This is a genomic window from Pseudophaeobacter sp. 1A09344 (assembly GCF_041008745.1).
In the GTDB taxonomy this organism is placed as follows: Bacteria; Pseudomonadota; Alphaproteobacteria; order Rhodobacterales; family Rhodobacteraceae; genus Phycobacter; species Phycobacter gallaeciensis_A.
Genome location: NZ_JAXGFS010000003.1, coordinates 224,837 through 281,529, shown reverse-complemented (window position 1 = coordinate 281,529; position 56,693 = coordinate 224,837). Strand labels below are relative to the sequence as shown.

Genomic DNA, 56,693 nt, shown 5'->3' with positions numbered 1-56,693 from the left:
TCACATCAAGGCTTTCCAGCCACTCCGCCCGGGTCGATTCCGCGCCGTTGTCGAGGTAGGAACAGGCCACGTTGACCAGAAAGTCGATGCGCCCGAATTCTTTCTTGGTGGCCGCGACCAGCGCCGCGATGTCATCGTCCTCACGCAGGTTGGTCTTGCAAAAGGCAATACCATCGCCCACCAGCGCCTGACCTGCCTCTTCATTGATGTCGGCGATCATTACCTTTGTGCCCGCGGCGCGGAACGCCTGTGCGATGGCTGCGCCGATCTTGGTGGCGCCGCCTGGAATGATGGCAACCTTGCCGTCCAGTCCCTTCATCTGTCATATCCCTGTCGTGCTGTTGTGGTTCTTGTGCAGTTGTGAAAGACAGGTTTCCCGCCGCATCGGTCTCCGGCTATCCGATAGGCGCAGCCATTATCCAAAAAACGAAGAAATCTGCGTCGCCCTAGGTGGAATGGCGGAACCCGTGCTATGCAGGGGCAGGTTCAACAGGACGACAGATGCCAGGCCCGCAGGAGACATTCCGGGAACCGGCAGTACCGCTTGCGCGGTTTGCGCGGTTCCGCACCCATGATCTGGACGAGGCCCGGGAGGCCGTCGGCCGCATTTTCTGTCCGCATCAGCTCAATACCATCGGCAAGGCGCCATTCCAGGCGCGGCACCACCATGTGCCAGGGGAGCGCGTGTCGCTGAACTACATCGAATATGGCGCCAAGACGCAGATCGCACCGGGATGTCTGGACCAGTTCTATCTGGTGCAAATCCCGGTCAGCGGCAGCGCCGCCATCGTCAATGGCACCGATCGCTACACCAGCGATGCGGGGCGCGCCGCAGTGCTGAACCCACACCGGGAAACCACGATGATCTGGGAGGAAGGCTGCAAACAGCTGCTGTTGCAGATCAGCCGCCGGGCGCTGACGGCCCACGCCAATGCCAATCTCGGCCTCACCACCGATCAACCCATCGCATTCGAAGGGGCGCTGGATCTGACCAGCCCCGCCGGGACCCGGCTGCTGCGCTTGGTGCATCTTCTGGTGGCGGATGCGGAACAGGCGCGGGATCCTGCCCTGCCCCCCAGCGCCCCATTCCCTGCCCCGTCCGCCGTTTCGGAAAATCCCAGCCCGCTGCTGACGCATTACATGGAAAACACGGTGATGACCGGCCTGCTGGAGGCGCATCGGCACAACTATTCCGGCCAGCTGCGGCGGGTGACCTCTTCGGTCATTCCCGGCCATGTGCGCCGGGCGCAGGCCTATATGCTGGCCAACCTCGACCGCCCGCTGGATATCGACGAGATCGCCGCCTATGCCGGGGTCAGCGCGCGCAACCTGCAACTGGGGTTCAAACGCTTCCTGTCGATGGCGCCGATGGCCTATCTGCGTGACATCCGTCTGCAGCGGGCACACGAGGATCTGCTGCAGGGGCGGCGCGAGGCCAGCGTCACCGAAGTGGCCGAACGCTGGGGCATGACCCATCTCGGGCGGTTCTCACAATACTACAAGACACGCTATGGGTGTACCCCACAGGAAACGCTGAAGAACGCCCGCGCCCGCGACTTTCTCGGCTGAATTTCCACCCCTTTCCCGTTTTCCATTGGATTTCTGCAGGTTTGAGGCTGAAGCCCTCCGCCTGCGCCCTCAGTGCTGCGATGCAGCAACTGACCTTGCGTCAGCCGCCTGCGCCAATCGACACAAGAATCCTGTTGCCTTTCTCCCAATGATCAGCCAAGAATTTCCCTATATCGGAACTTAATTCTACATAGTGGAATATCTCTGGGAGGAGACCGTCATGAATACCCCGTTTAAATCACGCCTGAAATCCGCCCTGCTGCCCGCTGCGCTGATGGCCTTTGCCGGCGTTGCTTCGGCGCAGACCACCCTGATCCACGGCGAGGCCGGCCCGAATCGCGGCGCCCGTGCCGCCGCGCTGCAATGGTTCGCCGATACCGTTGGAGAGACCTCGGGCGGCGATCTGAAGGTGGACGTGCAATGGGGCGGCGCCCTGTTCAAGGCCAATGCCGCCGTGCAATCCATCGGTGACGGCGTTGCCGACCTCGGCACCGTGATCGCAGTCTACTACCCACAAGAAATGCAGTCCTATGGCATCGCGGATCTGCCGCTCGACAACCCCGACGCCTGGGTCGGCATGCGCGCCACGGATGAGCTGATGCGCTCTTCCCCGGTGATTGCCGAGGATCTGGCCAAGAAGAACCTCGTTTACATCGGCACCTTCACCACCTCAGCCGTGCACATCGGCTGCACCGGCGATGCGATCCGTTCGGTCGAAGACATCAAGGACCGCAAGATCCGCGGCACCGGCGCCTACGGCAAAGTCTTCGGCGAGCTGGGCGGCAACATGGTCAACATGAGCATCTACAAGGCCTATCAGGGTCTGGACACCGGTCTGCTGGAATGCTCGCAGGGCTATTCCTACGCTGTCACCGCCCTCAAACAGCAGGAAGTCATGGACAACTACACCCTGCTGAACTGGGGTCAGGTCGGCGGTCTTGGTATCCTGATGAACAAGGACGTCTTTGACAGCCTTTCCGAAGACCAGCAGCAGGTCCTGCTGGATGCCGGTCGCGGCATGGCGGATGAATTCGGTCGTCTGATCACCACCGCGAACGATGCTGCCATCGAAACCATGAAGGAAAAGGGTATCGAGGTCTTCACCCTGCCCGAGGAAGAGCGTGCCAAGCTGGTCGCCGCCGGTACCAAGCACATCGACGCCTGGGTTGAGCAGATGAACGCATCCGGCATGGATGGTGCGGCCCTCCTGGAAGAATACCGCGGCCTGATCGCCAAATACACCGAAGAGCGTGACAGCAAGGGTTATCCCTGGACCCGCTAAACCGTAGGTCCCGCCTCCTCATGACTGGTGGCAACACCACACCGGGACCAACGACTGCGGGGGCGGGCCTCTTGCCGCCCCCGCTTTTTCTCCTGCAATGCCTGACCCACACGAGGCTCTGATGCTGAAAGCACTGGAAACTTTCCTGCTGAACCTTGCGGTGGCAGCCGTCATCGCCCTGGGGCTGATGATCACCGCCAGCGTATTTTCGCGGGCCATCTTCAACGTGGCCCTGCCCGACACGATCGTCATCGTGCGCGAACTGATGGTCGCCGCCATCGTGCTGCCGCTGGCCGCTGCCACCCTGGCGCGCAGCCACGTAGCGGTCGAATTCCTCGCCAACCGCCTACCGCCCCGGGCACAGGCCTGGCTGGCGGTCTTCGGCTCAATCGTAGGTCTCTTTGCCCTGATGCCGCTGATCTATGCCGGCGGGCGCGAATTTGCCCATAACTTTACCTCGGGCGGGTTTTTCTACGGCGATCTGGAACTGCCGAAATGGCCCGGCCGCCTGATTTTCCTGATCGGGATTTCCCTGTGCTGGCTGCGCCTTCTGGTGCTGGTGGTGCAGGACATCCGCGCCATCCGCGCGGGCGATTACAGCTTTGCCGACACACATGCCGAGGGACTGGACTGATGGACGCCTCTACGATTGGGCTGATTGCCTTTGCCGCCGTTCTGATCCTGCTGGCGCTGCGGGTGCCGATCAGCTTCACCCTTGCCGCTGTTGCGGCCGTCGGCACCTTCTGCATCTTCGCCTTCCGCACCGGCACCTTCATGCCGGAACGCGCCATCCGGGCGACCACCTCGATGGTGTTCTCCAACTCCTTCGACCTTATTCACTCCTACGATCTGTCGATGATACCATTGTTCATCGCGCTGGGGCATATCGCCTATAAGGCCGATATCACCACGCGGATCTACCACGCAGCGCGGGTCTGGCTGTCGGCGGTACCCGGCGGCGTTGCCATGGCCTCGGTCATGGGCTGCGGCGGCTTTTCCGCCATCACCGGATCGTCGATTGCCTGCGCTTCGACCATGGGCCGGATCTGCACGCCGGAAATGCTGCGCATGGGCTATGACAACCGCCTGGCCACCGCATCGGTCGCAGCGGGCGGCACCCTGGGATCCCTGATCCCGCCCAGCGTTCTGTTCATCATCTACGGCATCTTCACCGAAACCTCGATCAACCGGCTGTTCGTCGCTGGCATCCTGCCCGGTCTTCTGACCCTCGCCGGGTTCGTTCTGGTGATCTTTATCTGGGTGAAACGCGACCCGGCGGCCGCCCCGGTGGACACGGCCGAGATTTCTTATGCCGACAGGTTCCGCGCCGCGGCACTGGCCTGGCCTGCCTTCGTGCTGTTCATCGTCATCATCGGCGGCATCTACGGCGGCATCTTCACCGCGACCGAGGCAGCAGCTGTCTGTCTCAGCCTCGCCGTGGCAATCGGTGTGCTGCAGCGCAAGCTGACCCTGACCTCGATCTGGGAAGCCTTCCGCGAGACCTGCCTGCAGACCGCGTCGATCTTCTTCATCGCCGCTGGGGCCAAGATCTTTGTCGCCTTCGTCGCGCTGACTGGGGTCGCCCCCGCGATTGTCGATGTGGTGACCCAGGCCGAACTGTCGGTGTTCTGGCTGCTGCTGTCGATTGCGCTGATCTACCTGTTGCTGGGCATGTTCCTTGATCCCATCGGGATCATGGTTCTGACCCTGCCGCTGGTGGTGCCGCTGGTGGAAACCTACGGGATGGACCTGATCTGGTTCGGCGTCGTGATCATCAAGCTGTTGGAAATCGGCCTGATCACCCCGCCGGTGGGGCTCAACGTCTTTGTCATCGCCAATGTGGTCGGCAAGGACGCGCCGATTGACCGGATCTTTGCCGGAATCGCACGGTTTCTGTCCGTCGATGTCATCGTCCTGATCCTTCTGATGGCCTTTCCCGCGATTTCGTTGCTTCTACCGAACTCGATGATGTAATCCGGTCTGAAGCAAAACATGACGGGATTGACACATATGGCCAAGGAAGCTCCGACGGATCGCCGGTTTGCAACCACCCTGGCGCGCGGGATGAGTGTTCTGCGCGCCTTCAGGCCCAGCGATGACGGGCTCAGCAATCAGGAACTGTCCGAGCGCACCGGTCTGCCGAAATCCACCGTGTCGCGGCTGACCTTCACCCTGCAGGCGCTTGGCTACCTATCGCACGGGCACCGGCACGACCGCTACCGCCCCGGCCCGGCGCTGCTGGCCCTTGGCAATGTGGCGGCGGCCTCGGTGTCCTTCGTCGATACCGCCACCGACATCATGCAGCCGCTGGCGGATGAAACCGGCACCCTGGTTCTGATCGGGGTGCGAGACGATCAGAAGATCCTGCTGACCAAGACCTGGCGCCCGCATCAGGCGTCATCGATCTGGCTGGAGGTCGGTCACCGCATCCCGCTGACGCATTCCTCCTCGGGGCAGGCCCAGCTTGCGGCCCAGTCGGACCGGGAATTCGCCAGCTACGTCGACACCTATGGCGAAATGGTCGAGGATTCCGACGTCACCGTAGCCAGCCTGCGCGAGGATGCCTATTCGCAGCTGGTCGCCCGGGGCTTCGTGATCGCCGGGCACGGGCTACGCTATGCCAGTACGGTCAACGCGGTTTCCGTTCCCTTCCGCAGCCATGAATTCGACGAGCCCGTGGTCTTTACCTGCGGCGCCACCCCCGAGATGCTGACGGTCGAGCGGATGGAGAACGAAGTGGGACCGAAACTGCAGGCCGCCGTGCGTACGCTAGAGCGAATGACAGGCAAAAGTCCGGCGCTTGTCCAACGCGGATAATTCCGCATATCCGAATTGCATTTTATTTATTGAAATGATCGACGGCCCTGCTAAGGTGCCGCAAAATCGGCTGCGCGCGCCCGTGTTGTGCCCGCGACCGGCGCAGTCCAGCCCCCGCAGACCAAGGAGCCTTCAATGTCCACTGACGACCTGATCATCCATTCCGAAACCGGCCCGCAGCGCCTGATCGGCTATGTTCTGGACGTCAGCAACAGCGCAGGTGATGGCGGCGCGCGCTGCTGGCTGGACCTCAACGAAACGCACCTGAACCGCCACGGGGTTCTGCACGGCGGCATCGCCACCACGCTGCTGGACAGCGCCAGCGGCGCCACCGGCTCTATGAGCGTCGATCCCACGGGACGCGCGCCGTTTCTGACCATCTCCCTGACCACCCAGTTCATCGCCCCTGCCTATGCCGGACGGGTCACCGCAACCGGGCAGATCACCGGCGGCGGGCGCAGCACCCTGTTCATCGCCGGGCGGCTGGAGGCAGAAGACGGCACCCTGATCGCCACCTCGAACGGGGTATTTCGCCGGGTTCCCACCGACCGGCTAAACGGCGGCTCTGCTGCCAAAGACTGACCCGCGCGCACCGCTCCTGACACTCACTTTTGACCCCGGACCCAGCCCATGACCAACTATACCCGCATCCACGAAACCGTTGAGCATTGGGCCGTGACCTCTGCCGAGGCGCTGGCTCTTATTGATTTCGACGGGCGCCCGCTGAGCTATGCAGAATTGCAGCAGGCCAGCAAGGACGCCGAGGCGGATCTGCGCACCGAAGGCGTGGCGCCAGGGGACCGGGTTTTGATCGTGTCGGAAAACGCGGCGGCGACTGTGGCTTTCCTGTTTGCCTGCAGCCGGATCGGCGCCTGGGCGGTGCCGGTCAATGCACGGATGAGCGCGGATGAAATCACCCGCGTCACCGCCCATGCCACCCCGCGCGTGATCGTCCTGACCACCGCTTCGTCAAAGGACGCCGCCGCCCATGCGCTCCGGCTGGAGGCACAAAGCCGGTATGGACTTTATGGTCAGGTGGCCATTGCCGTGACCGGTCCCAGCGCGCCGGAACCGGTTCAGGACGGGCCGGAGCAGATCGCGGTCATGCTCTATACCACCGGCACCACCGGCGACCCCAAGGGCGTGATGCTCAGCCACGCAAACCTGCTGTTTGCCGGGCAGGCCTCGGCCAATCTGCGCGGGATCAAGCCCGGCGATCAGGTCTATGGCGGACTGCCTGTCACCCATGTCTTTGGTCTGGCCTCGATGATCGTCGCCTCGGCCCGCGCCGGGGCTGCGGTGCGGCTGCAGGCCCGCTTCACGCCCGCCGCTCTTTATGAGGCGCTGCAGGATGGCGTCACCGTGCTGCCCGCCGTGCCTCAGATGCACGCCCTGCTGATGCAATACGCCCGCGAACAGGGCGTCAGCAAACTTGAAGGCAGCAAGCTGCGCTATGTCTCTTCCGGGGCGGCGCCGCTGGACCCGGCCTGGAAACGCAACGCCGAGGCCTTTTACGGTCTGGCGCTGCAGAACGGCTATGGCATGACCGAATGCACCGCCGGCTTGTCGGCCACCACCAATCTGATCGGCGATCCCGACACCAGCGTCGGCACCGCCCTGCCCGGTACCGAGGCCCGCATCAAGGACGGCGCCGAAACCGGCGAGATCGAGGCCCGTGGCCCGCATGTCATGGTCGGCTATTACCGCAACCCCGAGGCCACCCGCGCCACCATCGACGCGGATGGCTGGCTCAGCACAGGTGACATCGGCCGGTTCGATGAACAGGGCCGGTTGCATATCGTCGGGCGCAGCAAGGAAATCATCATCCGCTCAGGCTTCAACGTCTACCCGCAAGAGGTTGAGGCAGCCCTGAACGATCACCCCGCCGTGGTACAAAGCGCCGTGGTGGGCCGCGCGGCGGATGGCAATGAAGAGGTGCTGGCCTTTGTGCAGGTGGCCGATCTTGCTGCCACCGATGAGGCCACGCTGAAGGCGCATGTGGCCGAGCGGCTGTCGGGCTACAAACGTCCCTCGCGAGTGGTACTGACCCTGCAGCTGCCTGCTGCCCCGACGGGTAAGATCCTGAAGCACAAGCTGATCGAAACCTTCGCAGCGGATCTGGACTGAGCCGCCACTGCGGTCAGCCCAGCATGGTTCAACTCTGATCCGGGCGCGGCGCGATTGCGCTGCCGTCCGAGATCAGGTCCGAAGGGTGCAGGATGACCTGATCACCGGGGGAGAGCCCCTCCAGCACCTCGGCGCTGCGGTCGTTGCGGCGGCCCAGCCTCACAGCTTTGCGCCGGGCGATGCCCGCCTCATTGACAAAGACCGCCCAGCCTGCGCCCTGACGGAATACCGCGCTCAGCGGCACCGACAGAACATCCGTCCCTTCCCATTCGACGATCCGCAGGAAGACGGCATAGCCATCGCCCATGCCCGCGTAGTCTTCGGGCGCAGAGGTCAGGTCGAGGATCACATCGACCCGCTGTTCCTCGATCCCGAGGGCGGAGACCTTGGTATAGGCTGCCGGTTCGATGCGCCGCACCCGCGCTTCCAGCAGCGCATCGCGGCCCCAGCGTTCCACGATGGCCCGGTCGCCTTCCTTCAGCCGCACAGCATCGGTGGACAGAAGATCGGCAACGATCTCCAGATCCTCGGGGTCCCCGATGGAGATCAGCCGGGTTCCGGCCAGGACGGTCTGTTCGCTCAGCACATCGACGGTCAGCACCTGCCCCGACATCGGCGCGGTCACGGTCAGGCAGCAGGTCTGGCCCGCCTCGGCGGCGCCGGGTTCGATCAGCGCAGCGCGGGCGCGATCCAGCGTGCCCTTGGCCATTTCCAGCGCCGACACTGCCGCCGTCATCGCCGCCCGGTCGATATGCAGCTTCTGTTCGAGCTCTTCCAGCCGGGTGCGGGAAACCACGCCGCGCTGCACCAGCGTATCGGCGCGGCGGAATTCGCTTTCCGACAGAGTCAACGTTTCCGAGGCCTGGCGCATCTTGCTGCGCGCCACCGCCAGTCCTGCCTCGGCCTCGCGCACGGCGGCCTCGGCTTCGGCCTGGCTGCGCGCATCGAGCAGATTGGCGGCGGCGGGCGTCAGCACGGCCACCACGGTTTCCCCAGCCACCACGCTATCCCCTACCCGCACCGGCGCGCGCTGCGCGGTGCCAGTGATCGGCGCCGCGACATCGTAGATTTCGCGGATGCGGGTCTTGCCATCGGCATTGACCGTCACCTGCAAAGGCTCGGTGCCGATCTGGTGCAGATCCACCGCCACCGGATCGGTCCGCATGGCAACAAAGGCCAAGGTTCCGGCAACCAGCGCCGCCCCTGCGGCCATGACAACGGTTCGTGTTCTCAGCATCGTCTTTCTACTCCCGCGTTTTCATGACCAGGACCAGATCCAGCCGGTCCAGACGCCGCCGCACCAACAGCACCGACACCAGCGCCGCCCCCAGCACCACAAGGCTGGCCGTGGCGAAGCCCGCCGGTTTCAGGACCAGTGGAATCGAATAGAGGTCACTGGACGACCCATGTGCCAGCAGCGCCGCAATCCCCGCGCCCAGAAGCCATCCGACCGGCTGCGCCAACAGCGCCAGCAGCATGGTCTCCCCCACCAGAATGAAAGAAACCTCGGCCCGGGTGAAGCCCAGGATGCGCAGGCTGGCCAGTTCGCGGGCGCGTTCGGACATCTGGATGCGGGCACCGTTATAGGCCACCCCGACCGTGATCAGCACTGCGATCACGCCGTAGACCGTGGTCATCACGATGACATTCTCGCGGATGGTTTCGCGGAACGACTGGCGGATCTCGCTCATCATGCTGAGCCCGCTGAGCGAGGGCGTTTCCTTCAGCAGGGCGTGCAGCTCTGGCACCGCGTTCTGATCCAGCCGCAGATGAGCCACGGTGATGCGCGGCGCCTGCCGCAGCAGTGCGCTCAACGTGTCGAGGTCCATATAGGCGCCGATTCCGAAGTACTGTGTCACAGTGCCCGAGACCCGTACCATGTGCGTTTCGTTGCGCCCGCCCTTGAACTCGACCTCGATCACGTCGCCCGCGCGCGCCTCCAATTGCCCGGCCAACCGTTCGGACAGCAAGATGCCACCTGCAGGCGGCTCCACCACCCGGCCATCGCCATCCAGAATGCGGGCCAGGTCGGCGCCGGGGCGGCGGGCCTCGATCGAGATATCCTTGCTGAGATGACCATGGCGCAGCACCGCCGCCTGATAGAACTGCCCCTCGGCCTGCAGCACGCCGGGCAGGTTTGCCACCTCGGGCAGGGCCGTTTCCGGGATCTCGGGCGTAAAGATCAGCGCCGCATCCTGCCGGTTCGCTTGATAGAAAGAGGTCTCCATGATCTCGTCCAGCGCGTCCTGGAAAAAGCCCGAGGCCACTAGCACCGACACCGCCAGCGACAGCCCCAGAATGCTGAGCCCCGAGCGCACCGGCCAGCGCACCAGACTGCGAAGGATCATCATCACCGCCTGCGAGGGGCGCAGCCGGGTCAGCATCCGGTCCAGAAGGTTGCGTTTGAACCGGGGCGGCGCGGGCGGCGACATCGCCACTGCGGGCGCCATACGGGCCACATGCAGCGCGCTTTGCGCCGCGCCAAGACCCGCGGTGAGCAGCGCCAGCACCCCGGACAGCGCATAGGCATCAAGCCGCGTGTGGAAGATCAGATAGGGAAATTCGAAGAACTGCGCGTAGATCTGCGCCAGCGACCGCGACAGCCAGGTGCCCGCAGCCCAGCCAATGAGCACCCCAAGGCAGGCGATCAGCCCAGCCAGCAGCAGATAATGCAGGCAGACCTCATAGTTGGAATAGCCCAGCGCCTTCAAAAGGCCGATCTCACTGCGCTCCAGCAGCACGATCCGCCCCACCACCATATTGACCAGAAAGGCGGTGATCCCAAAGAAGATCGGCGGCAGGATCAGCGCGGTATTGCGCAGCTCGCTCAGCTCGGCGTCGATGAACTGGTCCGACAGCTGCAGATCGCGGCCATGCGCGCCAAGCCCACCATAAGGAGCCAGAATATCGTCGATCCGGTCGATCACCTCATCCTGCCGGGCGGCGGGGTTGAGCTTGACCGACAGACTGTTGAAGGCGCCCTTCATGTCGAACGCCGCCTCGGCCACCCGTTCCGGCAGCCAGATAATGCCGAACGTTTCGTTGTCCGGCAGCAGCGCACCGGGCCCCAGAGTATAGATGAATTCCGGCGACAGCACCGTGCCAGTCACCCGCAGGTCACGCCGCTGGCCGTTCAGATTGGCGCTGAACCGGTCGCCGGGGCGCAGCCCGTTGGCGCGGGCGAAGGGATCATTGATCGCCACCTCTTCCGAGGCATCCGCATCCGGCAGGCGCCCACTCCGCAGGAGTGGCACGTTGAGCAACGGCCCGCCGTTGCCGGGCAGCGACAGTACCAGCCCCGTCACCGTCTCGACCTTCTCCGGCAGATCGAGGATGGCGTAGTGTTCGACCCGCGCCTCGGCAGCGCGCACACCGTCGATGGCCTGCACCCGCCCCATCTCGTGATCCGGCACCCGCGTTGCGCGGGCAAAGACATCGGCAAAGCGGTTTCGCTCGTAATAAGCGGCGCGGGTGTCATCCAGAGCCCGCTCCATGCCGAAGGCCATCAGCAGGATCGAAACCCCGCAGGCCAGCACCAGTGCAATGGCCAGCGCCTGCGCCCAAAGACGGCGGAAACTGCGCAAGAGTTTGAGATCCAGCGCCTGCATCGCCCTACCACTCGATCTCGGCAGGGGCGAGCCGGGTGGCGTTTTCCTCCACCAGACGGATCTTGCCATCCTGGAACCAGATCACCCGATGCGCCATCTGCCGGATCGCGGCATTGTGGGTGATCACCACGGTGGTCGTACCGGTGCTCTCGTTGATGCGGCGCAGCGCCTCAAGCACCTGCACCCCGGTCTTGCTGTCGAGCGCCCCAGTGGGTTCATCGCACAACAGGATCTCGGGGCGTTTGGCGATGGCGCGGGCAATGGCGACGCGCTGCTGCTCGCCGCCGGACATTTCCGCCGGGAAGTGATCCATGCGGCTGCCAAGGCCGACCTCTCTCAGCGCCTCTTCGGGCGGCATCGGGTCGCGCGCCACGTCCGTCACCAGCTGCACGTTTTCCCAGGCGGTCAGACTGGGCACCAGATTGTAGAATTGAAAGACAAAACCGACGTGATCGCGCCGGAACCGGGTCAGCCCCCGGTCGCCCATGCCCGTCAGCTCCTGATCGCGGAACCAGACGCGCCCATCGGTGGCGTGATCCAGCCCGCCAAGAATGTTCAGCAGCGTGGATTTGCCACTGCCCGACGGCCCCAGCAGCACCACCAGCTCACCAGCGTATAGTTCAAGATCGACCCCCGCCAGCGCATGCACCTTTTGCTGGCCGGTATCATAGACCTTGGTCAGGTCCTTGGTTCTGAAGACGACGTCGGGCATGTTCACCTCTTGGCCCCCATCGATAGGGGCACGGCGCGCCCTGAACTTTGACATGGCTCAACCCCCAATACAAAGCCCCGGCAGATACCCCCCCTACCGTTGCAGCGACAACGCCCCCCCCCTTGCCCCGCAAAAGGCACGCAACGTGACGGAGGGTTCTGCCCGTCCAAAGGCTTGACGCCCCGGCGACATCGGGCAGGATCTCGCCAGAACCAGGGAGGACAGAATGACAACACAGACCGAAGCGGAGCTTTCCGCCACCATCGCCCGTGCCCGCAGCCAGCAGCTGGGCGATCTCTTGCGCCGCAGCGCCGCCCGCACGCCGCAGAAGACCGCGCTGGTGTTCCGTGGGCAACGCGACAGCTTTGCCGAACTCGATGCAGCGGTGAACCGCGCTGCCAACGGTCTGGCCGCGCGCGGCATCACCAAGGGCGACAGGGTGGCGCTCCTGTCCCACAACAACCGCGCCTTCGTGGTGTTCCGACTGGCTCTGGCACGGCTGGGGGCGGTGACGACGCCGGTCAACTTCATGCTGAACGCCGAAGACGTGGCCTATATCCTCGATCACTCCGGCGCCCGGGCCATCATCGCCGAGGACGCGCTCTGTGCCACTGCCGATGCGGCGCTCGCCCAGCTGGATCAGCCGATGCTGTTCCGCCTGTCGATTGCCCATGCCGCCGACGCGGTTCCCGCAGGCTGGGAAGCCGCCGAGACCGTGCTGGAGCATGCCAACGACAGCGCGCCGTATGTGGAGATCGCAGGCGATGATCCGATCCAGATGATGTATACCAGCGGCACGGAATCCCGGCCCAAGGGCGCGCTGCTGTCCTCGGATGCGCTTTATGCGCAATACGGCAGCTGCATCAGCGATGGAGAGATGGCTGCCGACGACATCGAGCTGCACTGCCTGCCGCTGTTCCACTGCGCGCAGTTGGACTGCTTCCTGACACCCGACATGTATCTGGGCGCCACCAGCATTCTGATGGAGGCCGCCGATCCGGGCAAGATGCTGGAAGCCATCGCCGCCGAGGGCGTCACCAAACTGTTCTGCCCCCCCACCGTCTGGATCGCGCTGCTGCGCCACCCGGATTTCGACAAGACCGACCTCAGTTCCCTGCGCAAGGGCTATTACGGTGCCTCGATCATGCCCACGGCAATCATCGAGGAGCTGACCAGCCGCCTGCCGAACCTGCGCCTGTTCAATTTCTACGGCCAGACGGAAATGGCCCCTGTCGCCACCATCCTGCTGCCGCATGAACAGCTGAGCAAGCTCGGCTCGGCCGGTCGGCCCGCGCTGAACGTCGAAACCCGCGTGGTCGATGACGATGGCAACGACCTGCCCGTTGGCGAAGTCGGCGAAATCGTGCACCGCAGCCCGCATCTGATCCTTGGTTACTACAAGGACCCCGCCAAGACCGCCGAAGCCTTTCAGGGCGGCTGGTTCCATTCGGGTGATCTGGGCCGTTTTGACGAGGAAGGATACCTCTATGTGGTCGACCGCAAGAAGGACATGATAAAAACGGGGGGCGAAAACGTCGCCAGCCGCGAGGTGGAGGAATGCATCTTTCACCACCCCGCCGTGGCCGAGGTCGCGGTCTTTGGTATTCCGCACCCCAAATGGATCGAGGCGGTAACCGCCGTGGTGGTGGCCAAACCCGGCGAAGACACCAGCATTGAGGCGCTGATGGACTATTGCCGTGAAAACCTAGCCCATTTCAAAAGCCCCAAGCATATCGCCCTGGTCGAGGCGCTGCCCAAGAACGCCAGCGGCAAGATCCTGAAGCGCGACCTACGCATCGCATACGCGGGCGTCTTTGAAGAAGAGAGTGCCTGACCGGTAGATCCAGGCCCCCAGACCCCGCCCGAACCACGGGCGGGGCGCCCCCATCCGCATCCTCCATCTGACGTTTTGAGTGGCGAAAATTCTTGCCTTTGCCCACAAATTAGGCGAAGGCTCAGAAGGATACATGTCCAACATATGACCGCTTGCCTGATCGGCGCGGTGTTTCTACCGATTGGACAATTGTCCCGTGTTTCAGGGGCTTATTCAACAGGGGGATTGTTCCATGACAAATGAATTCAAGGGCGCCGTATCGCGCCGCCAGTTCCTGGCCACCAGCGCGGCTGCGGCCCTGACCGCAGGCGCCTTTGCCGCGCCTGGCCGCCTGATGGCCTCTGAGCCGCTGAAGGTCGCGGGCATCTATACCGTGCCGGTCGAACAGCAATGGGTCAGCCGTATCCATGTGGCCGCCCTGACCGCGCAGGACCGCGGCGACATCAGCTATACCTATTCCGAGAACACCTCGAACTCGGACTATCCCCGCGTGATGCGCGAATATGCCGAACAGGGCTACCAGCTGATCATCGGTGAAATCTTCGGTGTCGAAGCCGAAGCGCGCGAAGTTGCCGCCGAGTACCCCGATGTGGCCTTCCTGATGGGCTCCTCCTTCAAGGAAGACCCGGCAATCCCGAACCTGTCCGTTTTTGACAACTACATTCAGGATGCCTCCTATCTTTCAGGCATTATCGCGGGTGCAATGTCGAAATCCGGCAATATTGGCATGGTCGGCGGCTTCCCGATTCCGGAAGTGAACCGCCTGATGCACGCCTTCATGGCCGGTGCGCGCGAAATGAACCCCGAGATGAAGTTCCAGGTCTCCTTCATCGGTTCCTGGTTCGATCCGCCGAAAGCCAAGGAAACCGCATTCGCCATGGTCGAGAACGGCGCCGACATACTTTATGCCGAACGCTTTGGCGTGTCGGACGCGGCCAAGGAAAAGGGTCTTCTGGCCATCGGCAACGTCATCGACACCCAGTCGGATTACCCCGAAACCGTGGTTGCCTCGGCGATCTGGCATTTCGAACCAACGCTGGATGCGGCCATCGCAGCGGTCAAGGGCGGCAGCTTTACCGCCGCTGACTACGGCATGTATTCCTTCATGAAGGAAGGCGGCTGTTCGCTGGCGCCCTATGGCACCTTCGAAGGCAAGATCCCGCAAGAGGCGCTGGATCTGGTTGCCTCCCGCACCGCCGCGATCAAGGACGGTTCCTTCACCGTTGCGATCAACGACGAAGAACCCAAATCCTCCTGATACGGGCCTTTCGGCTATGACAGAAACAGACAAGGCGCAGGTTGTCCTGCGCCTTCAGAACATTACGAAACGGTTCGGTCCCGTCACCGCCAACGAAGACGTCAGCTTTGACCTGCACCGGGGTGAGGTGATCGCGCTTCTGGGGGAAAACGGCGCGGGCAAGACCACGCTGATGAACATCCTGTTCGGCCAGTACACCGCCGATGAAGGATCGGTGGAGCTGTTCGGCCAGACCCTGCCCGCGGGCAATCCGCGCGCGGCGCTGGATGCGGGTGTCGGCATGGTGCACCAGCATTTCACCCTCGCGGGGAACCTGACGGTCTGGGAAAACATCGTGCTGGGCGTTGATGCCCTTAGCGCTGCCAGCCTGAGGCCCGCCGCCGCCAAGGCGCGCATCCGCGACCTGTCGGAACGCTTTCACCTGAAGGTCGATCCCGACGCCAAGGTCGGCCGTCTGACCGTGGGCGAGCGTCAGCGGGTCGAGATCCTGAAGGCGCTTTACCGCGATGCAAAGATCCTGATCCTGGACGAGCCCACCGCGGTTTTGACCCCGCAGGAGGCCGACGCGCTGTTCGCCACCCTGCGCGAGGCGATTGCCTCGGGGCTGTCGGTGATCTTCATTTCCCACAAATTGCACGAAGTCATGGCGATTTCCGACCGCGTGCTGGTGCTGCGCCATGGCCGCCTTGTGGCCGAGCGCGCCACCGCAGACACCAATGGCGAGGAGCTCGCCGCGCTGATGGTCGGCGCTGAGGTCAGCGCACCAAGCATTGCCCCCGCTACCCCCGGCGCGCCGCTGCTGTCCTTGCGCGATGTCACCACGCCAGGCGCCGGATCGGCGCCGGGACTGGCACGAGTGGCGCTGGACCTGCGTGCGGGCCAGATCACCGGGCTTGCCGGGGTGTCCGGCAATGGGCAGGCGGCGCTGTCCGATCTGATCTCGGGCCTCATCGCCCCATCCAGCGGCACAATCACCCTGCACGGGCAGGCACCGCAGGGCTGGTCGCCCCGCGCCGCCATCGCAAATGGTGTGGCCCGCATTCCCGAGGACCGGCACAAGACCGGCACCATCGCCGATTTCGACCTGACCGAAAACGCGATCCTGGAAACCTACGCCACCCGGTTCAGCCAGCGCGGCTGGATGAACTGGAAAAAGGCCCGCGCCTTTGCCGAAGGCCTGATCAAGGGCTACGACATCCGCTGCCCGGGGCCCGATATCCGCATCCGCCTGCTGTCGGGCGGCAATATGCAGAAACTGATCCTCGGCCGGGTGCTCGAAGGCGCACCGGATATCATCCTCGCCAACCAACCCGTGCGCGGGCTGGACATCGGCGCGGTGAACTACGTGCATGAACAACTGGCCAAGGCCCGCGACCGCGGCGCCGCCGTTCTGCTGATCTCTGAGGACCTCGATGAAATCATGCGCCTGTCGGATGTGATCCACGTGATTTCCGAAGGGCGGCTCAGCCCGGAATTTGCCCGTGGCACCATGCGCCCCGAGGATCTGGGCCGCTGGATGGCGGGCGAAGGCTTTGACAAGGACATAACCGATGCGGCTTGAACCGATTGCAGCGCCCAGCCTTGCGCGGCGCGTGCTGCCGCCTGCGCTGGCCATCGCCGCGACCTTTGTGGTGGCGGCCCTGCTGGCGATGATCGCGGGCGGCAATCCCTTTGCCGTCTTTGGCCTGATCCTAAAAGGCGCGTTTGGATCGAAATTCGCCATTCTGGAGACGCTGAACAGCGCAACGCCGCTGATCTTTACCGGGCTGGCCATCGCGGTGGCGTTCCGCGCCAAGCTCTGGAACATCGGCGCCGAGGCGCAGCTCTATGCCGGGGCGGTGATCACTGTGGTTCTGGGTACCGGCGCCCTGTCGCTGCCTGCGCCGCTGATGCTGGCGCTCTGCGCCATCGCTGCGATGCTGGCCGGGGCGTTGATCCTCTTGGGTCCTGCCCTGTTGAAAACCCGGCTGGGCGTCGATGAAGTGGTGACGACGCTACTCCTCAACTTCATTTTCCTGTTGTTTGTCAGCTACCTGCTCGAAGGGCCGCTGAAGGATCCCATGGGCATGGGCTGGCCCAAATCCGCGCGACTGCTGCCAGAGGCTCGCCTGCCCCGCATCGTCGAAGGGCTGCGCCTGCACTGGGGCTTTGCGCTGGCGCTGATCGCGGCCCTTGGCGTCTGGGTGATCAACACCCGCACCACCCTGGGCTATGAAATGCGCGCCGTCGGCCAGAATGCCGAGGCCGCCGGTTTCGCCGGCATCCCGGTCACCAAGGTGATCCTCAAAACCGCGCTGCTGTCTGGCGGACTTGCCGGTCTTGCGGGCTTTTCCGAGGTCTCCGGCCTCAAGGGATCGCTGACGCTCGATCTCAGCCCCGGCTTTGGCTACACCGGCATCGTGGTCGCCATGCTGGCGCTGCTGCACCCGCTGGGCGTGGTTGTCGCCGCGCTGTTCGTGGCCGCCATCTTTGTCGGCGCCGACAGCATGAGCCGCGCCGCAGGCGTGCCCAGTTACCTTGCCGATATCATGCTCGCCTCGGCCCTGTTGTTCATGGTGCTGGCGATCCTTCTCACCAAATTCCGCCTGCGGAGGGACTGACATGGATCTCATCGACATCCTGCTGTCGGCCAGTTTCTGGGCTGCCGCCATCCGCATCGCATCGCCGCTGATCTTTGCCACCATCGGAGAGCTGATCTGCGAACGCGCGGGCGTTCTGAACCTCGGCATCGAGGGCATCATGGTCGCGGGCGCATTTGCAGGCTGGATCGCGGTCTGGGGCGGCCTGCCGCTGTGGGGCGGGGTCGCGGTGGCCATGCTGACCGGCATGATGCTGGGGTTGGTGCATTCGGTGTTTTCCGTGCCCTTTGGCCTGTCGCAGCACGTGGTCGGGGTCGGGCTGACGCTGTTGGCGACCTCGCTGACCTTCTATACCTACCGGGTGATCCTGCCCGAGGTGTCTTCGCCGCCGAAAATCACCGCCTTTCAGCCCTATGAGATCCCGCTTCTGTCAGATCTGCCCCTCGTAGGCCCTGCGCTGTTCTCGCAAACGCCGCTGACCTATGCCGCCTTTGTGCTGGCGGGGCTGACGGCGCTGGTGCTGTACCGGACGCCGCTGGGCCTTGCGGTGCGCGCCGCTGGAGAAAATCCGCAAGCCGTCGCGGCGCAGGGCCTGTCGGTCACCGCGATCCGCATGGGCGCGGTGGTGGTCGGCTCGGGCTTCATGGCCATTGGCGGCGCCTTCCTGACGCTGTCGGCCTTTGACAGTTTCTTCTTCGACATGGTGAACGGGCGCGGCTGGATTTGTATCGCGCTGGTCGTCTTTGGCGCCTGGAAACCCGGCAAGGCAGTGCTGGGCGCGGTACTTTTTGCCGCCTTTGACGCCCTGCAGATCCGCCTGCAACAAACCGGCATCGGGGCCGTGGTGCCCTATCAGGTCTTCCTGATGATGCCCTATATCCTGTCCATTCTGGCGCTGGTGGTGATGTCCCGCCGCGCCGAGATCCCGGCGGCGCTGATGGTGCCCTTCAACAAGGGGGAAAGATGATGTTCGACCTGATCGTCAAGGGCGGCACCCTGCCCGATGGAACAACCGCCGATATCGGCATTACAGGCGGCAAGATCACCGCCATCGAGGCCCGTCTCGATGCCGAAGCGGGTGAGGTCATCGACGCAAGCGGCGATCTGGTGGCGCCGCCTTTCGTCGATCCGCATTTCCATATGGATGCGACGCTGTCGTATGGCAAACCGCGGCTGAACGCCTCGGGCACGCTGCTGGAAGGGATCTCCCTTTGGGGGGAACTGCGCGACATTGCCACCGTGGATGAGATGGTCGAGCGCGCCCTCACCTATTGCGACTGGGCGGCCTCGATGGGGACGCTGGCGATCCGCTCTCACGTGGACACCACACCCGATCACCTCAACACCGTCACCGCCATGCTGGAGGTGAAGGAGAAGGTCAAAGATTACATCGACCTGCAACTGGTCGCCTTCCCGCAGGATGGTCTTTACCGCACCAAAACGGGGCGCGAGAACGTGATCCGCGCGCTGGATATCGGCGTTGATGTGGTGGGCGGCATCCCCCACTTCGAGCGCACCATGGCAGATGGCGCGCAGTCGATGCGCGATCTGTGCGAGATCGCCGCCGAACGCGGCCTGATGGTCGACATCCACTGCGATGAGACCGACGATCCCATGTCCCGCCATATCGAGGCGCTGGCCTATGAGACCCAGCGGCTCGGCCTGCAGGGGCGCGTCGCGGGCAGTCACCTGACCTCGATGCATTCGATGGACAATTACTATGTCAGCAAGCTGTTGCCGCTGATCGCCGAGGCCGGGATCTCCGCGATCCCGAACCCCTTGATCAACATCATGCTGCAGGGGCGGCACGATACCTTCCCCAAACGCCGCGGCCTGACCCGCGTGAAGGAAATGCAGGCCCTTGGCATCCCCGTCGGCTGGGGTCAGGACTGCGTGCTGGATCCCTGGTATTCCCTTGGCACCGGCGACATGCTGGACGTCGCCTTCATGGGACTGCACGTGGCGCAGATGAGCCACCCGGACGAAATGGCCCGCTGTTTCACCATGGTGACCGAGGTCAACGCCCAGATCATCGGACTGCAGGACTATGGCCTGAGGGTGGGCAACGACGCCTCCCTCGTGGTTCTGGATGCCAGCACCCCGACCGAGGCCGTCCGCCTGCGCCCCGCCCGTTTGGCGGTGGTGGCGAAGGGCAAGGTCATCGCCCGCAGCGCCCGTGGGGATGCAAGTCTGAGCCTGCCGGGACGTCCCGAGACTGTGCGGCGGCGGCATGAGGTGGGGTGACAGGACTGGTCCGCAGCAAAAGCATGTCCGCCCCGCTCCGAAGCAAAATATGCACCTCAAGAGTATGCTTAGAGCAGGTTGATGATCGATGCAAAACGCCAAACGGTTGACCTACGCCACAATTTGCTAGCCACCTGACTGAATGTCGTTGGCAAGAGCAACAAATTTCGCAGCGCGTTCTTGAAGGTAATTGGCCTCGTTCTGGTCCAGTCGCGTTGCAGTTATCAGTGTTCCTGGCTGGATATTCAGTATCCCGACACCCGCCGATTCTGGTTTTGCCAATCGCAGCAAAGTCAGAAGCCCTTTCTCTTTTTTCCGGGGCATCTGCTCTTTACCAAAATGTAAAAATATAATTCTTCTCTGATTGTTCGCTTCTGTACGCAAATACCAAACTGTTGTGATCCTAAGACCAGAAATCTCCACTTCAATGGGACTGCGTCCTTGCCAAGTGAGAGCGTGGTCCTCTTTCAAGTCCAGATAGTTTCGGCACAAGACCTTATAGCCCGCTGCCTTATTGGCAGAAACGCTGGAATGCAGCTCTAGAAACTTATCAGCCGACATCCTTCCCTCCTCAAAAGAGGTCATTGCTTCCCGAAACTGCTTATAGCGATCCTTTGCGGGATCATATGGCAAATCAAGATCGTCAATTATGCTTCTAGCCTTAGCCTTGTCTTTGCGCTTATCGCCATATGCAAATTCGATAAACTGACTAACTCGAATCTTCATTTTCTCTCCTATGACTGCCATAAAACAACCTTAAGGTGATTTATTTAATAATCAATAACAATACCAACACGAAGCCTTCGAATGCAGGCAGCTGAGTTTGCAGTCCAAATCAATACGGTATTAGAACAGCCCAGATACAATAGAAGAAAACCCGCCCGGCAAGGCCGGGCAGCGCCCGTCCGCCCCGTCAAACAGAAGGTTTGCCTCCGGCAAAGGGGCAGGCGCTTCGCTTCCGCCCGCGGACGGCTACGGCCCTCTGTAGTTTCCTAAACGCCCAGATACTGATCCGTCAGATCCGGGGTCAGCTCTTCCATGCGTCCGGTCCAGACGCTTTGACCCCGGTTCAGGATCACCGCGTGGTCGGCGATCTGGGCGAGTTCCTTCAGCGTCTTGTCCACCACCAGGATCGACAAGCCCGCCTCACGCTTCAGCTGCGCAATCGCCGCCCAGATTTCCTGCCGCACCACGGGGGCCAGCCCCTCGGTCGCCTCATCCAGGATCAAAAGGCGCGGGTTGGTCATCAGGGCGCGGCCGATAGCCAGCATCTGCTGCTCGCCGCCCGACAGGGAACTTGCGGTCTGGTCGCGCCGCTCCTCGAGCCGTGGGAACAGCCCGGCGACGCGCTCAAAACCCCAGGGGCCCGGGCGGGCGGCGGCGGTCAGGTTTTCCTCTACCGTCAGCGGGCCGAAACAGCGGCGCCCCTCGGGCACCAGACCAATCCCCAGCCGCGCGATCTTGTGCGAGGGCAGCTGCCGCAGGTCGTGCCCGTCAAAGCGAACCTCGCCCGCAGACGGATGCACCATGCCGCAGATCGATTTGATGGTGGTGGTCTTGCCCATGCCGTTGCGGCCCATCAGGGCGACGACCTCGCCTTCGGCCAGATCCAGCGAAACGCCAAACAGCGCCTGCGATGGGCCGTAGGAGGCCTCGACTTTGTTCAGGGACAACAGGCTCATGCGGCGTCCTCCTCTCCGAGGTAAGCACGTCGCACCTCGGGATTTGCGCGGATTTCATCGGCGGTGCCGGTGGCGATCACCGCGCCATAGACCAAGACGCTGATCCGATCAGCAAGGGCAAAGACCGCGTCCATATCGTGCTCCACGAGCAGGATCGGTGCCTCGTGACGCAACTCATCCAGAAACCCAGTGAGGGTCTTGGAGCCGCTGGCACCAAGACCGGCCATGGGTTCATCCATCAGGAACAGTTTGGGATTGAGCGTCAGTGCCACCGCGACCTCCAGCTGACGGCGCTGGCCATGCGACAGATCGGCGGTGCGCCGCTGCGCCTCATCCTGCAGACCGACGCGCTCCAAGGCGCGGCGGGCAGGCTCCAGCAGGGTCTTGTCCTTCATCACATTGCGGAAGAAGGAAAACACCCGGCCCTGCGCGCCAAGGGCGCCCAGCACCACGTTCTGCAGCACGGTGAACTCCATCGCGAGCGAGGAGATCTGGAACGTCCGCCCCAGCCCCAGCCGCGCCCGCGCCACGGTATCAAGGTCGGTGACATCGCGGCCCAGAACCTCGATCCGGCCGGTGTCGGGGCGCAGGCTGCCCGAGATCTGCTTGATCAGGGTGGATTTGCCCGCGCCATTGGGGCCGATCAGGGCGTGGATTTCACCGGGGCGCAGGTCGATGCTGACATTGTCGCTGGCCTTGAGCGCGCCGAAGCTTTTGCTGATGCCTTCGACCTGCAGCACCGGGTTTGTATGCGGATCAGTCATGGGCCACCTCACGTCCTGTCAGGGCGCCGATCAGGCCACCGCGGGCGAACAGCACCATGAGGAGCAGCAATAGCCCGAGGAAGATCTGCCAGTATTCACTGATCCCGCCTAGGAGATGCTCCAGCAGGATATAGACGGCAGCGCCTACAACAGGGCCGAACAGCCGCCCCACCCCGCCGATGATGACAAAGACCATGATTTCACCGCTGGTGTGCCAGCTCAGCATGGTCGGGCTGACAAAACGGTTGAGATCGGCATAAAGCGCGCCGGCAAGACCGGTGATCGCGCCCGAGATGACAAAAGCCACAAGCCGCAGATGAAAGGGCGTCAGCCCCACGGTCATCACCCGCTCTTCGGTCTGGCGGGCAGCCGCCAGCGCCAGGCCAAAGGGCGAGCGACCCAGCCGGGCAGAGAAAACCAGCACCAGGCAGAGGATGACATAGGCGATCATGAAGAACTGGATCGGGTCCAGCGTGTTGAGGCCGGGAAATTCGTTGCGCACCCAGATCGACAACCCGTCCTCACCGCCATAGGCGGACCAGGAGATCGCGAAATAGTAAAGCATCTGACCAAAGGCCAGCGTGATCATGATGAAATAGACGCCCGAGGTGCGCAGCGACAGCGCCCCGATCACCAGCGCCACCAGCGCGCTGGCCAGGGTCGCGATCAGCCAGATTATCGGCATCTGATTGGTGCCTTCGATCAGAAACGGCACCTGCATCAGCGGCTCATAGTTCTGGGCATGGGCGGCCAGAATGCCCATGGCATAGCCGCCGATCCCAAAGAACGCCGCATGGCCAAGGCTCACCAGCCCGCCGATCCCCAGCGCGATATTGAGGCCGACACCGGCCAGCGCCAGGATCGCGACCTTGGTAGCGAGGGTAATGATAAAGGGTTCGTCCATGGCATTGGCCCAGAGCGGCACCGCCAGTAGCGCCAGCGCCAGCGCCCAGTTGAACAGGTTTTCGCGGATCATGCTCATGCGCTCCCCCCATAAAGTCCCGAGGGGCGCACCAGCAGAACCGCCGCCATCAGGATGTAGATCAGCATCGATGCCAGCGAGGCCCCGACCGAGGCAGCACTGGCCGGTTCCAGGAACAGACCGAAAAATTGCGGCAGGAAGACCTTGCCCAGCGTATCCGTTAGCCCCACCAGCAGCGCGCCGACAAGCGCGCCCTTGATCGAGCCGATGCCACCGATGACGATCACCACAAAGGCGAGGATCAGAACCGGCTCTCCCATGCCGACCTGAACCGATTGGATGGCTCCGACCAGCGCGCCCGCAAGGCCCGCCAGCGCGGCGCCAAGGGCAAAGACCAGCGTATACAGCCGGGAAATATCCACCCCCAGCGCTGCGATCATCTCGCGGTCGGCTTCACCGGCGCGGATCTGGATCCCGATACGGGTGCGGGCGATCAGCCAGAACAGCAGCGCCGCCACCACCAGCCCGATACCTATGATAGCAAGGCGGTAGGCCGGGTATTCGATACCACCCGGCAGGCTGAGCGGCCCGGCCAATGCGGCAGGCACATCCAGAAACAGCGGGAAGGAGCCAAAGATCCAGCGGGTGCCTTCGGAGAAAATCAGGATCAGCGCAAAGGTCGCCAGGACCTGATCAAGGTGATCGCGATCATAAAGCCGCCGGATCACCGCGATCTCGACCACGGCCCCGGCCGCAGCAGCCGCAGCCAAACTGGCAATCAGCGCCAGCAGGAAGGAACCGGTCAGCCCGGCCACTGCCGCCGCCGCGAAGGCCCCAACCATGTAAAGCGCACCATGGGCGAGGTTGATCAGGCCCATAACGCCAAAAACCAGCGTCAGGCCCGCAGCCATGAGAAACAGCATGACCCCGAACTGCAATCCGTTCAGGATCTGCTCAAGAATGAGAACAATGGACATGGGAGATTTCCGTTCTGACGGGGGCGCCAATGCGGCGCCCCCGCAGGGAGGATCAGATTACATCTTGCACTCGGCCGCGTAGGCGTCGGAATGATCTGTCAGACTGGTGCCGATGATCTTATTGGTGAAGATATCACCTTCCTTGATGACCTCGCGGACGTAGATGTCCTGGATCGGGTGCTGGTTCGGACCAAAGCTGAACTTGCCCCGCACCGATGCGAAATCGGCTTCTTTCAGGGCAGCGCGGAAGGCGTCCTTGTCCGACACGTCGGCCTTGTCCAGCGCGCTCAGGATCAGGTTGGCGGTGTCATAGCCCTGCGCCGCATAAAGCGACGGCAGGCGGCCGTATTTTTCCTGGAAGCCCGAAACGAATTCGGCGTTGGCCGCATTGTCCAGATCCTTGTTCCATTGCGAGGTGTTCTTTACCCCCAGCGCCGCATCGCCAACGGCCTGCAGGATACCCTGGTCAAAGGAGAAGGCCGGACCCACTACGGGCAGATCGATACCGCTGGCGGCGTATTGCTTGAGGAAGGAGATCCCCATACCGCCGGGCAGGAAGAAGAAGACCGAGTCGGCGCCGCTGGCACGGACCTGCGCCAGTTCGGCAGCATAATCGGTCTGACCCAGCTTGGTGTAGATCTCACCCGCCAGTTCACCCTTGTAGAAGCGCTTGAACCCGTTGAGGGAATCCTTCCCGGCCGGATAGTTCGGCGCCATGATGAAGGTCTTCTTGAAATCGGCGCTGGTGGCATAGGCACCGGCCGCTTCGTGCAGGTTGTCGTTCTGATAGGAGACCGAGAAATAGTTCGGGTTGCAGCCCTTGCCCGCCAGCTGCGCCGGCGCCGCATTGGTCGACAGGTAGAACAGCCCCTGCCCGGTCGCCGAGGGTACCACGGCCATGGCCAGGTTCGACCAGACGATACCGGTCAGGATATCCACCTTTTCGGACTGGATCATCTGATCGGCGATCTGGACTGCGGTTGCAGGTTTGCGCTGATCATCCTCGATCACCACTTCGACGTCATCGCGCCCGGCGTTTTCCATCGCAAGCATGAACCCGTCGCGGGTATCCACGCCAAGGCTGGCGCCGCCGCCGGACAGGGTGGTGATCATGCCAATCTTGGTCTCGGCCTGCGCCGCGACGGCCAGAGCGGACACCGCTGTCGCCAGCGCCAGTGTTTTGATTGCTTTCATTTCCTATAGTCTCCCTATTGCAGTTATCGACCGGATCCGCGTTGGCCGCGGTTATTCCTGTGACCCCACTATTTCCGCTTCGCGCGGGTGGCGCCAGTCCTTGATCGCCTTTTCCCTTTGACGGGGACACCTTCTGCCGTTTGCCGTGCAGTGGTGGATTTCACATCCTGACGTTTCATCCGCCGCCCGGGGCAAGGCTGCCGCATCCGGCAGGCCCACCGCCTGGTGGCTGACCTCAAAACTCTAGGCGGCTTCTCTGTTTTGTTTCAAGATTAAAATATTAAACCCTAAAACATAATTTAGGACCAGGGCGGCGCAGGGGCCGCACCGCCCAAGGGTTTCGCGACATTCAGGCGCGCCAGAAGATACGCAACCAACACTCAATCAATTGATATAATTCAAATATTGCAAAGCCATGCTTTCGTGCCCATCCACTCAGGCGACGCCATGACCAGACCGCCCGGACCGCTCATTTCGCGGTCAAATACCATCTGCATCAGGCCCATTCCGCGGATCACTCGGGGCATATTTACCGTCCCAAACACAACCTCCGGGCCTTGTACAACCCGTTCCCGGCCAAATCGTCCGGGAAGGAACACAGCCCAAGCGATCGATGCCATCCTCAGACGAATCGCATCAGGGAGTACGATTTTTTGATGTTATCCGACACGATCCCGCTGCGATCCACAGTCGACCCTGATCCCTGCTCAGTGCCGAAGCAGGCGACCGGGGCCGCGGCACAGCTCGGGCTCCCCCGCCAGCTGCGCCATATGCCAGGCCAGCACCTGATTGCTGCTCAGCACCGGCCTGCCCAGCCGCGCCTCAAGATCGTCGATGATATCCAGCGTGCGCAGGTTGGTGCAGGACAGGAACACCGCATCGGCGTCCCCGGCCACGGAAAGGGCCGCCGCGTGGATCGAGGCCGGATCGATCCGCGCCACCCGCGCCTCCACCTCTTCCCCGAACGACACGGTGCCGCTGACATCATACCCCCGCGCCGCAAAAGCCTGTCGGACCGGGGCGCTGACGCTTTCCACATAAGGCGACACCAGGGCCAGCGACCGGACGTCCAGCGTCGCAAGCGCTGCCAGAGCCGCGGTCAGAGGATCGGTGACATGGGTCGAGGCAGCGCCCTGCCGTACCAGATCCGCGACCCGGTCCGCGCCGATCAGGGTGGTGCCCGAAGTGCAGCCATAGCCGATCACGTCGAATTCCGCCGCCGGGGGCAACAGCGCGGCAGCCGCTGGCAGCGTCTCTTTCATGGTGGCAATGGTATCCGGGGTCAGCTCATCGCCGCTGGGAATACGGCTGACATGATGGGCGACCTCTCCTCCCGGCAACAGACGGCGCATGTCCTGCTCCAGCGTCTCATCCACCTGCAGTACGATATGGCCAAAGGTTGCGCGGCTGCCGATCGGGCCAGTCAGCTCATAGGGGAAATTCTGCATGATCTACTCCAGAACCGGCAGCTCTGCCGGGGCACGGGTGGACAAAAGCTCGGGGCCGCTGTCGCGCAGGACGATGTTTTCCTCGTGCACCAGAATGCGGCCCGGGGCGATCTCGGCGCCCGGTTCCAGCGTCAGCACCATCCCGGCGCGCAGCACCGTCTGATCCTTGGGCGTAAACGAGGGCCATTCGGTCAGCGTCACCCCCAGTCCATGGCCAAGCCGCCCGCCGCCGGGCGTGGCGCCATGGGCACGCAGCCCCTCGCAGAGAATCCGGTGCGCATCCGCGGCGGTCATGCCGGGGCGCAGCTTCTCCAGCGCCAGATCCGTGGCCGCATAAAGCGCCGCATGCGCCTGCGCGGTCTCAGGCGCGACCGGACCGATGGCGAAATTGCGGTCGAAATCGCAGAAATAGCCATCGCGCACCGCGCCGGTGTCCAGCATCAGCACATCGCCTGCCGCCAGCGGCTGCGGCGTCGCCGGAGAGATCACATCACCGTAGCCGCCCGGCCCGGCGCCGCCCGCCGTGTAGCTGACCCAATCGGCGCCCTCTTCCAGCAGCACCCGCTGAAAATCGCGGAACACCGCATCAAGCGGCCTGCCGGAGCCTGCGAACTCCGGCACCCGGGCAAAACTGCGATCCGCCACCGCGCAGGCGGCGCGGATCTTGGCCACCTCGGGATCTGACTTTATCTCGCGCACCCGCTGCACTACATCCGTGGCATCCACCATGCGGCGCGGCGCCAGGCGCGCGGTCAGCGCCATGTAATCGCCAAGCGCCATGCGCAATTGCGTCTCCAGCCCCATCGGCGTGCCGATGGCCCCGGTTTCCGGCACCAGATCGCCAAGGGTCGCTGCCAGCAGGCTGACGCCATCGTCCTTCGGATCCGGCGCATCCCAGCAGCGAATGTCGGAAATCCAGCTTTGCCGCATCAGATCCGCGCCAATCGCGGGGATCACCGCAACCGGGTCACCTTTGGCCGGGACCACCACAAACCAGGGGCGCGCCGGGCTTTCCCAGAACCGCGTCAGGAACCCAGTGACATAGAAGATATCCGCCGCCGTAGTCAGCAGAAGCGCCTCCATGCCCGCTGCCGCCATGCCCGCCTGCAGGGCATCGCGCCGCCGCAGGAACTCACCCCGGTCAAAGCCGCGGGCGGGCTCAGCCATCTTCCGGCCCTTCGCTGAGGATGGCCAGCACCCGCGCATCGGGTCCCAGATCCTTCACACGCCCCGCCAGAAGCGCTGCCAGACCGGCGCCGCCCGATGGCGTCGTTGCATAGCCATATTCGGCGAGGGTCCGGACCCCTGCGGCGGCTTCTTGCTCGGATATGGTTGCAAAGACATCGGCATCGCGCGCCAGCCCGTTCAGCGCCACCATCGACGGGGTCTTGCAATCGAGCCGCCCCATGGAGGACACCGGCCCCTGCGTGTCCTGCAATTCGCCGCTGCGAATACTCTCGATCAGCGCGGGCGCCGCGTCCGGTTCGACCACGATGATCTGTGGCGCATTCCCCCAGACCTGCCGCGCATAGGCGGCCACCGCAGCCGCCAGCCCGCCGACACCCGCCTGCAGGAAGATATGCGTCGGTACCCCGTCGATCTGGGCGACAGCCTCGGCGGCCAATTGCAGATAGCCCTCCATCACCGCGATGGCCGGGGCGCTGTAGCCGGGCCATGAGCTGTCGGAGAGCAGCGTCCAACCGTTCTCTTCGGCATCCGCCGCAGCAGCGGCCATGCTGGCCTCGTAATTATCACCGGCGCGTACCACCCGGGCGCCCTTGTCGCGCAGCCGCTGGGCAAAGGCCTCGGGCACCGCCCGCGACAGGTAGATCACCGCCTCGGCCCCGAAAAGCCGCGCCCCAGCCGCAACGGACAGCCCGTGATTACCGGCGCTTGCCGTGGCATAGGTTTGTCCGTGCAGGGCCGTTTCCCAGACCTGAGAGGCGCCGATCTTGTCCTTCAATGCATCGGCCGCTGCGCTGGCAATGCAGTAGGCCGCGCCCAGCGCCTTGAAACTGCCAAGGCCCATGCGGGCGCGCTCGTCCTTGATCCAGATCCTGGCCACCCCGGCCTTTTTCGCCAGCTCATCCGCCTCGATCAGCGGTGTGATCGCATGACGCGGACATAGTGTCAGCAGCTTGGCCACCGCATCGGCGGCAACGCTGGGATAAAGCTGAGGCTCAGTTCCCGCGACCGGCAACGCGCCGCCCCGCCACATGTTATCGAGTGTCTTGCTCAACGCCCCATCCATGGATCGACCTCCTCTTCTTTTTGTTGTTCGATTTTTGCCCAACCTAATCTGCACCGCCATCGGTTTCTCGGAAATTTCGCCGCCCTGCAGGCCGATTTTCTGATGAATTTTCACATTTGATGCAGAATACCGGACAATGGCAGCACTCCGGCTGTGCAAGTCACGGAAAAACGGACAAACTTGCAGCCCTAAGGAGGCGTGACATGGACAGATTCGACCAGCTCATCCTTGCCGCGATCCAGGACAACAACCGGCTGACAGCCGAGGCCCTGTCGCATATCGCCGGGCTTTCCCCCGATGCCTGCCGCAAGCGGCTGACCCGGCTGCGCGCGCAGGGCTATGTCGATGCCGATATCGCGATGCTCAATCCTGAAAAACTGGGCCGTGGACTGATGCTGATCGTCGAGGTCACCCTACACAGCGAGCGCGCCGAGGATATCGATCGCTTCCGCCGCCGCATGGTCGAGGCGCCCGAGGTCATGCAGTGCTATTATGTGACCGGCAATGCCGATTTCATCGTCATCCTGACCGCCCGCGACATGCCCGATTTCGAAGCCTTCACCCGGCGGCATTTCTTTGACGAAGAAAATATCACCCGGTTCCGTACCTCCGTGGTGATGAACCGGGTGAAAACAGGCTTCTCGCTGCCGATCCTGCCGGACGCGGACACAGAGGGCGACGGCGCCTAGCCCTCGTGGCCGCCGATCTGCCGCTCCATCAACCGCTGGTAAAGGCGCGGCGCCAAGCTGTTCACCCACCAGGCCAGCCGCGCCACCCGTCCCACCGGGATCATCGGCTGCCGTCGGCCAAGCCCGCGCAGGATCTCCTCGGCAGCAGCCTCGGGCGTCATGTAATCCATCCCATCTGCGGCCGATCCCGGCCGCGCGATGCCGTCGATCTGACGCTGGTCGTTGCCGATATTGGTGGCCACGAAAGACGGCGCCGCGATCAGCACATCGACACCATAGGGCCGCTCTTCCGAGCGCAGGGATTTGAAGAACCCCTCCAGCGCGTGTTTTGACGCCGCATAAGAGGTACGATGATAAAGCGGCGCAAACCCCGCCACCGAAGACACCGCGATATGCGTCCCCGATGCCCGCCGGACCGCCGCCAGAAAATGCCCGGCCATGGCGACGGCGGCAAAATAGTTGATGTCGAACACCCGCCGGTGACTGGCCTCGTCGATGGTATCAAAGCCCCCGATCTGGGTGATACCGGCGTTGTAGATGACCAAATCAATCACCGGATACTGCTGCTCGATTTGCTCAGCCTTGCTGCGCAACTGGGTCGCATCGGTCAGATCGCAGCGGATCGGGATCTGGGTCTCGCTGCTGTCCAGCCCCGAGATATCCAGATCCAGCAGGACCACCCGCCAGCCCCGCGCCTTCAGCGCCGTGGACAAGGCCCGGCCAAGCCCACCGGCGCCGCCGGAAATGACTGCTGTTTTCTTCTTCGTCATAGGCCTGCCTGCTGCCTCCACAGATCGAACACCTCGGCGCTGGTCAGCTCGGGCGTATAGCCGAAGTCCCGTTTCAGGGCGCTGTTGTCCAGTACCGGCCGGTATTGCAGGAACCGCACCTGTTCCGGCCCGTATTGGCTGAGACCAAGAGGTTTCGCGAGCGCCAGCGCCGCCTTCAGCACCCAGGCCGGCAGGCGCAGAACCGGTTTACCCAGCGCCTGCGCCAGATCGGTGACGCCCATGGCGCCATCCCCGGCGACGTTGAAGACTCCTTCTGGTCCATCGGTTGCCGCGCGGGCCAGAATGCGGGCCAGATCGCGGGTCCAGATAAAGACAAAGGGGCTTTCGCTGCCCGTCACCGCCAGCAGGCGCGGACGGCGGAACAGGGCGGTGATCTGGTTTTCCGTTCCCGCCCCCAGCACCGTGCCGACGCGCAGGATCACCTGCTGCAGCTGCGGCGCCGAACGACGGTATTCGGCCAGCATTTCCTCGACCTGACGCTTGTGGTCGGAATAGGCGAACTCCGGATTGCCGCGCAGGCTGTCGTTCTCGCGCAGCGGCTGCGGGTTGTCCGCGTGATAGCCATAGGCCGCGCCAGAGGAGGTCACGACGATACGTTCCACCCCATGCGCCACGGCGGCCTCCAACACCTTGCGCGTGCCCGCGACATCGACGGCATAAGCGAAATCGCGGCTGCTGCCCTTGGGCGGGGTCACGATGGAGGCCAAATGCAAAATCACGTCGGGCTTATATTCGCCGATGACCCGGGCGGGATCATCGGTTGTGACATCCATGCGGCAGAACTCTCCGCCCTTGGGCAGATCCGCAGGCGGCGCCAGATCCGAGGCGATCACCCGGCAGGCGGGCAGCTCCCACAGCAGGGCACGGCCCACCATGCCAGCAGCGCCGGTGATCAGAACGGTTTTGGTCTTTGCATCCTCGGTCATCGCGTCGCCTCCGTTCGGGACATCAGAGCGGCCAGTGCCAACCCCGATATGGCATGCCAGATCCCCCAGAAGGCTGCCGCGACGGCCATGCCGCCCAAGCCCCCGAAGAAGGCAAAGATCAGCACCAGACCGAGACCCGAGTTCTGGATGCCAGTCTCTATCGTCACCGCACGCCGGTCATAAGGCGACAGCCGCGCCAGCGTCGCGGTGATCCAGCCCCCGCCAAGCGCCACCGTATTGTGCAGGATCACCAGCCCGGCGACCGCGCCTGCGAATTGCAGGAAGAAGCCCCAGTTGGCCGCCAGCGCGAGCACGATAAAAGCAACGAAGATCCCCATCGACAGCCATTGCAGGGGCCGCCGGATGCGTGCCGTCAGATCGGGCGCCCGCATATTGAGCTGCACCCCCAACACGAGGGGCAGGATCAGCATCAGACCGACGGTGATGGCGATCTGCACCGGGTCGATCTCGGTCTGCTGCAGGATCGCCCGCGTCGGTGGGTAAAGCCCACCCCAGAGTCCAATATTGATCGGTGTCAGCAGGATCGCCCCCACGGTGGCAAACCCCGTCATCGACACAGACAGGGCGGAATTGCCGCCCGCGCGATGGGTGATGAAATTGGAGATATTACCGCCCGGGCAGGCCGCCACCAGAATGAGCCCCAGCGCAATCGAGGGACGCGGCGCGGTCAGCCAGACCAGCGCAAAGGTCAGCACCGGCAGCACGATGAACTGCGACAGCAGCCCGACGATCAGCGGTTTGGGCGCCCGTCGCAGCTGGTGAAAATCAGAAGGCTTCAGATCGATCGCGATGGAGAACATAACCACCGCGAGGATCCCATTCAGAAGCGTCAGAGAGGCGGGGCTGAAATTCAGCGTGATCTCATCAATCCCGCTCATGCGCCCGCCCCGGAGAGCCGCTTGATCCAGCCCGTGACCGCCTTGCGATAGGTCGCCTTGTCCACGTAGTAGGCCATCCGCGCCAGTTTCAGATAGGCCATACCGCCGGTTGCGCGTTCAAATCCCGCGGCCTTTTCCGCCTTCAGGGCCTTGGCCCCGGCATTGCCGGTCTCAAGCCCCTTGATATAGCGCGCGACCATCTCGGCCTGCTCGTGCCGTCCCTGCCAGCCAAGGCCGCTGGCCTCGACCATGCCGAGAACGAACAGATCGTCGCGCGCAGGGTGCATCGCGTTGAGATACAGATGCGGTGCATCGCCCTGCCAGTTCAGCAACTCCTTATCGATAAAGGGATAGTGCAGCTTGTAGCCCGTCGCAGCGAGGATCATGTCATACTCGCTGCTGCTGCCATCGGTGAAATGCACCGTCTTGCCGTCTATCCGGTCAATATCGGGGCGGATCTTTAGATCGCCGTGGCCCGCGTGATAGAGCACCAGCGAATTCACCACAGGATGGCTTTCGTAAAGTTGGTAATCGGGTTTCGGGAAGCCATACTTTTGCGGATCGCCCACAAACCATTTCAGGATCAGACCATCGATGCGCCGCTTCAGCCACATCGGCAGCTGGATCAGCCCGCCCATGGTGTCTGCCGGTTTGCCAAAGACGTATTTGGGTACGAAGTAGTAGCCGCGCCGCATCGACAGATCGCAGCTGTTGCCATGGTGGATCGCATCCACCGCGATGTCGCAGCCCGAATTGCCCGCGCCTACCACCAGCACGCGCTTACCGCCGAACTGCTCGGCCTTGCGGTATTGGCTGGAATGGATCAGCTCGCCCGTGAAGTCGCCTGGGAATGTCGGCATGTTCGGCTCTGACAGGGTGCCATTGGCGATCAGCACACCGGCAAATTCGGCGCTGTGCTCGCCCTCCGGATCGCGCCAGGTGACGCGCCAACCCTCGCCCGGACCGCCCAATGGTTCGGTCTTCAGGACCTCGGCGTTGAAGTGATACCGCTCCCGCAGGCCGAAATGATCCGCGAAATCGTGGAAATAGTTTTTCAGCTCCCGATGCGAGGGGTATTCGGCCACCTCGTCCTTCATCGGGAAATCCGCAAATTCCGTCATCCGCTTGGATGAGATCAAATGGGCGCTTTCGTACATCGTGGAGTTCGGCCCCTCGATGTCCCACAAACCGCCCACATCCGAATGCAATTCAAACCCCTGAAAGGGAATGCCCTGTTCGACCAACACCTTGGCCATGGCCAGCCCCATTGGCCCGGCGCCGATGAGGGCATACTGCCCGCGCGTTTCCGTCATAATTCCTCCCTGTCCTCCGAGATTAGATTGAACAAACGTTCAAAATAAGGCAAGATATTTTCACCAACGGGAGTTTTTCGTGGAAAAACAACGCAAACGCGCCCCTTCGGCGCGGTCACTGCAGACCAAGGCGCGGATCCTGGACGCCGCCGAAGCGCTCTTTGCCGAGCGCGGATTCGAAGGTGCCTCGCTACGCGATATCGCAGCGCTGGCCGGGGTACAGGTCGGGCTGGTGCACCATCACGGTGGCGGCAAGGAAGAGCTGTTTCACCAGACCGTCACCCGCCGTGCCGATGAACTGGCCGACGTGCGTCTGGCAGGGCTGGAGCGCCTCAGGGCCGAGGGTGCCCTGTCGCTGCGGGGGCTCCTGGATGTCTTCATGCGGGCCTATGTGACGCTGGCACGCACCGGCGGCCCCCATTGGCAGCACTATGGCCGCCTGGTGGCGCATGTGTCCGCCGATCCGCGCTGGCGGCCGCTGGCGGCGCAGTGTTTCGACCCCACGGCCAACCGGTTTATCGAGGAGATTCTGGCGCTTTATCCGCAGGCTGAACGTCAGGCCGCCGCCACCGGTCAGGTTTATTCCGTGGCTGCGATGCTCGCCTTTCTCAACACCGGCTGGCGGATCGAGGCGCTGAGCCCCGGCGCCGCCGAAGCGCAGGTCGACCAGCTGATCGCCTTTTGCACCGCAGGAATGGAGGCGATCCTGACAGCGGACCCCATCCAACCGTAAGACGGATAGGCAGAGCTAGAGCGACCGCCCCAGGCTGATGGTCGGGCTCAACTGCACGCAAACGGGCGGCGTTGGCTGATCCGCCTCCCGCGTCTCAAGCACGATGCGCGCGGCGCGTTCGCCGATCTCGCTGCGGCAGGCATCAGTGGTGGCCAGTTCCTGCGGAAGTCCTTGCAGGATCTGCAGGTTATTGAACCCCGCCAGCGCCACGTCGCCGGGCACCGAAAGCCCCTCGGCCTGGCAATGCATAAGACCGCCGACGCTCATCACGTCGCTGGAATAATAGATGCACTCCAGTTCCGGCGTGCGCTCCAGCATCTGCGCGGTCAGCTGACGCCCGGTCTGGATCGAGCTTTCTCCGGCATAATGTTCCCGGTCCATCAGCGTGACACCCTGCTCTGCCAATCCTTCGACAAAGCCGTCAAAACGTTTACGGGCGCGGAAATCCTGCGGCATCTTGGTGCCGATAAAGCCGATCTGCCGATAACCCTGCGACAGGATCTGCGCCGCCATGTCGCGTCCCGCCTGCAGATGGGAAATGCCGACGCAGTGGCGCACCGGGGTGCCATCCACATCCATCACCTCCACCACCGGGCAATCCGCCTGCTCGAGCATGCGCCGGGTGGCCTCAGTGTGCTCCAGCCCCGCCACGATCAATCCCGAGGGACGCCAGCTCAGCATTTCGCGAATCACGGCCTCTTCTTCATCGAGTTCATAGCCCGATACGCCAACCACCGGTTTCAGCTGCGTTTCCTTCAGCACGTGGGAAATCCCCGACAGCACCTCTGGAAAGACAAAACTGTTCAGCGACGGCACCACCACCGCAACCAGATTGACCGATTGCGAGGACAACGATCCGGCGATGCGATTGGGCACATAGCCGTGGGCACGGGCGATTTCCTCGACCCGCGCCCGGGTTGCCTTGGACACATCCGTGGTCCCGCGCAACGCGCGAGAGGCGGTCATTTCACTGACCCCGGCCAGACGGGCGACGTCCTTGAGCAGCAGCTTCTTTGTCATGCGCGCATGGTCCAGCACTTCGCGCCCAGCCGCAAGAGGCAGCGGGCCGGGATTAGCCGATGATTTCAGGCAGGGTTGATTTACTTGATCGTTATCGATAACGAATACACAAATGTTAGCGCCACCGCTATCGTTACCGCAACCAAGGGGCGATTCTAAACACGCCCACTGCACGGAGACACATGCCATGACCCTCAAGATCGCAATCAACGGATTTGGCCGCATCGGCCGTGGCGTTCTGCGCGCCCTGCTGGAACGCGGCGACACCGACATCGACGTGGTGGCGATCAACGATCTGGCCCCCGCCGAAACCCTGCTGCATCTGCTGAAATACGATTCCGTGCATGGTCGCCTGCGCGCGCCTGTCTCTCTCGCGGACGGCGTCCTGCGGGTGGGTCGCCACACCATCCGGCTCAGCGCCGAGCGCAACCCGGCGGATCTGCCCTGGGAAGGCGTCGACATCGCCTATGAATGCACCGGCCTGTTCACCAGCCGCGATGCGGCGGCGGCGCATTTGGGCAATGGTTCGAAGCGCGTCCTGATCTCCGCCCCCGGCAAGGAGGTCGACCGCACCGTGGTCTATGGCGTCAACCACATGGATCTGACCGCAGACGACCTGGTGGTCTCCAACGCCTCCTGCACCACCAACTGCCTGGCGCCCGTGGCGCAGGTGCTGGATCAGGCCTTTGGCATCAAGACTGGCTACATGACCACCATTCACGCCTATACCGGCGACCAGCCGACCCACGACAGCCCGCACAAGGACCCCTATCGCGCCCGCGCCGCGGCCCTGTCGATGATCCCAACCTCCACCGGCGCCGCCCGCGCCATCGCAGAGGTGCTGCCGCATCTGAAAGGACGGCTGGAAGGTTCTGCCATCCGGGTGCCGACGCCGAATGTCTCGGTTGTCGATCTCAGCTTTGTGCCCGAACGCGCCGCCACGGTCGAAGAGGTGAATGACGCCCTGCGCGCGGCCTCTGAAAACGGGCTGGCGGGCATTCTGGCCTATGAAGAGGATCCGATGGTCTCGGTCGATTTCAACCACGACCCGCATTCGTCCTGCTTTGCCGCCGCGCAGACCGCTGTCACCAGCGAAGGGCTGGTGCGGGTGGTCAGCTGGTATGACAACGAATGGGGCTTTTCCAACCGCATGCTGGACACCGGCCGCCACATGGGCCGCCTGATGAAGCCAGAAGAGATGGCGCTCGCCAGCTGAGCGCATAAGACCAAGCAATCACTGACCCACGCGGCAGATCATGGCGGGTGGGATTGCACGGGGGCCGCGCGCAGCGGCCCCTTTTTCGTGCCGTATAAGGCTCCGATCACCCGGCCTTGCGGACCTCGTCGGCGGCGCCTGTGATCGTGGCCAGCGCCGCCTCTACCGTGGCTGCATCATGGACCAGCGGGTGGCGCAGCCCATGGGTGGCAAAGACGCGCCGGATATCCAGCCCCGCCCCCGTCAGCCACAGGGCGACGCCTTGCTTTTGAGCCTTATGCGCCAGTCCTTCGATCATATTGGCGCCGGTTGAATCCAGAAACGGCACCGCCGAGAAATCCACGATCAGCGCCTTGTGGCTATCCTGAATGCGGTCCAGCACCGACCCGATCGAGGCGGTGGCGCCAAAGAACAGCGCCCCGGTGATGCGGTAGACCACGACATCCGGGTTCGCCGCCTGCTCTTCGTGGTATTCGCCGCGCCCATCGGCGCTATCGGCCTCGTCCCGCCCGACCAATGGCGTATGCCGCGACACCGCCGTTGCCCGGCTCATCCGCTGGATGAACAGCACCGATCCCAGGGCAAGACCGACAACGATGGCCTCGGTCAGATCGCGGAAGATGGTCAGGAAGAAGGTCGCGGCCAGAACCGTCGCCTCACCCCAGCCCGAGCGCAGCAGGATGGCGATCGCAGGCCGTTCGATCATGTTCCACGCCACCACGGCCAACACCCCGGCCAGCCCCGCCAGCGGAATGTAGGAGGCCAGCGGCGCCGCGATCAGCATGAACAGCAGCAGGAAGACCGCGTGCAACATCCCCGCGATGGGACCATGCGCCCCGGCGCGCACGTTGGTCGCAGTGCGGGCAATGGTGCCGGTGACGCAAAAGCCGCCGAACAGGGAGGAACCTATATTGGCCGCCCCTTGCGCGACCAACTCGCAATTAGAGCGGTGACGGCGCCCGGTCATGCCATCGGCCACCACTGCCGACAGCAGCGATTCAATGGCCCCCAGCAGGGTAAAGGACACCGAAGAGGGCAGCACCGCCAGAATGTGATCCAGCGACAGATCCGGCAGGCGCGGCGCAGGCAACGAGGCGGGAATGCCGCCGAATTTGGTGCCGATGGTCTGCACCGGCAGTGCCAGAAATGCCGTGGCCGTCGCCGCCAGCGCCACTGCGATCAGCATGCCGGGCCAATGCGGGCGCCAGCGTTTGAGGCCAAGGATCACCGCAACGGTTACAATCGACAGGCCCAGCGCCGCCGGGGTGATGCTGTCCCTCACCTCCCAAAGCGCCGGGAGTTTTTCCAGCAGCTCTCCCGGTTCATGAGGCAAGGTCAGCCCGAACAGCTCTTTGATCTGGCTGGCAAAGATGATCACCGCGATCCCCGCCGTGAAGCCCACGGTGACCGGAAAGGGAATGAACTTGATAAAGGTGCCCAGCCGCAGGAACCCCACCGCCAGCAGCATCAGCCCCGACAGGAAGGTCGCCAGTATCAGCCCTTCGATCCCGTGCTGCGCCACCGTTGCAGCGACCAGAACGATAAAGGCACCCGCCGGGCCGCCGATCTGGAACCGCGACCCTCCGAGCAGCGAGACCAGAAATCCGCCGACAATCGCCGTATAAAGCCCCTGCGCCGGGGTCGCCCCCGAGGCGATGGCGATGGCCATCGACAGGGGCAGCGCCACGATGGCGACCGTCAGCCCGGCAATGGCATCGCCGCGCAGCCGCGCCAGACCGTAGCCTTCGCGCAGCACGGTAATCAGTTTCGGGGTAAACAGCTCTGCAAAGCTTGGCGCTTCATGCGCACTGCTGGTCTGGTCTTTCATCTGGGCCGCACCTTTGGTTGGTGTGCGGCGGGATCGTCGGCATAACGTCGGCGGTCGCCGTCGCGGATTTGGATCTTAAGGGGTCTGGGGTGGAGATTTCAGGCGCACACCGCGCCCGCCAGCCGTGCTGGGCACGCCTTCGGCGATCAGCTCGATACCCGCCTGTTCCAGCGCAGTGACCACCTTGGTCAGGCTGTCGACCACGCCCCGGACGTTGCCGGCGCTGGCCTCCATGCGCTGGATCGTCGGCACCGAAAGCCCGGCGCGTTCCGCGAGGGTTTTCTGATCAATACCAAGAAGGGCACGCGCCGCGCGCATCTGGGGGCCGGTAATCATGAAGCACACCTGAAATTACACTATGGGGATTCCATATGGGTATAGTGATATATTAAATATCAAAATCAAAGTCCAGAGGTGTACCTTCACAACAATATGCGTCGCCCTGACTGGTACACGCAAAAAGGGCCACGCGATGCGCGGCCCTTGCCTCAATCCGCCCAACCGAGCGGAGATATCTGATCTGCCCGTCTAGATCCGGAACACCGGTTGCAGCAGACGCGGGATGAAGGAACGGAACCGCAGCGCCGCATTGGTGGCGGCCAGGCAGATACAGGCTGCGCCCTCTTCGGCCACCGGAGTATGCTCCAGATCGCTGTCTGCAATCTCCACATCGCCGACGCCAAAACGTCCGGTTTCATCGTGGAACGCGCCCTGCAGCACCAGCGTCAGCTCCAGCCCGTTGTGGCCATGGTCCGGCACCGCCTGCCCCGAGGGGATATATAGCAATCGCACGCTGCCGCCCTTGCCATGAGACAAGATCGACTGGCGCACCCCCATGCCGAGCGGTTTCCACTTCGGGGGCAGCCCGCCCAGCGCCTCCATCACCGGTCCGGGAAACACACCAGAGCGGTGATAGGCCGGGGGCGCGGGCTCAACAGGGTCATCCAGCGCATCCAGAAGCCGCGCCTTCAGATCCGCCGACACAGCCACTCCGGCCTCGGTGCCACAGGCATTTTCAAGCATGGCGCCGCCAACCGCCTCATGCGCGCCCAGCCGGGCGCGGCACTCGTCGCACATAGAGATATGCGCCGCCAGCACCAGCGAGAAAGCCTGTTCCAGGCTCCCCGAGGCATAGGCGATCAGCAGCTCATCAGGGATATGATGGGTGATGCTGCTCATGAGGTTTCAGTTCCCTTCAATTCGTGCCGCAACCGTTCCAGTCCAAGCCGGATGCGGGATTTTATCGTGCCAAGCGGCAGACCCGTTTCAGCGCGGATGTCCGAATGGCTCAGCTCGCCGAGGTAAGCCTTTTCCACCATCTCGCGTTGTGCGGGCTTCAGCCGCTTCAAGGCCTCCCTCAGGCGCGACGTCTCTTGCTCCAGGGCAACGATCTGCGCCGCGTCTTCCTGCACCTCTTCGGGTTGCTTCAACTCTTCGGGTACGGGGCGGCGTTCCTTTCGGATCACATCGATCTGACGATTTCGCGCGATTTGGTAAATCCAGGACGACACCTGCGCCCGCTGCGGGTCGAACAGGTGTGCCTTGCGCCAGACCGTCAGCATCACGTCCTGCACGATATCCTCGGCCTGCCCCTGTGAAATGCCCGAGCGGCAGATCACCCCTTTGAGCCGCGGCGCAAAGTGGTCGAACAGCAAGCCAAAGGCGGCCCGGTCCCGCTGGTCCCGCACCGCAAGCATCCAGAGGGTCTGCTCAGAAAAGCTGTTGGTATCCACTTGTTTCCTTTCCCGCGCATCGGCGGTCACCTCACCTACCGTAACCGGTAGCTCGGGCGCATCAAGAGCGGGATCTGCATCAAGTTCCAACATGCCAGTGTTACGTGGCGCCGCTGCGACTGGATCAAAAGCCACCAGATTTTTTTCTGCGCGAACGCATCGCTTCGATTTCATCCCAAGAAGGCGAAAACTTTTGATCCGGCCCGGGAATGGCGGCGTACTCCCTGAAAAGAAACGGAGAACACATGTCATTTGATGTCCCACCCCTACGTCGCCAGCGCATTGCTATTGTTGGCGGTGGCATTTCTGGTCTCGCCGCCGCCTATCGTTTGGCACCCGGCCATGACGTGACCCTGTTCGAAGCCGCGCCACGCCTTGGTGGGCACGCGCGCACCGTCCAGGCGGGGATGCATGGGACCCAGCCGGTCGATACCGGCTTTATCGTGTTCAACTTTGTCAATTATCCGCATCTGACCGCGATGTTCCGCGATCTGGATGTGCCCATCATCAAAAGCGATATGACCTTTGGCGCCAGCATTGACGACGGCGCCGTCGAATACGGGTTGAAAAGCCTTACATCCCTGTTCGGCCAGCGCCGTAACGTGGCCCGCCCGGCCTTTCACGGCATGGTGCGCGACATCCTGCGCTTTAACGCCCGCGCGGTCGAAACCGCCCGCAGTGACGATGTCACCATCGGTCAGTTGATGGAGGAGCTGCGACTTGGCGACTGGTTCCAGCGCTATTACCTGATGCCGATCTGCGGCGCGATCTGGTCCACCCCGATGGAGGAAATCCGCGGCTTTCCGGCCCGGTCGCTGGTGCAGTTCTTCCGCAATCACGCTTTGCTCAGCGCAACGGGGCAGCACCAGTGGTGGACGGTAAAGGGTGGCAGCATCGAATACGTCCGCAGGCTGGAGGCGCATCTGAAGGCCAATGGCTGCACCCTGCGCCCCGGCACGCCGGTGCAGGCGGTGGACCGCACCGAGGCAGGCGTTACCATCCGCTTGCCCTATGGCGAAACGCAGGAGTTCGATCAGATCATCATGGCCTGCCATTCCGACGATGCACTGCGGCTGCTGTCCTCTCCCACCGCGCAGGAAGAGATGATCCTCGGCAATATGCGTTATCAGGATAACGAGGTGATCCTGCACCGCGACGCCGGGCAAATGCCGAAACGGCGCGCCTGCTGGTCCTCCTGGGTCTACAAGGCGGCGGCGCAGGACAGCCGCCCGGCGATTGGCGTGACCTATTGGATGAACCGGCTGCAGAATATTCCAGAGAGTGATCCGCTGTTCATCTCGCTGAACCCGGTCACACCGGTGCGCGACGAGACGATCTATGACACCAACACCTTCCGCCATCCGGTGTTCGATCAGGCCGCCATCCGCGCCCAGAAACAGATCCACGACATCCAGGGTGACAACAACACCTGGTTCGCCGGGGCCTATCTGCGCCACGGGTTCCACGAGGACGGATTTGCCAGCGCCGTGCGCGTCGCCCGCGGCATCGACGCCCGCAGCCTGGCGCAGGTGCTGGCATGAGCGACAGCCCCGCTCCCCTCTGGCCCGACCATATCGCGGGCCACACCAGCCACGCGCGCCGCGGCGGCATCCGCAATGCCTTCCGCTATGGTGTCGATTACGTGCTGATCGACCCGCTGTCAGAGGCGCGACCAGGGCTGTTCTCACGCAATGGTTTCAACCTGTCTTCGGTCAATGACCGCAACCATGGCGGCGCGCCGGGCGCCGGGCGCGGCCTACCCTGGGCGCAAGAGGTCTTTGCCGGGGCCGGTCTGGAGCTGGACGGCCGTCAGATTCTGCTGCTGACGCAACCGGGATTCCTGTGGTACACTTTCAACCCAGTCAGCTTCTGGCTGGCGATGGAGGGTGACACGCTGCGGGCGGTGATTGCCGAGGTCTCCAACACCTTTGGCGACCGTCACAGCTACCTGTGCCATCTTGACGGGTTTGCGCCGATTACGGCCGGTGACGAAATCACCGCCAGCAAGATCTTTCACGTCTCGCCCTTCCAGCAGATCGCGGGGGACTACCGGTTCCACTACGATATCCGCCCGGACCGGATCGCCATCCGCATTGCGCTGGAACATGGCGCTGAAGGCGTGATTGCCACCCTGACCGGGCGGCGGCGACAGCTCAGCAACGGCTCGATCCTTCGGGCGGCCCTACGGCGGCCATTTGGCGCGTTCCGCACCATCGCCCTGATCCATTGGCAGGCCCTGAAACTGAAACTCAAAGGGGCGCCATACAGATCCCGCCCCCTCCCCCCAAAGCAGGAGGTCAGCTGATGCTTTTCATTACCAACCGTGTAAAACGCGATTTTCTCGACAGCTGCGCCCAGATCCGCAAGGGCAGCCTGCGCCTGACCACCCCGGAAGGCGAAGTGCATGATTTCGGCAGCGGCGCCCCGGCGGCAGACATGGTGCTGTTCGACTGGGCCGCCGTCACCGCCATGGCCGCGCGCGGTGATATCGGGCTGGGCGAAACCTACATCGAAGGCATGTGGGAGACCTCCAGCATCGAAACCCTGATCCAGGTGGCGATCCTGAACCTCGATTATTTTGGCGATTTTGCCTACCCGAGCTTCTGGAGCGGGCTGAAGTTCCGCGCCGTCGACAAGATCCTGCGCGCCAATTCGATCCGTGGTTCGGCCCGCAACATCAAGGCGCATTACGACGTCGGGAACGAGTTCTACCAACTTTGGCTCGATAGCGGCATGACCTATTCCTCGGCGCTGTTTGCCCCCGGCGACAATGATCTGGAGCGCGCCCAGAACCGCAAATACGACCGGGTGCTGAACCGGCTGACACGGGGTGAGCGGGTGCTGGAAATCGGCTGCGGCTGGGGCGGTTTCGCCGAACGCGCCGCCGATGCCGGGCGCGATGTCACCGGGCTGACCATCTCGCCCAGTCAGCACGGCTATGCCGACGCGCGGCTGGACGGGCGCGCCTCGATCGAGCTGTGCGATTACCGCAAATCCACCGGCACCTACGACAATATCGTCTCGATCGAGATGATCGAGGCCGTGGGCGAGCGCTACTGGCCCAGCTATTTCCAGACCGTCAAGGCACGTCTGGCAGAGGGCGGCAAGGCAGTCATTCAGGCGATCACCGTGCAGGACAGTTATTTCGACATCTACCGCAACTCCTCGGATTATATCCGCCAGTACACTTTCCCCGGTGGCATGCTGCTGTCGGATGCGGTGATTGCCCACCAGGCGCGGCAGGCCGGGCTGCAGGTGACGAACTCCTTCGCCTTTGGGCAGGATTATGCCCGTACCTGCCGGACATGGGCCGATCAGCTGGCGAAACGGGCGCCCCGGATCATGGAGCTGGGCTATGACGCGGCCTTCCTGCGCAACTGGCGCTATTATCTGGAGATCTGCGCCGGCTCCTTTGCCGTGGGCCAGACCGATGTAGTGCAGGTTGAGCTGACCCATGCCTGAGCAACGGTTCCCGCCTCTGGCCGCCGCGCTGTTGATCGCGGCGCTGCTGCTGCCCGGCGCGGCAGCGGCAAACCTGCGCGGCTTTGGCCTGTCGCAGCCGGTTGAGCTGGGCACCGTCATGGTCCGCTGGCTGGGTCTGCCGATCTACCGCGCCAGCCTGCACACAGAGGGGGAGTCCCGGTTTGGCTGGCGCCAGCCGCTGGCCCTGCAGATCGAATATTTCCGCAGCATCTCGCAGGACGATCTGACCAAATCCACCCGCGCCGAGATCCAGCGGATCGAAGGGCCGCGCGCGGATCAGGCCGCGATGATGCAAAAACTTGCCAGCTGTTTCCGCGATGTGGCGCGCGGTGATGTATTCACGGCTGTATCAACCCAGCCAGACAGTCTGGTTCTGCATCTCAACGGGCAGCAGACCTGCGCCATCCGTCACCCAGACCTGCGCAAACGCTTCCTTGGCATCTGGCTTTCGGACAACAGCCGCTCGGCGCGGCTGTCGGCGCGGCTGCGAGGCGATTGATGCACGCAGCCCGGATCAGTCTTTTTGCGCTCATGCTGGCGGCAGCGGGGTTGCCGCTCTATATCCATTTGCCACGCTATGCCTCGGCAGAGCTGGGGATGAGCCTTGCCACCCTTGGCGCCATTCTGGCGGTGATCCGGGTGGTGGATTTCGTGCAGGATCCAGCGCTTGGTTGGCTGATTGACCGGTATGAGCATGCGCGCGGCGCCTTTGCCGCCCTCGCCTGCCTTGGCATGGCAGCGGGGTTCCTGATGCTCTACACCCTGATACCCGCCGCGGGAGGGCTGGTCTGGCTCATCGCCGCACTGGTGCTGCTGTTCAGCGCCTACAGCCTGGGGACCATCCTGTTTTACGGCCACAGCACCAGCCTGGCGGGATCGCCTGAGGCACTGATCCGGCTGGCAGGCTGGCGCGAGGGCGGCACGCTCGCCGGGATCATCCTCGCCGCGCTGGCGCCATCGCTGTTACAGCAGGCAGGGGCCAATGGTGGCGGCTATGCCGCCTTTGGGATCCTGCTGGCCCTGATCTGCGTTGGCGTCTGGGCCCTGACCCGCCCGCTGTGGCAGATTCCCAGCAGCCCCGAGGCGCCGGTCACTTGGGCCGCCCTGCGCCGCGCCGGGGGCCTGCGCCTTCTGGTGCTTGCCCTGGTCAACAGCCTGCCTGTGGCGATGACTTCGACCCTGTTTCTGTTCTTTGTCGATGAGAAACTTGCGCTACCGGATCTCGCCGGGCCGTTCCTGATCCTGTTCTTTCTGGCGGCGGGCCTGTCGGTGCCGGTCTGGACCCGGGCCAGTGCTGCCTATGGTGCCCGACAGGTACTGGTTCCGGCCATGGCCCTGGCCATCCTGTCGTTCAGCGGGGCAGCACTCCTGCCCACAGGCGCAGCCTGGGCTTTTGCCGCGATCTGCATCGGATCGGGGGCCGCTCTTGGCGCGGATATGGTGATCCTGCCGGTGTTGTTCTCGGCGGCGCTGGCGCGGGCCGGGCTACGCGGCGGGCAGGCCTTTGGCCTTTGGACATTCGCCGCCAAACTGTCCCTAGCCGCCGCGGCGGTGATCCTGCTGCCTGCGCTGCAACTGAGCGGATTTGAACCCGGCGGCCCCAATGATACCAGCGCCCTGATGGCGCTGACCCTGGCCTATGCCGTTTTGCCCTGTCTTATCAAACTGCTGGCGATCGCCCTGGTGATGCGCCTGCCGCGAGAGGTCTCCTTGTCATGAAACTGGTTCTCCTGCTTCTTGTTGCCGTGCTTGTGCTCGCCCTCTGGCGGCCCGGATTTGGCTTTCGCGCCCAGCGGCTGGCGCATTACGCAGACACCGGCCCCGCCTTTGACATTCAGGAGCGCCTTTCCGGCACACTGATCTCCGAAGGCATGATCTACGGGCCGCGCGGGCGCGTTGTGTCGCGCTTTGTTGCGCGGATGAACGGGGAATGGGACGGCGCTACCGGCACGCTGAGCGAGGATTTCGCCTATGCCAATGGCAGCACCCAGGCGCGCAAATGGTATCTGACCATGGGCGAGGACGGGCATTTCACCGCCACCGCCGACGATATCATCGGCGAGGGCAAGGGCCAGCAGACGGGCGCCACCGTGCGGCTTACCTATCGCATCCGTCTGCCCGAAGATGCCGGCGGCCACATGCTGGACGTCACCGACTGGATGTATCTGATGGACAACGGCACCATTCTGAACCGCTCCGAAATGCGCAAGTTCGGGATTAAGGTCGCCGAGCTGATCGCCACCATGCGCCCAGCGGAGGGCTGAGATGTTCGAAGGGCAGACCTGGTGGATCGTCGGCGCCAGCGAAGGGCTGGGCCGGGCCTTGGCCGAGGCGCTGGACGGCGCGGGCGCGCGGCTGATCCTGTCCGCCCGCAATGCCGGGCGGCTGCAGCACCTTTGCGACGGCCTGTCCAATGCCCGGGCGCTGCCGATGGATGTGACGGACCCGGATGATGTGATCCGGGCCGCGGCGGATCTGGGACCTGTGCACGGTGTGGTCTACTGCGCCGGGGCCTATGATCCGCTCAGCGCGCAGGACTGGCAGCCAGAGGCGGTCGAGACCATGTGCGCGGTCAATTTCACCGGCGCGCTGCGGGTACTGGGACAGATCGTGCCGCAGTTTTGCCGCCGGGACAGTGGCCATATCGTGCTGATCGGCTCGCTCGCCGGGTTCACCGGCCTGCCGGGCGCCATCGGATATGGCGCCTCCAAAGCGGCGCTGATGCATCTGGGGGAAAACCTGCAAGCCGATCTGCGCGGCAGCGGCGTGCGGGTGCAGGTGATCAACCCCGGCTTTATCCGCACCCGGCTGACGCGGAAGAACGAGTTCAAGATGCCCCAGATCCTAGAGCCGGAAGACGCCGCCCGGCGCTGCCTGCGCGCCATGCAGGGGCGGCGCTTCAGCACCAGCTTTCCGGCGCCGTTTTCCTGGGTCTTCACCCTTGGCCGCCTGCTGCCGCGCCGCCTGTTCCTGAAACTGATGTAGCGAGGGATTGATGCCCACACACACGCCCCCGAAACAGGTTGTGATCCTTGGCGCCAGTGGCGGCATCGGCGCGGCGCTGGTGCAGCATTACGCCGCTCAACCCGATGTCGAAACCGTGCACGCCGTATCCCGTCGAGGCGACACACGCGCCGCCGGTTCGGTGGAGCCCCATGCGGCCGATGTCACAGATGAGGCCAGCCTGATCGCGCTGGCCGACGCGCTGGAGGCACCCGATCTGATCATTCTGGCGACCGGGATCCTGTCGGACGGAACCGCGCTCAGGCCCGAAAAATCCCTGAAACAGCAAAGCCTGTCTGCCTTTGAACAGGTCTTTGCCGTCAATACTTTTGGTCCGGCCATGGCAGCGCGTCACCTGATCCCGCGTATGCCACGGGACCGGCGCGCCATCTTTGCGGCGCTGTCGGCGCGGGTCGGCTCGACCTCTGACAACGGGCTGGGCGGCTGGCACGCCTATCGCGCCTCCAAGGCGGCGCTGAACATGCTGCTGCGCAACTACGCCATCGAAATGGCGCGGCTCAATCCCGATTTCGTCTGCGCCGGGCTGCACCCCGGCACCGTCGATACGGACCTGTCCCGCCCCTTCAGCCGCGCGGTGCCCGAAGGCAAGCTGTTCACCCCCGCCTACGCTGCGGATTGTCTGGCCGGGGTGCTCGCGGGGCTGTCGCCAGAGCAGAGCGGCATGGTTTTTGACTGGGCGGGAAAACCCGTTCCGGCGTAAGACAAAAACCGACGAGCGGGCGGATCACCGCACCGTGAGCCACGCCATCATCCGGGCACGCCCCCTTGCCCCGCTGCCCCGTGAGGTGTCACAGTGATGCGTGCATGATCCGGACACCAATCGCCCGGCATGGGAGGGGCACAACTTGAAATCCGTTCGGCTACGCCTGTTGCTGCTGGCGCTGTTACCGCTCAGCGTGCTGATGCCGCTGATGCTTATTCTGGCGATGACACGCTGGAATGCCGATTACGACGCCGTGCTGATTGCCAAGGTCGACAGCGACCTGCGCATCGCAGAGCAATATCTGGGCCACCTGCAGACCGGCACCGCCAACAGCATGCTGAACCTGGCGCAGTCCACCGCCTTTCAGGCCGCGCTGAACGATGGCTCCGAGGCGGTGAACCGTCTTCTTGAAAGTCGCAGACAACAGCTGCAGCTGGATTTCCTCGAGTATATGCCGCTTGCCGAACTGGAGGAGCCGCAGCAGAAATGGCCAGTGATCCGCACCGCCGCCACCGGACAGCTGGCCTCGGAGATCGACATTTTCTCGGCCGATGACATGTCGCTCATGTCCCCCGCCCTGCAGAAACGTGCCAGCATCACCCTGATCGAAACCGAAGCCGCCGCGCCCACTACCCGCAAGGTCGAGGATCGCGGCATGGTGGTGCACACCGCCGCCCCGGTGATCATGCCCGGCCATAACGGGGTGCTGCGCGGCGGGCTTCTGCTGAACCGCAACCTCGATTTCATCGATACGCTGAACGCGCTGGTCTATCTCAGCGACGAGGACGGCGGCAACCGGCAGGGCACCGCCACCCTGTTTCTTGAGGACACGCGGGTGTCGACCAATGTGCGCCTGTTCGAAGACGTGCGCGCCCTTGGCACAAGGGTCTCGGCGGTGGTGCGCCGCGTGGTTCTGGAGGAGGGCCGCACCTGGCTGAACCGCGCCTTTGTGGTCAACGACTGGTATATCTCGGGCTATCTGCCGCTGACCGACAGTTTCGGAGAACGGGTCGGGATGCTGTATGTCGGCTTCCTCGAAGCGCCCTATATGGCGGCCAAATCCGAGGCGTACTGGACCATTGTCGGCGCCTTCCTGATGGTTCTGGCCCTGTCGGCGCCGCTGTTCCTGTGGCTGGCCAAGGGCATCTTTTCACCGCTGGAGCGGATGACCGTGACCATGAAACGGGTGGAGCGTGGCGATCTGACCGCGCGCAACGGCGATGTGGGCAGCGGCGACGAGATCGGACAGGTGGCATCGCACCTTGATACCCTGCTGGACCAGTTGCAGGACCGCGATCAGAAGCTGCGCGAATGGGCCGGAGAGCTGAACGCCCGCGTCGATCAGCGCACCGCGGAACTGCGGGCCGCGAACCAGAAACTGGAAGACACCTACAAACAGCTGGTGATGAGCGAAAAGCTGGCCTCGATCGGGGAAATCACCGCCGGGGTCGCGCATGAAATCAACAACCCGGTTGCGGTGATCCAGGGCAATGTCGACGTGATGCGGATGACGCTGGGACCGGGTGCGGCAGAGGTGAAGACCGAGCTGGATCTCATCGACAATCAAGTCATGCGGATCGGCGCCATCGTCAGCAAGCTCTTGCAATTCGCCCGGCCTTCAGAATTCGGCACCTTCAAGGAAAGCGTCGATATCGCCAATGTAGTCACCGATTGCCTGGTGCTGGTGGATCACGTGCTCAGCAAGCATAACATCGTGGTCGATGGTCATTTCGATGTCGCCCCGGCGGTACGTATTGATCCCGGTGAGTTGCAGCAGGTGATCATCAATCTGGTGATCAATGCGGCGCAGGCGATGAAGGAAACCGGCACGCTGACCCTGACACTCAAGGCAGAAGAACGCGATGGCACGCCGGGGGCTTGCCTGACAGTGGCCGATAGCGGCCCGGGCATCAGCGAGGATCACATTTCAGAGGTGTTCAACCCGTTTTACACCACCAAACCGGGCGAAGGCACCGGGCTGGGCCTGTCGATCAGCCAGACCCTGATCCAGCACGCAGGCGGGATCATCACGGTGCGAAACCGCGCGGAAGGCGGCGCCGCCTTTGCGATCTGGCTGCCGGAACGCCGCGACTGAAACGGCGCTTCCGGCCAGTCCTTAAACCTCTCTACACTCCCCAGGAGGCGCATTTTCGGTCGATGGTCTTTCGCGACACGCCCAGGCGGCGGGCCGCTTCGGCGCGGTTGCCATCGCAGGCGTCCAGCATGTGCATGATGTGGCGCTGGGTCACCAGATCCAGCGTTTCGATTGCCGCCGGACCAGTGACCGATCCCTTGCCGGAAAACTCTTCCGGGAACTCCCCCAGAATGACCGAGCGTTCGATCAGGTTGCGCAGCTCACGCACGTTGCCGGGCCAGTCATAGCGGGAAAACTTCAGCAGGGTTTCTTCGTTCAACTCCAGCGCGGGCATGCCCAGCGTCGCCGAGAATTGCTCCATGAACAGCGCCGCCAGTTCGATGATATCCTCGATCCGTTCGCGCAGCGGGGGCATCTCGATCTTCACCACATTGATGCGATGATACAGATCGGCGCGGAACCGGCCCTCGGCCACGGCCTCTTCGAGATCGGCATTGGTGGCAAAAAGGAATCGCAGGTTCAGCGGGATGTCCCGTTCGGCACCGACGGGGCGCACCCGCTGGTCCTCAAGCACCCGCAACAGCGCCGCCTGCACCTGATCGGGCATCTGCGCCACCTCATCAAGGAACAGCGTGCCGCCATCCGCGTGCAGGAACAACCCGTCTCGGCGCCGGTCCTGTTCGTCCAGAACGCCGAACAGCTCGTGCGCGATCCGGTCCGGGGCGATGGCGGCGCAATTGACAGCTACAAACGGCTTCTGCGCCCGATCCGACAGCGAATGCATCGTGCGCGCTGCGATTTCCTTGCCGGTGCCGCTGGCGCCGGTGAACAACACCGGCGTTGGCAGTGGCGCCAGCCGGGTCAGCATCTCGCGTGCCTGGGTGATGGCCGCCGATTTGCCCAGCAGCCGCCCCCGCGCCGCGGACCCTTCGGCCGACAACTCGTGTTTCAGCAGGTAGTTTTCCCGGCGCAGGTATTTGCGGTCCAGCGCCCGCGCCACCGAATTGAGGATCTGATTGGCCCGGAACGGTTTCAGCACGAAATCGGCCACCCCGGCCCGGAGCGCCATGATCGCGGTTTCCAGATCCGCATAGGCAGTCACCAGAATGGTATCGGCAAACAGCCCCACCCGGCGCTGCTCCTGCACCCATTCCAGCCCGGTCTTGCCTGGCATAATATTGTCAAGGATCACCAGATCGAAATGCGACTGATCGAGGATTGCGGAGGCTTCCGCTGCCGATGCCGCCTGCTCGACCCGCTTGCAACGCGGGCTGAGGATCTTGGTCATGAAATTGCGCATACCCGGTTCGTCATCGATCACCAGGATCGAAGCACCGGCAAGGTTTTCGCCGTATTCATCGCGCGGGACGGCAGAGATGACGGGCTGGTTCAATCCAGGCGCACCGCTTGGCCTGCGAATTTCTCATCCGCGGCAAATCCTGCGCGATCCAGAGCCAGATCCGCTCCTACGGCGATCACGGCAATCGCCGCAAAGCCTGCAAACATCGCTTTCATCCTGTCACTTCTCCGGTTGCGTTGCGTGTTTCAGAAAACCCACCAGGTCCTTGCGGTCCTCGGCGGCGGTGATGCGCTGCATCGGCATTTTCGACCCCGGAATGTAGTGGTCCGGTCCCAGATCGAACAGCGCATCGATCGTGTCGTCGTTCCAGATGATATCAGATCCCTGCAGCACCGGCGAATACCGGTATCCCGGCAGCGTTCCGGCGCGGCGTCCGAACAGCCCGTGCAGGCTGGGTCCGGCCTTGCGGCTCTCCCCGCCAGTCAGCGCGTGGCAGATCGAACATTTGCGCATGAACTGCCGCTCGCCGTTGGGCATGCTGTCGGCCGGACGCAGGAATGTACGCTCCTGCCCCATCGCGGGGTCAAATTCATTCATCAGCGCCACCGGCCAGCCATAGACCACATCATCAAGTCCTCCGGCCCAAATGGTGTTGCCATCCGGCGAAAAGGCAAGGGCCCAGACCGGACCCTGCCGCGTGGCACGGAAATCGCGGGCGATGCGCCAGCCGTTCCCATCACTGCCAGTGTCGATCATCATGATGTAGCCATGACCATCCCCCACCGCCAATTGGCCGGTGGATGCGTGATAGGCCATCGCCAGGATCGGGCGACGGTCGAGGGTGAAATCGGCAATCGGAGCGCCGCTTTCCATGTCGATGATGCGGGTCGCCCCGTCCACCGCGCCATAGGCCAGCCAGCCCGCCCGAGCGTCGACAACCAGCCGGTTGACACCAAACCCCTGCTGCACCAGCGGGCGCGGCGCTGTGCCCGGCTCTGCATCGAACCGCAACACCCCACCATCCATGGTGGCGGCAAAGAGGCTGCCCCCGGGGCCAAAGGCCACGTCATTCACACCACTGCCAACTTTGAGGCTGCGCCCCGCACCGCCTGCCAGCGGCCAGACCCCGACGCTGCCGTCCCAGCTGGCCGAGGCAACCGATTGCCCGTCGGGTGAGATCGCCAGACCGCGCACCTTGCCCCTGTGCGTGCCCAACAGGCGCACACCGCCATCCGGCTCCCACAGGCGGACTGTGAAATCATCGCTGCCCGTCACCAGACGCCCTGCCCCGGCAAAGGCCACCGCCGTCACCGCCGCATCATGACCTTCGAGCCACAGCGGCTGCCGGTCCTGCCACAGGGCCGCGGAGTTGTCGAAACTGACACTGGCCACCTGCCCCGAAGGCGCGGTCGCCAGCCCCATCACGGGGCCGCCGTGGCCTTTGAGCGTGGTGAAGCCCTGCGCCGAAACCGCTCCGGCGCAAAGACTTGCAAAAAGGCTCAGGCTGGCAAGGAAACGCATGGTGCCGCAGCTCCGCAGAGGCTATTCCGCCGGTGTGGCGCCCTTGGCGCGTCCGGCATCCTTGGCCTTTTCTTCCTCCAGCACCTCGTCCAGCCAGATCGAATGGTGCTGATGAGCCCAGGCCTCATCCACCTCACCCGATCCCATGGCATCGTAAGCGCCTTCCATCCCGACCGAGCCGATGTAGATATGCGCGATGATGATCGCCATCAGGACAAAGGCCATGATCGCGTGCCAGGCTTGGGCGAACTGCATTTCCTCTTGCGGAGACAACTGCTCCGGCAGGGTGCCAAGCCCGACCCACTGCGGCAGACCGATGTCGTTCAGCACCGCAAATGTCTTGGCAAAAAGCGGCAGTTCATAGGGGAAGAGCAGCGACAGGCCCGAGACCGAAATCGAGGCGCCGAACAGGATCACCGACCAGAAGATCACCTTTTGGCCTGCGTTGAATTTCTTCGCGGGCGGGTGCTTGTTGCCGATGATGCCGCCGAACTGACGGATCCAGACCAGATCGGTGCGGTTGGGAATATTGTGCATCACCCACATCACGAAGACCAATACCAGCGCTACCATGAAGGCCCAGGCGACCGAGTTGTGCAGCCATTTGCCATAGATCAGCAGGAAGGAGTTCAGATCCTTGCCCAGATAAGGCGCGATGAAGGCGCGGCCAAACAGGGTCAGAAGGCCGGTGATCCCCAGCAGGATGAAGGATCCGGCCAACGTCCAATGCGCCATCCGTTCGATAAATTTGAATCGCGTAACGGTGCGGCCGGTCAGCTCTCCGTCGACGGGGATACGTCCGCGCAGCAGGTAGAACACCACCAGCGCCCCAAGGGTGCCCAGCAGCAGCCAGCCGCCGTATTGGCGCAGCGGCCCCTCGCGGAAGGAGAGCCAGGTCATGCCGCCATCCTGCATCAGGACGCTGGCGACCTCGCCCCCGGCAGAGACGGTAACCTCGGCCGAACCATAGCGCACCTGGCGCCAGACCTCGGGGTCGGAGACACCGCCAAGGGTGCCAAGTTGTTGGGAAATCCCTGCCGCCGCATCCGGGTCTCCGGTTGCGTCGCGGCGGAAGGAGTCATCCAGTTTCTCGCCGCGTTGCCGGGCGAGGATATCTTCAAGCGTCTGCGCACCACCTGTGGCGCTGCGGTCCGCAGGCGCTGGTACAGCCGCCTCCTGGGCCTGCACCGCGCCAACCAGCAGCGTAAGTTGCAGAACAAATGCGAAAGCCATGCGCAGCATGTGCCACACTCCTTCGGGTTTGTCGTATGTATAACAGATAGGTCAGGATGGCCCGCGCACGGCAGGCCATCCCCAGCTTTACGCTGAAAAGACGGGTTTAGCCGCCCTTTTGTTCGTAAGCCGTGCCCCAGCCCCAAGCACCCGAGCCGAACCCACGCGCCACGACGCGTTCGCGGTAGACGGCAGACACCACATCGCCATCACCGGCGAGCAGCGCCTTGGTCGAGCACATTTCGGCGCAGATGGGCAGCTTGCCCTCGGCGATCCGGTTGCGACCGTATTTGGAGAACTCCGCGTTGGAGTGGTTCTCCTCCGGGCCACCGGCGCAGAAGGTGCATTTGTCCATCTTGCCACGGCTGCCAAAGTTGCCTGCCTGCGGATACTGCGGCGCGCCAAAGGGGCACGCGTAGAAGCAGTAGCCACAACCGATGCAGAGGTCCTTGGAGTGCAGAACCACCCCTTCCTCGTTCTGGTAGAAGCAGTCCACCGGGCAAACGGCCATACAGGGCGCGTCCGAACAATGCATACAGGCAACCGAGATCGACCGTTCGCCGGGCTTGCCATCATTGATGGTCACAACGCGGCGGCGGTTGATACCCCAGGGCACCTCATGCTCGTTCTTACAGGCGGTGACACAGGCGTTACATTCGATGCAGCGTTCGGCATCGCAGAGAAACTTCGCTCTTGCCATTACTCTATCTCCTTACGCTGGCATGATTTTGCAGAGAGTACACTTGGTCTCCTGCATCTGGGTCACACTGTCATACCCGTAGGTTTGAGCCGTGTTGGTGCTTTCGCCCAGCACATATGGATCAGCGCCGTCGGGATATTTGTGCCGCTGGTCCTCGCCCTGGAAATGACCGCCGAAGTGGAACGGCATGAAGGCAACGCCCTCGCCGACCCGTTCGGTGACCATGGCCATGACCTTGACCTTGCCGCCCTCGGGACCTTCGACCCAGCACTGTTCGCCATCCCGCACGCCAAGGTTATTGGCATCGCGCGGGTTGATTTCCACGAACATGTCCTGCTGAAGCTCGGCCAGCCAGGGGTTGGAGCGGGTCTCGTCGCCGCCACCCTCGTATTCGACCAGACGGCCGGATGTGAGGATGATCGGGAAGTCCTGCGAGACATCCTTCTTCTGGATCGAGGCATACATCGTCGGCAAACGATAGAATTTGCGATCCTCGTAGGTCGGATAATCCGCAACCAGATCCCGGCGGTTGGTATAGAGCGGTTCGCGGTGAACCGGCACCGGATCCGGGAAGGTCCACACGACGGCACGGGCCTTGGCGTTGCCGAAGGGCGCGCATTCGTGCTTGATCGCGACCCGCTGGATGCCGCCGGAAAGGTCGGTTTTCCAATTGGTCTTGGGACCCGCCACAGCATCAATCGCAGCGCGTTCCTCGTCGGTCAGGTCGCTGTCCCAGCCGAGATCCATCAGCATCTGCATGGTGAATTCAGGATAGCCGTCCTGGATTTCAGAGCCCACGGAATAGACGCCTTCGGCCAGCAGGTTGTCACCGTCCCGCTCCACGCCGAAACGGGCGCGGAAGGTGAGACCACCTTCGGAGACCGGTTTGGACATGTCATAAAGGTTCGGCGTGCCCGGGTGGTTCATCTCGGGCGTTCCCCAGCAAGGCCAGGGCAGACCGTAGTAGTCGCCATCGGCCGGGCCACCCACCGCGCGCAGCGTGGTGCGGTCAAAGGTGTGCTGGTTGGCCATGTGCTTCTTCAGCCGTTCCGGGCTTTGACCGGTATAGCCGATGGTCCACAGACCCTTGTTGAACTCGCGGGTGATGCTCTCGATGTTCGGCGTTTCCGCGTCTTCCATCTCGATATTGCGGAACAGCCGATCCGCCCAGCCGAACTTGTTGGCGAATTTCGCCATGATCACGTGATCGGGCAGGCTTTCGAACAGCGGATCCACCACCTTGTCGCGCCACTGGAACGACCGGTTCGACGCGGTCACGGAACCGCGGGTTTCGAACTGGGTACAGGCCGGCAGCAGGTAGACACCGTCTTCGCGGTCATGCAGCACGGCGGAAACGGTGGGATACGGGTCGACAACGACCAGCATGTCCAGCTTTTCCATCGCCGTCTTCATTTCCGTCATCCGGGTCTGCGAGTTGGGCGCGTGGCCCCACAGAACCATGGCCCGAACGTTGTTCGGCTGATCCATGTTTTCTTTGTCTTCAAGGATACCATCGATCCAGCGGCTGACCGGAATACCCGTCAGGTTCTGCAGGCTCTTGTCCTTGCCGTCCGCGCCTTTCAGCGTGTCGAACTGGCCTGCCAGCCATTCGGGATCCTCTTCCCAGACCCGCGCCCAATGCGCCCAGGCGCCTTTGGACAGGCCGTAGTAGCCCGGCAGCGTGTGCGACAGAACGCCAAGGTCGGTTGCGCCCTGCACGTTGTCATGGCCGCGGAAGATGTTGGTGCCGCCACCCGATGCACCCATGTTGCCCAGCGCCAGCTGGAGCACGCAGTATGCGCGGGTGTTGTTGTTACCGGTGGTGTGCTGGGTGCCGCCCATACACCAGATCACGGTGCCGGGACGGTTGTTGGCCATGGTGCGCGCAACCCGGCGCAGCTGACTGCCGGGCGTGCCAGTGACGCGCTCGACCTCTTCGGGGGTCCACTTGGCCACTTCTTCGCGGATCTGGTCCATGCCCCAGACACGGGTGCGGATGAACTCTTTGTCTTCCCAGCCGTTCTCGAAGATGTGCCACAGGATGCCCCAGACCAGCGCCACATCGGTACCGGGACGGAAGCGCACATATTCGTCGGCATGGGCCGCGGTGCGGGTGAAACGCGGATCGCAGACGATCAGCGGCGCGTTGTTCTGCTCCTTGGCCTTCAGCACGTGCAACAGCGAGACGGGGTGCGCCTCGGCCGGGTTGCCGCCAATG

53 protein-coding genes (2 of these 53 running past the window's edge) are annotated in these 56,693 nt (G+C 63.4%); 25 read left to right on the top strand and 28 right to left on the bottom strand.

Annotated elements, in window-relative coordinates:
* Positions 1-319 carry the beginning of an SDR family oxidoreductase gene (locus SM765_RS07000; protein ID WP_274837620.1) on the bottom strand. The gene continues 458 nt to the left of window position 1, outside the view, so only the first 319 of its 777 coding nucleotides appear in the window; the start codon lies at positions 317-319; its stop codon lies beyond the left edge, outside the window.
* 182 nt (positions 320-501) lie between these two features.
* Here SM765_RS07000 and SM765_RS06995 point away from each other — a divergent pair, with 182 nt between their 5' ends.
* The 7 genes from SM765_RS06995 to SM765_RS06965 all read left to right on the top strand — a co-directional run bounded on the left by SM765_RS06995 (position 502) and on the right by SM765_RS06965 (position 7,795).
* Complete coding sequence (locus tag SM765_RS06995; RefSeq protein ID WP_274834539.1) at positions 502-1,569, top strand: AraC family transcriptional regulator; 1,068 nt, start codon at positions 502-504, stop codon at positions 1,567-1,569.
* A gap of 220 nt (positions 1,570-1,789) precedes the next feature.
* On the top strand, positions 1,790-2,851 hold the full coding sequence (locus tag SM765_RS06990) for a C4-dicarboxylate TRAP transporter substrate-binding protein (RefSeq protein ID WP_065273719.1): 1,062 nt from the start codon (positions 1,790-1,792) through the stop codon (positions 2,849-2,851).
* Between the two features lie 121 nt (positions 2,852-2,972).
* Positions 2,973-3,485 carry a TRAP transporter small permease gene (locus SM765_RS06985; RefSeq protein WP_274837619.1) on the top strand — a complete coding sequence of 171 codons (513 nt, stop codon included), beginning with the start codon at positions 2,973-2,975 and terminating at the stop codon, positions 3,483-3,485.
* Complete coding sequence (locus SM765_RS06980; protein ID WP_274837618.1) at positions 3,485-4,825, top strand: TRAP transporter large permease; 1,341 nt, start codon at positions 3,485-3,487, stop codon at positions 4,823-4,825. The genes SM765_RS06985 and SM765_RS06980 overlap by 1 nt, the downstream gene beginning before the upstream one ends.
* An 18-nt stretch (positions 4,826-4,843) precedes the next feature.
* Positions 4,844-5,668, top strand: a complete 825-nt coding sequence (locus SM765_RS06975; RefSeq protein WP_237028378.1) for an IclR family transcriptional regulator — start codon at positions 4,844-4,846, stop codon at positions 5,666-5,668.
* A gap of 135 nt (positions 5,669-5,803) precedes the next feature.
* Positions 5,804-6,250: a PaaI family thioesterase gene (locus SM765_RS06970; RefSeq protein WP_274837617.1), complete on the top strand. Its 447-nt coding sequence runs from the start codon at positions 5,804-5,806 to the stop codon at positions 6,248-6,250.
* Between the two features lie 48 nt (positions 6,251-6,298).
* A complete protein-coding gene (locus SM765_RS06965) occupies positions 6,299-7,795 on the top strand; it encodes a class I adenylate-forming enzyme family protein (protein ID WP_274837616.1) in 1,497 nt (498 codons plus the stop codon).
* Positions 7,796-7,823: 28 nt separating this feature from the next.
* On the opposite strand, the gene SM765_RS06960 is transcribed toward SM765_RS06965, so the two are convergent.
* Genes SM765_RS06960 through SM765_RS06950 form a run of 3 tightly spaced genes read right to left on the bottom strand, consistent with a single transcriptional unit; the run spans position 7,824 to position 12,115 of the window.
* Positions 7,824-9,032 (bottom strand): efflux RND transporter periplasmic adaptor subunit, encoded by a 1,209-nt coding sequence (locus tag SM765_RS06960; RefSeq protein ID WP_274834544.1) that lies wholly within the window; start codon positions 9,030-9,032, stop codon positions 7,824-7,826.
* Between the two features lie 7 nt (positions 9,033-9,039).
* Positions 9,040-11,403, bottom strand: coding sequence for an ABC transporter permease (locus SM765_RS06955; protein WP_274834545.1), 2,364 nt, complete (start codon positions 11,401-11,403; stop codon positions 9,040-9,042).
* Positions 11,404-11,407: 4 nt separating this feature from the next.
* Positions 11,408-12,115, bottom strand: coding sequence for an ABC transporter ATP-binding protein (locus SM765_RS06950; protein ID WP_274837614.1), 708 nt, complete (start codon positions 12,113-12,115; stop codon positions 11,408-11,410).
* A 226-nt stretch (positions 12,116-12,341) separates the two neighbouring features.
* Between SM765_RS06950 and SM765_RS06945 the strand changes: the two genes are divergently transcribed.
* The 6 genes from SM765_RS06945 to SM765_RS06920 all read left to right on the top strand — a co-directional run bounded on the left by SM765_RS06945 (position 12,342) and on the right by SM765_RS06920 (position 20,030).
* A complete protein-coding gene (locus SM765_RS06945) occupies positions 12,342-13,949 on the top strand; it encodes an acyl-CoA synthetase (protein WP_274827692.1) in 1,608 nt (535 codons plus the stop codon).
* A gap of 232 nt (positions 13,950-14,181) precedes the next feature.
* On the top strand, positions 14,182-15,207 hold the full coding sequence (locus SM765_RS06940; protein WP_274834548.1) for a BMP family protein: 1,026 nt from the start codon (positions 14,182-14,184) through the stop codon (positions 15,205-15,207).
* A 16-nt stretch (positions 15,208-15,223) separates the two neighbouring features.
* On the top strand, positions 15,224-16,768 hold the full coding sequence (locus tag SM765_RS06935; RefSeq protein ID WP_274837612.1) for an ABC transporter ATP-binding protein: 1,545 nt from the start codon (positions 15,224-15,226) through the stop codon (positions 16,766-16,768).
* On the top strand, positions 16,758-17,807 hold the full coding sequence (locus tag SM765_RS06930) for an ABC transporter permease (protein WP_274837611.1): 1,050 nt from the start codon (positions 16,758-16,760) through the stop codon (positions 17,805-17,807). Before SM765_RS06935 ends, SM765_RS06930 begins: the two co-directional genes overlap by 11 nt.
* 1 nt (position 17,808) lies before the next feature.
* Positions 17,809-18,753, top strand: a complete 945-nt coding sequence (locus tag SM765_RS06925) for an ABC transporter permease (protein ID WP_065272625.1) — start codon at positions 17,809-17,811, stop codon at positions 18,751-18,753.
* A complete protein-coding gene (locus SM765_RS06920; RefSeq protein WP_274837610.1) occupies positions 18,753-20,030 on the top strand; it encodes an amidohydrolase family protein in 1,278 nt (425 codons plus the stop codon). The genes SM765_RS06925 and SM765_RS06920 overlap by 1 nt, the downstream gene beginning before the upstream one ends.
* Positions 20,031-20,156: 126 nt before the next feature.
* Here the strand turns inward: SM765_RS06920 and SM765_RS06915 are convergent, their stop codons facing one another.
* From SM765_RS06915 to SM765_RS06875, 9 genes are all read right to left on the bottom strand, one after another.
* Entirely contained in the window at positions 20,157-20,756 is a 600-nt protein-coding gene (locus tag SM765_RS06915) for a hypothetical protein (RefSeq protein WP_274837609.1), read from the bottom strand.
* Positions 20,757-21,022: 266 nt separating this feature from the next.
* Positions 21,023-21,712 carry an ABC transporter ATP-binding protein gene (locus SM765_RS06910; protein WP_274837608.1) on the bottom strand — a complete coding sequence of 230 codons (690 nt, stop codon included), beginning with the start codon at positions 21,710-21,712 and terminating at the stop codon, positions 21,023-21,025.
* Positions 21,709-22,476, bottom strand: a complete 768-nt coding sequence (locus SM765_RS06905) for an ABC transporter ATP-binding protein (RefSeq protein WP_274837607.1) — start codon at positions 22,474-22,476, stop codon at positions 21,709-21,711. The genes SM765_RS06910 and SM765_RS06905 overlap by 4 nt, the downstream gene beginning before the upstream one ends.
* A complete protein-coding gene (locus SM765_RS06900) occupies positions 22,469-23,452 on the bottom strand; it encodes a branched-chain amino acid ABC transporter permease (protein WP_274834701.1) in 984 nt (327 codons plus the stop codon). Before SM765_RS06900 ends, SM765_RS06905 begins: the two co-directional genes overlap by 8 nt.
* A gap of 2 nt (positions 23,453-23,454) precedes the next feature.
* The gene (locus SM765_RS06895) at positions 23,455-24,375 is read right to left on the bottom strand and encodes a branched-chain amino acid ABC transporter permease (RefSeq protein WP_065272621.1); all 921 of its coding nucleotides are present in this window, start codon (positions 24,373-24,375) and stop codon (positions 23,455-23,457) included.
* 57 nt (positions 24,376-24,432) lie between these two features.
* Entirely contained in the window at positions 24,433-25,569 is a 1,137-nt protein-coding gene (locus SM765_RS06890) for an ABC transporter substrate-binding protein (RefSeq protein WP_065272620.1), read from the bottom strand.
* 707 nt (positions 25,570-26,276) lie between these two features.
* Positions 26,277-27,017, bottom strand: a complete 741-nt coding sequence (locus tag SM765_RS06885) for a maleate cis-trans isomerase family protein (RefSeq protein ID WP_274837606.1) — start codon at positions 27,015-27,017, stop codon at positions 26,277-26,279.
* Between the two features lie 3 nt (positions 27,018-27,020).
* Positions 27,021-28,184, bottom strand: coding sequence for a M24 family metallopeptidase (locus tag SM765_RS06880; protein ID WP_274837605.1), 1,164 nt, complete (start codon positions 28,182-28,184; stop codon positions 27,021-27,023).
* Positions 28,177-29,268: a pyridoxal-phosphate dependent enzyme gene (locus SM765_RS06875; RefSeq protein ID WP_274837604.1), complete on the bottom strand. Its 1,092-nt coding sequence runs from the start codon at positions 29,266-29,268 to the stop codon at positions 28,177-28,179. The genes SM765_RS06880 and SM765_RS06875 overlap by 8 nt, the downstream gene beginning before the upstream one ends.
* 203 nt (positions 29,269-29,471) lie before the next feature.
* On the opposite strand from SM765_RS06875, the gene SM765_RS06870 reads away from it, so the two are divergent.
* On the top strand, positions 29,472-29,957 hold the full coding sequence (locus SM765_RS06870) for an Lrp/AsnC family transcriptional regulator (RefSeq protein ID WP_274827682.1): 486 nt from the start codon (positions 29,472-29,474) through the stop codon (positions 29,955-29,957).
* Here SM765_RS06870 and SM765_RS06865 read toward each other — a convergent pair.
* From SM765_RS06865 to SM765_RS06850, 4 genes are read right to left on the bottom strand one after another with little or no spacing between them, the layout of a single operon-like run.
* A complete protein-coding gene (locus tag SM765_RS06865) occupies positions 29,954-30,727 on the bottom strand; it encodes an SDR family NAD(P)-dependent oxidoreductase (RefSeq protein WP_274837603.1) in 774 nt (257 codons plus the stop codon). The two genes, SM765_RS06870 and SM765_RS06865, sit on opposite strands and share 4 nt — an antisense overlap.
* Complete coding sequence (locus SM765_RS06860; protein ID WP_274837602.1) at positions 30,724-31,674, bottom strand: SDR family oxidoreductase; 951 nt, start codon at positions 31,672-31,674, stop codon at positions 30,724-30,726. Before SM765_RS06860 ends, SM765_RS06865 begins: the two co-directional genes overlap by 4 nt.
* Positions 31,671-32,573: a bile acid:sodium symporter family protein gene (locus SM765_RS06855; RefSeq protein ID WP_274837601.1), complete on the bottom strand. Its 903-nt coding sequence runs from the start codon at positions 32,571-32,573 to the stop codon at positions 31,671-31,673. The genes SM765_RS06860 and SM765_RS06855 overlap by 4 nt, the downstream gene beginning before the upstream one ends.
* Positions 32,570-33,886: a flavin-containing monooxygenase gene (locus tag SM765_RS06850; protein WP_274837600.1), complete on the bottom strand. Its 1,317-nt coding sequence runs from the start codon at positions 33,884-33,886 to the stop codon at positions 32,570-32,572. Before SM765_RS06850 ends, SM765_RS06855 begins: the two co-directional genes overlap by 4 nt.
* A gap of 79 nt (positions 33,887-33,965) precedes the next feature.
* Here SM765_RS06850 and SM765_RS06845 point away from each other — a divergent pair, with 79 nt between their 5' ends.
* Positions 33,966-34,619: a TetR/AcrR family transcriptional regulator gene (locus tag SM765_RS06845; protein WP_274837599.1), complete on the top strand. Its 654-nt coding sequence runs from the start codon at positions 33,966-33,968 to the stop codon at positions 34,617-34,619.
* 15 nt (positions 34,620-34,634) lie between these two features.
* On the opposite strand, the gene SM765_RS06840 is transcribed toward SM765_RS06845, so the two are convergent.
* Complete coding sequence (locus tag SM765_RS06840; protein WP_274837598.1) at positions 34,635-35,639, bottom strand: LacI family DNA-binding transcriptional regulator; 1,005 nt, start codon at positions 35,637-35,639, stop codon at positions 34,635-34,637.
* 187 nt (positions 35,640-35,826) lie between these two features.
* Here SM765_RS06840 and gap point away from each other — a divergent pair, with 187 nt between their 5' ends.
* Complete coding sequence (gap, locus tag SM765_RS06835; protein WP_274831363.1) at positions 35,827-36,855, top strand: type I glyceraldehyde-3-phosphate dehydrogenase; 1,029 nt, start codon at positions 35,827-35,829, stop codon at positions 36,853-36,855.
* Between the two features lie 106 nt (positions 36,856-36,961).
* Here the strand turns inward: gap and SM765_RS06830 are convergent, their stop codons facing one another.
* The 4 genes from SM765_RS06830 to SM765_RS06815 all read right to left on the bottom strand — a co-directional run bounded on the left by SM765_RS06830 (position 36,962) and on the right by SM765_RS06815 (position 40,509).
* Positions 36,962-38,683 (bottom strand): SulP family inorganic anion transporter, encoded by a 1,722-nt coding sequence (locus tag SM765_RS06830; RefSeq protein ID WP_274837597.1) that lies wholly within the window; start codon positions 38,681-38,683, stop codon positions 36,962-36,964.
* A 75-nt stretch (positions 38,684-38,758) separates the two neighbouring features.
* Positions 38,759-39,019 (bottom strand): helix-turn-helix domain-containing protein, encoded by a 261-nt coding sequence (locus SM765_RS06825; protein ID WP_274831365.1) that lies wholly within the window; start codon positions 39,017-39,019, stop codon positions 38,759-38,761.
* A 192-nt stretch (positions 39,020-39,211) separates the two neighbouring features.
* Entirely contained in the window at positions 39,212-39,862 is a 651-nt protein-coding gene (locus tag SM765_RS06820; protein WP_274837596.1) for a ChrR family anti-sigma-E factor, read from the bottom strand.
* Positions 39,859-40,509 carry a sigma-70 family RNA polymerase sigma factor gene (locus SM765_RS06815; RefSeq protein ID WP_065272605.1) on the bottom strand — a complete coding sequence of 217 codons (651 nt, stop codon included), beginning with the start codon at positions 40,507-40,509 and terminating at the stop codon, positions 39,859-39,861. Before SM765_RS06815 ends, SM765_RS06820 begins: the two co-directional genes overlap by 4 nt.
* Positions 40,510-40,661: 152 nt before the next feature.
* On the opposite strand from SM765_RS06815, the gene SM765_RS06810 reads away from it, so the two are divergent.
* The 9 genes from SM765_RS06810 to SM765_RS06770 all read left to right on the top strand — a co-directional run bounded on the left by SM765_RS06810 (position 40,662) and on the right by SM765_RS06770 (position 49,721).
* The gene (locus tag SM765_RS06810; protein ID WP_274837595.1) at positions 40,662-41,957 is read left to right on the top strand and encodes an NAD(P)/FAD-dependent oxidoreductase; all 1,296 of its coding nucleotides are present in this window, start codon (positions 40,662-40,664) and stop codon (positions 41,955-41,957) included.
* Complete coding sequence (locus tag SM765_RS06805) at positions 41,954-42,721, top strand: DUF1365 domain-containing protein (RefSeq protein ID WP_274837594.1); 768 nt, start codon at positions 41,954-41,956, stop codon at positions 42,719-42,721. Before SM765_RS06810 ends, SM765_RS06805 begins: the two co-directional genes overlap by 4 nt.
* Positions 42,721-43,878, top strand: coding sequence for an SAM-dependent methyltransferase (locus SM765_RS06800; RefSeq protein WP_274834564.1), 1,158 nt, complete (start codon positions 42,721-42,723; stop codon positions 43,876-43,878). The genes SM765_RS06805 and SM765_RS06800 overlap by 1 nt, the downstream gene beginning before the upstream one ends.
* Positions 43,871-44,398 (top strand): chalcone isomerase family protein, encoded by a 528-nt coding sequence (locus SM765_RS06795; protein WP_274837593.1) that lies wholly within the window; start codon positions 43,871-43,873, stop codon positions 44,396-44,398. Before SM765_RS06800 ends, SM765_RS06795 begins: the two co-directional genes overlap by 8 nt.
* The gene (locus SM765_RS06790) at positions 44,398-45,618 is read left to right on the top strand and encodes an MFS transporter (protein ID WP_274837592.1); all 1,221 of its coding nucleotides are present in this window, start codon (positions 44,398-44,400) and stop codon (positions 45,616-45,618) included. Before SM765_RS06795 ends, SM765_RS06790 begins: the two co-directional genes overlap by 1 nt.
* Positions 45,615-46,163 (top strand): DUF3833 domain-containing protein, encoded by a 549-nt coding sequence (locus tag SM765_RS06785; RefSeq protein WP_274837591.1) that lies wholly within the window; start codon positions 45,615-45,617, stop codon positions 46,161-46,163. Before SM765_RS06790 ends, SM765_RS06785 begins: the two co-directional genes overlap by 4 nt.
* 1 nt (position 46,164) lies before the next feature.
* Complete coding sequence (locus SM765_RS06780) at positions 46,165-46,884, top strand: SDR family NAD(P)-dependent oxidoreductase (protein ID WP_274837590.1); 720 nt, start codon at positions 46,165-46,167, stop codon at positions 46,882-46,884.
* Between the two features lie 10 nt (positions 46,885-46,894).
* Positions 46,895-47,623: an SDR family NAD(P)-dependent oxidoreductase gene (locus SM765_RS06775; protein ID WP_274837589.1), complete on the top strand. Its 729-nt coding sequence runs from the start codon at positions 46,895-46,897 to the stop codon at positions 47,621-47,623.
* 145 nt (positions 47,624-47,768) lie between these two features.
* On the top strand, positions 47,769-49,721 hold the full coding sequence (locus tag SM765_RS06770; RefSeq protein WP_274837588.1) for a sensor histidine kinase: 1,953 nt from the start codon (positions 47,769-47,771) through the stop codon (positions 49,719-49,721).
* Between the two features lie 31 nt (positions 49,722-49,752).
* Here SM765_RS06770 and SM765_RS06765 read toward each other — a convergent pair whose 3' ends face one another.
* The 6 genes from SM765_RS06765 to SM765_RS06740 all read right to left on the bottom strand — a co-directional run.
* On the bottom strand, positions 49,753-51,114 hold the full coding sequence (locus SM765_RS06765) for a sigma-54-dependent transcriptional regulator (protein WP_274827663.1): 1,362 nt from the start codon (positions 51,112-51,114) through the stop codon (positions 49,753-49,755).
* Positions 51,111-51,236 (bottom strand): hypothetical protein, encoded by a 126-nt coding sequence (locus SM765_RS06760; protein ID WP_257784210.1) that lies wholly within the window; start codon positions 51,234-51,236, stop codon positions 51,111-51,113. Before SM765_RS06760 ends, SM765_RS06765 begins: the two co-directional genes overlap by 4 nt.
* 4 nt (positions 51,237-51,240) lie before the next feature.
* Positions 51,241-52,542, bottom strand: coding sequence for a c-type cytochrome (locus SM765_RS06755; RefSeq protein WP_274837587.1), 1,302 nt, complete (start codon positions 52,540-52,542; stop codon positions 51,241-51,243).
* A gap of 21 nt (positions 52,543-52,563) precedes the next feature.
* Positions 52,564-53,784 (bottom strand): formate dehydrogenase subunit gamma, encoded by a 1,221-nt coding sequence (locus tag SM765_RS06750; protein WP_274827661.1) that lies wholly within the window; start codon positions 53,782-53,784, stop codon positions 52,564-52,566.
* 97 nt (positions 53,785-53,881) lie between these two features.
* Positions 53,882-54,475, bottom strand: coding sequence for a formate dehydrogenase FDH3 subunit beta (fdh3B, locus tag SM765_RS06745; protein ID WP_065272593.1), 594 nt, complete (start codon positions 54,473-54,475; stop codon positions 53,882-53,884).
* Between the two features lie 12 nt (positions 54,476-54,487).
* Positions 54,488-56,693: the 3' portion of a formate dehydrogenase subunit alpha gene (locus tag SM765_RS06740; protein WP_065272592.1), read on the bottom strand. It continues 689 nt past the right edge of the window; the window shows 2,206 of its 2,895 coding nt (coding positions 690-2,895); its start codon lies off the right edge, out of view; the stop codon is at positions 54,488-54,490.

Excerpts from the sequence above, each read along its gene's own strand:
- SM765_RS06995 (WP_274834539.1), top strand. The coding sequence starts at position 502 with ATGCCAGGCCCGCAGGAGACATTCCGGGAACCGGCAGTACCGCTTGCG.
- SM765_RS06990 (WP_065273719.1), top strand. The coding sequence starts at position 1,790 with ATGAATACCCCGTTTAAATCACGCCTGAAATCCGCCCTGCTGCCCGCT.
- SM765_RS06985 (WP_274837619.1), top strand. The coding sequence starts at position 2,973 with ATGCTGAAAGCACTGGAAACTTTCCTGCTGAACCTTGCGGTGGCAGCC.
- SM765_RS06980 (WP_274837618.1), top strand. The coding sequence starts at position 3,485 with ATGGACGCCTCTACGATTGGGCTGATTGCCTTTGCCGCCGTTCTGATC.
- SM765_RS06975 (WP_237028378.1), top strand. The coding sequence starts at position 4,844 with ATGACGGGATTGACACATATGGCCAAGGAAGCTCCGACGGATCGCCGG.
- SM765_RS06970 (WP_274837617.1), top strand. The coding sequence starts at position 5,804 with ATGTCCACTGACGACCTGATCATCCATTCCGAAACCGGCCCGCAGCGC.
- SM765_RS06965 (WP_274837616.1), top strand. The coding sequence starts at position 6,299 with ATGACCAACTATACCCGCATCCACGAAACCGTTGAGCATTGGGCCGTG.
- SM765_RS06960 (WP_274834544.1), bottom strand. The coding sequence starts at position 9,032 with ATGCTGAGAACACGAACCGTTGTCATGGCCGCAGGGGCGGCGCTGGTT.
- SM765_RS06955 (WP_274834545.1), bottom strand. The coding sequence starts at position 11,403 with ATGCAGGCGCTGGATCTCAAACTCTTGCGCAGTTTCCGCCGTCTTTGG.
- SM765_RS06950 (WP_274837614.1), bottom strand. The coding sequence starts at position 12,115 with ATGCCCGACGTCGTCTTCAGAACCAAGGACCTGACCAAGGTCTATGAT.
- SM765_RS06945 (WP_274827692.1), top strand. The coding sequence starts at position 12,342 with ATGACAACACAGACCGAAGCGGAGCTTTCCGCCACCATCGCCCGTGCC.
- SM765_RS06940 (WP_274834548.1), top strand. The coding sequence starts at position 14,182 with ATGACAAATGAATTCAAGGGCGCCGTATCGCGCCGCCAGTTCCTGGCC.
- SM765_RS06935 (WP_274837612.1), top strand. The coding sequence starts at position 15,224 with ATGACAGAAACAGACAAGGCGCAGGTTGTCCTGCGCCTTCAGAACATT.
- SM765_RS06930 (WP_274837611.1), top strand. The coding sequence starts at position 16,758 with ATGCGGCTTGAACCGATTGCAGCGCCCAGCCTTGCGCGGCGCGTGCTG.
- SM765_RS06925 (WP_065272625.1), top strand. The coding sequence starts at position 17,809 with ATGGATCTCATCGACATCCTGCTGTCGGCCAGTTTCTGGGCTGCCGCC.
- SM765_RS06920 (WP_274837610.1), top strand. The coding sequence starts at position 18,753 with ATGTTCGACCTGATCGTCAAGGGCGGCACCCTGCCCGATGGAACAACC.
- SM765_RS06915 (WP_274837609.1), bottom strand. The coding sequence starts at position 20,756 with ATGAAGATTCGAGTTAGTCAGTTTATCGAATTTGCATATGGCGATAAG.
- SM765_RS06910 (WP_274837608.1), bottom strand. The coding sequence starts at position 21,712 with ATGAGCCTGTTGTCCCTGAACAAAGTCGAGGCCTCCTACGGCCCATCG.
- SM765_RS06905 (WP_274837607.1), bottom strand. The coding sequence starts at position 22,476 with ATGACTGATCCGCATACAAACCCGGTGCTGCAGGTCGAAGGCATCAGC.
- SM765_RS06900 (WP_274834701.1), bottom strand. The coding sequence starts at position 23,452 with ATGATCCGCGAAAACCTGTTCAACTGGGCGCTGGCGCTGGCGCTACTG.
- SM765_RS06895 (WP_065272621.1), bottom strand. The coding sequence starts at position 24,375 with ATGTCCATTGTTCTCATTCTTGAGCAGATCCTGAACGGATTGCAGTTC.
- SM765_RS06890 (WP_065272620.1), bottom strand. The coding sequence starts at position 25,569 with ATGAAAGCAATCAAAACACTGGCGCTGGCGACAGCGGTGTCCGCTCTG.
- SM765_RS06885 (WP_274837606.1), bottom strand. The coding sequence starts at position 27,017 with ATGCAGAATTTCCCCTATGAGCTGACTGGCCCGATCGGCAGCCGCGCA.
- SM765_RS06880 (WP_274837605.1), bottom strand. The coding sequence starts at position 28,184 with ATGGCTGAGCCCGCCCGCGGCTTTGACCGGGGTGAGTTCCTGCGGCGG.
- SM765_RS06875 (WP_274837604.1), bottom strand. The coding sequence starts at position 29,268 with ATGGATGGGGCGTTGAGCAAGACACTCGATAACATGTGGCGGGGCGGC.
- SM765_RS06870 (WP_274827682.1), top strand. The coding sequence starts at position 29,472 with ATGGACAGATTCGACCAGCTCATCCTTGCCGCGATCCAGGACAACAAC.
- SM765_RS06865 (WP_274837603.1), bottom strand. The coding sequence starts at position 30,727 with ATGACGAAGAAGAAAACAGCAGTCATTTCCGGCGGCGCCGGTGGGCTT.
- SM765_RS06860 (WP_274837602.1), bottom strand. The coding sequence starts at position 31,674 with ATGACCGAGGATGCAAAGACCAAAACCGTTCTGATCACCGGCGCTGCT.
- SM765_RS06855 (WP_274837601.1), bottom strand. The coding sequence starts at position 32,573 with ATGAGCGGGATTGATGAGATCACGCTGAATTTCAGCCCCGCCTCTCTG.
- SM765_RS06850 (WP_274837600.1), bottom strand. The coding sequence starts at position 33,886 with ATGACGGAAACGCGCGGGCAGTATGCCCTCATCGGCGCCGGGCCAATG.
- SM765_RS06840 (WP_274837598.1), bottom strand. The coding sequence starts at position 35,639 with ATGACAAAGAAGCTGCTGCTCAAGGACGTCGCCCGTCTGGCCGGGGTC.
- gap (WP_274831363.1), top strand. The coding sequence starts at position 35,827 with ATGACCCTCAAGATCGCAATCAACGGATTTGGCCGCATCGGCCGTGGC.
- SM765_RS06830 (WP_274837597.1), bottom strand. The coding sequence starts at position 38,683 with ATGAAAGACCAGACCAGCAGTGCGCATGAAGCGCCAAGCTTTGCAGAG.
- SM765_RS06825 (WP_274831365.1), bottom strand. The coding sequence starts at position 39,019 with ATGATTACCGGCCCCCAGATGCGCGCGGCGCGTGCCCTTCTTGGTATT.
- SM765_RS06820 (WP_274837596.1), bottom strand. The coding sequence starts at position 39,862 with ATGAGCAGCATCACCCATCATATCCCTGATGAGCTGCTGATCGCCTAT.
- SM765_RS06815 (WP_065272605.1), bottom strand. The coding sequence starts at position 40,509 with ATGTTGGAACTTGATGCAGATCCCGCTCTTGATGCGCCCGAGCTACCG.
- SM765_RS06810 (WP_274837595.1), top strand. The coding sequence starts at position 40,662 with ATGTCATTTGATGTCCCACCCCTACGTCGCCAGCGCATTGCTATTGTT.
- SM765_RS06805 (WP_274837594.1), top strand. The coding sequence starts at position 41,954 with ATGAGCGACAGCCCCGCTCCCCTCTGGCCCGACCATATCGCGGGCCAC.
- SM765_RS06800 (WP_274834564.1), top strand. The coding sequence starts at position 42,721 with ATGCTTTTCATTACCAACCGTGTAAAACGCGATTTTCTCGACAGCTGC.
- SM765_RS06795 (WP_274837593.1), top strand. The coding sequence starts at position 43,871 with ATGCCTGAGCAACGGTTCCCGCCTCTGGCCGCCGCGCTGTTGATCGCG.
- SM765_RS06790 (WP_274837592.1), top strand. The coding sequence starts at position 44,398 with ATGCACGCAGCCCGGATCAGTCTTTTTGCGCTCATGCTGGCGGCAGCG.
- SM765_RS06785 (WP_274837591.1), top strand. The coding sequence starts at position 45,615 with ATGAAACTGGTTCTCCTGCTTCTTGTTGCCGTGCTTGTGCTCGCCCTC.
- SM765_RS06780 (WP_274837590.1), top strand. The coding sequence starts at position 46,165 with ATGTTCGAAGGGCAGACCTGGTGGATCGTCGGCGCCAGCGAAGGGCTG.
- SM765_RS06775 (WP_274837589.1), top strand. The coding sequence starts at position 46,895 with ATGCCCACACACACGCCCCCGAAACAGGTTGTGATCCTTGGCGCCAGT.
- SM765_RS06760 (WP_257784210.1), bottom strand. The coding sequence starts at position 51,236 with ATGAAAGCGATGTTTGCAGGCTTTGCGGCGATTGCCGTGATCGCCGTA.
- SM765_RS06755 (WP_274837587.1), bottom strand. The coding sequence starts at position 52,542 with ATGCGTTTCCTTGCCAGCCTGAGCCTTTTTGCAAGTCTTTGCGCCGGA.
- SM765_RS06750 (WP_274827661.1), bottom strand. The coding sequence starts at position 53,784 with ATGCTGCGCATGGCTTTCGCATTTGTTCTGCAACTTACGCTGCTGGTT.
- fdh3B (WP_065272593.1), bottom strand. The coding sequence starts at position 54,475 with ATGGCAAGAGCGAAGTTTCTCTGCGATGCCGAACGCTGCATCGAATGT.